Genomic DNA, 48,184 nt, shown 5'->3' on the forward strand with positions numbered 1-48,184 from the left:
TGCCCCACCGCGTCGGTGACGTAGCGGGCGAAGGAGCGCGGTTCGCGCAGCTCGACGCCGAGCTCCTCGCGGACCTCGCGGCGGAGCGCTTCGACCTCGGTCTCGCCCGGGTCGATCTTGCCCCCAGGCAGGTAGTAGGCGCGCTGGTTCTCCGCGCGCACCAGCAGCAGGCCCCGCTCGTCGCGGTGCACCAGCCCCACCGCGCGGATGGTCGCTGGACGCGCGGCATCGGCGCGGGGCCCCGCCGCGGGGCCGTGGGTAACCGGTTCGCTCACCCGCTCATGCTTGCGCACGCTGCCCCGGCGGGGACGGGACGCCCCCGTCGGCCAGGCGCTCGCAGGTGCGCACGAGCGATTCGAGGTCGCCGTCGGCGACGGACAGGAAGTAGCGGGCGATCCCGTTGCGGTGGGTCGCGGCGGCCATCCGCACGCGGTCCTCCCCGCGCTCGGTGATCACGGCCTGCACGCCGCGCCCGTCCGAGTCGACCCGCACCCGGCGCACCAGGCCCAGCTTCTCGAGGCGGTCGACCAGCCGCGTGACACCGGACCGGGAGAGCAGCACCACGTCGGCGAGCTCGGTCATCCGGAGCCGGTGCTCCGGCGTTTCGGCCAGCGCTTCGAGCACGTCGTACGCGGCGAGCGTGAGCCGCTGCTCGGCGATCAGGTCGCCTTCCAGACATCGCGTGACCCTGGCGTGCGCGCGGAGAAAGCTGCGGTACGCCGACAGTTCGCTTTGCGTGGGTAATCGATCGAGAGCCATCTCGGCCACGGCCGAGATATTACGGAACGCGGTCACCCGACTGCGCAGTGCCCCCGATCTCGGCGACGTCACAGGTCATGACCTATCACTCCGGGCCTACCGGTCCGTAACATGGGAGTGCCGGATCGGGGTGTGAGAGTCTGCTAGTTCGCGGGGCCTCAGGCTCCGTTCCCACCACGTTTCCCAATGCATGTCGAGGTAACCGTGACCAGTACGCAGTCCACGCCGACCGAGGAGGCCGTCCGGCAGGCCCTCAGCAAGGTCGAGGACCCGGAGATCCACAAGCCGATCACCGACCTGGGCATGGTCAAAAGCGTGTCCGTCGGCGACGGTGGCGCGGTGCAGGTCGAGGTCTACCTGACGGTTTCCGGCTGCCCGATGCGCGAGACGATCACCCAGCGCGTCGAGAACGCCGTCTCCGAGGTCGAGGGCGTCTCCTCGGTGCAGGTCGAGCTCGACGTGATGAGCGACGAGCAGCGGACCGAGCTGCGCAAGTCCCTGCGCGGCGACGCCGAGGAACCGCGCATCCCGTTCGCCGAGCCCGGCTCGATGACCCGCGTCTACTGCGTCGCCTCCGGCAAGGGCGGTGTCGGCAAGTCCAGCGTGACGGTCAACCTGGCCGCCTCGATGGCCGCCCGCGGCCTGTCGGTGGGCGTCGTCGACGCCGACATCTACGGCCACTCGGTGCCGCGCATGCTCGGCGCCGGGGGCAAGCCCACCCAGGTGGAGAAGATGATCATGCCGCCGGAGGCGCACGGCGTGAAGGTCATCTCGATCGGCATGTTCACCCCGGGCAACACCCCGGTCGTCTGGCGCGGGCCGATGCTGCACCGCGCGCTGCAGCAGTTCCTCTCCGACGTGTTCTGGGGAGACCTGGACGTGCTGCTCCTGGACCTGCCCCCGGGCACCGGCGACGTCGCCCTCTCGACCGCCCAGCTGATCCCGAACGCCGAGATCCTGGTGGTCACCACCCCGCAGCAGGCGGCGGCCGAGGTCGCCGAGCGCGCCGGCGCGATCGCGATGCAGACCCGCCAGCGGCTGGCCGGCGTCGTGGAGAACATGTCCTGGATGGAGATGCCCGACGGCCAGAAGGTGGACGTCTTCGGCAGCGGCGGCGGGCAGATCGTGGCCGACTCGCTGAGCCGGTCGGTCGGCACCGAGGTCCCGCTGCTGGGTCAGATCCCGCTGGACCCGCGGCTGCGCGAGGCGGGCGACTCGGGCAAGCCGCTGGTCCTGGAGGACCCGGAGTCCCCGGCCGCGGCGACGCTGCAGGACATCGCCAAGCGCCTGTCCAACCGGGCCCGGGGCCTCAGCGGGAAGCTGCTCTCGGTCTCCCCGGCCTGATCCTCTCGATGGAAGAGGTCCCCGCGGTGCCGCGGGGACCTCTTTCATCGAAAGGGGTCGGGGTCAGCGCTTCGCGGCGACCAGGAGGCCCGGCCCGGTGGGGAGCGACACCGCGACGAGCTCCTCGTCGTCGCGCATCAGCCGGACCAGCTCGCGCAGCGAAGCGGCCAGCGCCCCCGGCGACTCGGGCGGGTTCGGCGGCACGCCGTCGAAGACGATCACTCCGCCGGGCCGCAGCAGCCGCTTGCCCAGCTCCAGGTACATCGGCGCGTCCACGCCCGCCGGACCCATCGAGACCAGGTCGTAGCCGCCGTCGGTCAGCCGCGGCAGCACCTCGGGCGCGCGTCCGGTGATCAGCCGAGCAGCGCCCGGCTGGTGGCCGGCCTCGCGCAGCGTCCGCCGCGCCACCCGCTGCTTCGCCGGGTCGGCGTCGATGGAGGTCAGCACGCCGCCGTCGACCATTCCCCCGAGGATCGACAGCGCGCCGTCCCCGGTGCCGGTGCCTACCTCCACTGCGGCCTTGGCGCGCAGCGAAGCGGCCAGGAAGCGCAGCACGTGCAGCGTCGACTCGCCGACCGGGGAACCGGCCGGGCGAGCACGCTCCTGCTCGCCGCTCCGCGGCTCGTCGCTCACCGACATCTCGGGTATCACGGGGAGGAAGGCTATCGAGGTGCGCGGCGGAACTGATCACTTCGGCCCACATCGTTAGACGGCCGTTTCCGAGCGCAAGGTTTCGTCACCCGCTGTGATCGCCCGACTCCGGCGACCGGGTGAGAGGAGGCTCACCGAGACTCTCAGATCCTTCTAAGGAAGCTCTCATCGCCACTTCACCAGGGGAGACGACGGTGAACGTCATAACCGGCACCCATCGGCGTCTCCAGGACGAGCGGGTTCGGGAACAACCGAAACAGCTCGCTCGTTCTACCCGATGCACCCCACAGGAGGTGGCTTTTCTGCCAATGGCAACTCAGCCGATGCGCGTGGCCCCGGAGCTCACCGAGCCGCAGGCCCAGCAAGCAAGCGTCCCCAGCCCCGTCTCCCCCGCCGACGAAGAGGTCAACTGGACCCCGCCGAGCTGGGACGAGGTCGTGCGGCAGCACGCCGATCGGGTCTACCGGCTGGCCTTCCGGCTGTCCGGCAACAAGCACGACGCCGAGGACCTCACCCAGGAGACCTTCATCCGGGTGTTCCGCAGCCTGGCCAACTACAAGCCCGGAACCTTCGAGGGCTGGCTGCACCGGATCACCACGAACCTGTTCCTGGACATGGCCCGCCGCAGGTCGCGCCTGCGCATGGAGGGCCTGCCGGAGGACACCGAGCGGCTGCCCGGCGGCGGGCCGAGCCCGGAGCAGGTGTTCTCCGAAACCCACCTCGACCCCGACCTGCAGGCGGCGCTCGACGAGCTGCCGCCGGAGTTCCGGGCCGCGGTCGTGCTCTGCGACGTCGAAGGCCTCTCCTACGAGGAGATCGGCGCCACCCTCGGGGTGAAGCTGGGTACTGTGCGCAGCAGGATCCACCGCGGGCGCCAGATGCTCAAGAGCACGATGGAGGCCCGCCGAGAACAAGCGCGGAGGTTGGACGGATGACGGCTCTGCGGGGGTGGGGGCTGCCCGAGCAGCACCTCGCGCTGGACGCGATCGTCGCCTTCGTCGACGGCGAGCTCAGCGCGAGCGCCCATGACCGCGCGGTCGCTCACCTGGCTCATTGCCCCGCGTGCAGCGCGGAGGCCACCACGCAGCGGCAGGCCCGCGCGGCGGTGAAGGAAGCCGAGGTCCCGTCGGTCTCTCCCGCTCTCCTGCAGGCGCTGCAGGCCATTCCCGGAACCGCCGAGCTGCCCGGGGCCCCCGAGGGCCTGGCGCTCAGCGAGGACGGCCAGCTGGTCACGACCACCCGATCCGAACGCGCGGAGAAGCTGGGCGGTGGTTCGCGGTTGGGATCATCGACGCCCCTGGGAGGGGCGCGACCGCTCGGCGTCGGACCCTTCGAGACCGCCGATGAGGCGAGCAGGCGGGCCGGGCGCCGCACCAAGCAGGGCGCGGGCGTGGTGTTCTCCGGGCTGGTGCTCGGCGCGCTGGCGTTCATGAACCTGCCCGACGACGAGGGCAGGCCGGTGACGCCGGTGCCGCTGCCCGGCGACGACTTCTCCAACGCCGTGCTCCCGGCCGCCGGGCACACGGTGCTGCCCGAGGAGTCCAGCTCGGCCGCCCGGCCGGCGGGCTCCCCCGCGCCCGAGACCGCACCGGCGCCGTCCTCGGCCGCGACGTCGACCGCCGTCGGCGAGCCCACCGCGCCCGAGCCGTCGGTGACCGAGTCCGCCGAGGCGACTGCCTCGGCCACCCCCGCCAACTGACACCGACTTCACCCGCGTCCCGGCAGAATGGGGTCCTCGGACGCACGCCTATCGTGTGTGTGATCCACTCGAATCGACGAGACGACCGCACAGCCCCGGGGAGCGATGAGCGACCAGCCTGGAACGCCCGCGCCGGGCCCGGACGCCGAGGAACCGCGCCGGGACTCGCCCGAAGCGGGTCAGCAACCCGTGCACCCCTGGCAGGGTGGCGCGCCCGCGGGCCGCAGCGTGCCGGCCGAGCAGTTCGGCCCGGCTCCCGCGCAGGGCAGCAACGGTCACGACCGGCTGGCGCCGCGGCCGCTGCGCCGCCCCTCGGCCGACCCGGCGCAGCAGGCCGCCTTCGGCCGCCCGGAGGGCGTCACCGGCAGCTTCGACCCGGACCAGGACCGGCTGAGCACCCGCGGCCTGACCCAGGCGCCGCCGCCGGCCGAAGCCCTCACCCAGGCCTTCAGCCGCCCGCCGAACAGCCCCGAGCGCCTGCAGCGCGCCCCCGGCGAGCGCCCCGGTGAGCCCGAGCCCTCGGACGAGCGCGCGCTGTGGGGCGCCGACGAGCGCGATCCCTGGCGCAACCCCGCCGCCGGAGCGGTCCTCGGGCCGCCCGCGGTCGACGAGGCCGCGTCCGACGCGCACGGGCCCAGCGAGCCCGGCCCGCTGCTGAGCACCCGCGAGGTGCTGTTCGGCCGCCGCGTGCACCCGAAGGCCCTGGCGGTGCTCGGCGTGGTGGCGCTGCTGGTCGGGCTGGCCGGCGGCTTCCTCGGCCGGATCACCGCCGAGGAGGGCAATCCGCTGGTCAACCCGGACGTCACGCTCGCCGAGGTCAAGCCCGGCGCGGACCGCCCGAACGGCGAGGTCGGGCAGGTCGCGCGGCGCGTGGTTCCCGCCGTGGTCTCGGTCGAGGTCAGGGTGGGCGGCCAGGGCGGTTCCGGTTCCGGCGTGGTGATCGACGGCAACGGCTACGTGCTGACCAACAACCACGTCGTCTCGATGGCCGCCGACACGCCGAGCGCGAAGGTCTCGGCGGTGTTCCACGACGGCACCCGCGCACCGGCCCGGGTGGTCGGCCGGGACGTCAAGACCGACCTGGCGGTGCTCAAGGTCGAGGTCAGCAACCCGACGGTCGCCCAGCTCGGCGACTCCGACGGCCTCAAGGTCGGCGACGACGTGATCGCCATCGGCTCGCCGCTGGGGCTCGCGGGCACCGTGACCACCGGCATCGTGAGCTCGGTGCACCGGCCGGTGCGGCTGGCCGGGCAGGGCACCGACACCAACGCGGTCATCGACGCCATCCAGACCGACGCGGCGATCAACCCGGGCAACTCCGGCGGGGCGCTGGTCGACGGCAACGGCGCGGTGGTCGGCATCAACAGCGCCATCCGCACCCTCGGCCAGGGCGGCGAGGGCGGTTCGATCGGCCTCGGCTTCGCGATCCCGATCGACGACGCGCGGCGCATCGCCCAGGAGCTGATCCGCACCGGCGCCGTCCGGCACGCCGACCTCGGGGTGAACGCGAAATCGGTCAGCGACGGGCTGGCCGACGGCGCCCAGGTGCAGAACGTGCGGGACGGCGGCGCCGGCGCGGAAGCGGGCATCGCCGAGGGCGACGTGATCATCAAGGTCGGCGACCGCAAGGTCCGCAGCGCCGACGAGCTGATCGTGGCCGTGGACCGGCACCAGATCGGGCAGACCGTGCCGGTGACGGTGGTCCGGCAGGGTCGGGAACTGGTCCTGGACGTGACCCTCAAGTGAACCCGGGGCCACCGCCCGCGGGCGAGTCCATGTTGCGCCACTTCCCCTATCTACCCGGTGTCACCCGGTCGGTAGTCTGGTGGTGTATCGGTTCGGCCGTGTCCGGCCCGCTGGCCGCGAGGATCCCGGAGGAGTCACGAGGTGTTCGATAGCGTCGGGTGGCCCGAGATCCTGGTGCTCGCATTGGTCGGGCTGTTCGTGCTGGGACCGGAGCGGCTTCCCGAGGGCGCGGCGTGGCTGGGCAAGGCGGTCCGCCAGGTCCGCGACTACGCCTCGGGCGCGCGCGAGCAGCTCCGCTCGGAGATGGGCGACGAGTTCGACCAGCTGCAGAAGCCGCTCAACGACCTGCGCAGCGTGCGCAACTTCAACCCGAAGACCGCGGTCACCAAGCACCTGTTCGAGGGCGAGAACCCGCTCGACGACCTCAGCGGCAACGGCTCCAGCAGCAACGGCAGCGGCTCGGCGCCCGCGGCCAAGCCGGCCGAGTCCAAGCCCCTCAGCCCCGGCGAGCGGCCGCCGTACGACGAGGACGCGACCTGAGGCGCGGGTCGAGGTCGTCTCGCTCGGCGGTGCGGGCAGCTCGCCCGCTCGCCGGAGGGGAACCCGCCCCCGCGGTTCGGCCGGCAACTCGCGGCGGAGCTCCCGGCCGAACCGCCGCGCTCACCTCTCGGCCAGTCCGGCCACCAGGTTGACCAGGGTGCGCGCCGCGAAGCCGGTGGCGCCGGTGGTGACCTCGGCGTGGTCCTTGTCCGCCCGGGCCGGGCCCGCGATGTCCAGGTGCGCCCACGGCAGGCCCGCGGTGAACTCCCGCAGGAACAGCGCGGCGGTGACCCCGCCCGGGCCGGTCGGGGTCTGCTTGACGTCGGCCAGATCGCCCTCGACCGCCTCCGCGTGGTCCTCCAGCAGCGGCATCCGCCACCAGGTCTCGCCCGCGTCCGCGCCCGCCTCGGCGACCCTGCGCGCCAGGTCGTCGTCGGTGGCGAACAGGCCGCCGGTGCGCAGCCCGAGGGCCACCTTCATCGCACCGGTCAGCGTGGCGACGTCCAGCAGCAGGTCCGGGTTGAGCTGGTCCACCGCGTAGGCCAGGGCGTCGGCCATCACCATGCGGCCCTCGGCATCGGTGTTGCCGACCTCGGTGGTCTTGCCGCCGTAGTGGCGCACCACGTCGCCGGGGCGGTAGGCGCTGCCGGAGACGTGGTTCTCCGCCGAGGGGACCAGGCCGGTCACCTTGACCGGCAGCCCCAGGCGGGCGATGGCCAGCAGCGCGCCGATCACCGCGCCGCCGCCGGACATGTCGGTGCGCATCAGGTGCATGCCGTCGGCGGGCTTGAGCGAGATGCCGCCGGTGTCGAAGGTGACGCCCTTGCCCACCAGCACGAGGTGCGGGCCGGTGGCCCCGGCCGGCCGGTAGTCCAGCTCCAGCAGCCGCGGCGGGCGGGCCGAGCCCCCGCCGACCGCGAGGATGCCGCCGAAACCGTTGTCCGCCAGCCACTTCTCGTCGCGCACGGTGGCGGTGAGGTTCGGCAGCGGCTCGGCCAGCGAGCGGCCGGTGCCGGTCAGCCAAGCGGGGTCCTTGACGTTCGACGGCGCGTTGGCCAGGTCGCGGGCCAGCGCGGTCGCCGCGGCGAGCTCGCGGGCGCGGCGCACGACCTCGCGCTGCGGCTGCACGTCGGCGTCGCCGGAGGCCACCAGCAGCACCTTGCGCAGCCGAGGAGCGGGCGCCGCACCGGTGACCTTGAAGCGGTAGCCGCCCAGCGCGAGGCCCAGGGTCAGTTCGGTCAGCAGCTGCTCGTCGGCCTCGGCGGGCAGCCGGACCTGCAGGTAGTCGGCGTCCGAGGCCTCGCCGAGGTCGCCCGTCTCGTCCTCGGTGTCGGACGCGCCGCCGAGCCGCTCGCGCACGGCCCGGGCCAGCGCCGCACCGGCGGTGCGCCACGCGCTCGCCGCGCCGTCGCCCACGCCGACCGCCCAGCCGATGCCGCCCGCGGGCAGCGGGAAGGGCTTGACGTCCCCGGCCGAGGCGGAGGCGCCCACGGCCCGCAGCGCGGCCGGGTCCACGCCGAACGGCTCGGCCGCGGCGTCCAGGTCCGGTCCGGACTCGCCTTCGCGGACGGCGACCGCACCGGGCAGGCCGTCGCGCCATTCGCGCACCACGTCCACTTCGACCAGTGCGGTCGGGATCACGGGCAGTTCGGGCTCCACCGGCCTGGCGGGCTGGGCGGAGCGGAACACGGAGGCACCGGACACGAGAAGACCTTCCTGGGTGGACCGCGGGGACGCGGTCGAAACTACCGCCGACCCGGCCGCCGCGGGGCGCGGCCGGGTCGACATGTCGTTGCTCGACGAGAGGCCCCGGCACCCGCCTGCGGCGCCGGGGCCCGACAGCGGCAAAAGCGTCTTCGCCACCCGTCGACGTGTTGTCGTCTCGGCGACGACGGCGGCTCCGCGCCCGGGGCTGACGTGCGGCGCCGCTCGATCGTCGCGCAGCGGCCTCAGCCGGTGGCCGACTCCAGGGCGTCACCCAGGTTCTGCGCCTCCTCGAGCGACATCTCGACGACGAGCCGCCCACCACCCTCAAGCGGAACGCGCATCACGATGCCGCGTCCCTCCTTGGTCACCTCGAGGGGACCGTCTCCGGTCCGGGGCTTCATGGCCGCCATAGCGTGCTCCCTCCGTGAACATCCACCCCGCTGATCGCCACAACCAGACGGGTCCTCCTCCATTCTCCCCTATCCCGAGGCGGAGACGAAACCGAACCGATCAACTCGTGTCGCCGTGCGCTGGTCGAATAACGACACGGCCTGGCAGACTCACCCGCTGTGCGGGCTTTTTCGGCCGCGCCGGACGTCACCGGGAGCACCGGTCCGGGCACTCTCCGGATCGGATCGGCTTGGGCGTGTCCCCTCCGGCCGGTGAAGGCTCGAACGACCTGCGGGAACACCGTCCACCCGGGACGCGAGGGGATCACGTGGTCCACATTGGAAATCCCGCGCGCACTGCATGCCGAGGCAAGGAGCTGGAAGTGACCGACGTACTGCTGACCGAGGACGACGCTGGTGTGCGCCTGCTCACGTTGAACCGCCCCGAGTCGTTCAACTCGCTCGACGTCGAGCTCAAGGAGGCCCTGCTGACCGCGCTGCGCGACGCCGCGGCCGACGACTCGGTGCGGGCCGTGGTGATCACCGGGGCGGGCAAGGCGTTCTGCGCCGGGCAGGACCTCAAGGAGCACATCGAGCTGCTGTCCTCGGGCTCGGACATGCCGCTGCGCACCGTCGAGGAGCACTACAACCCGATCACCAAGGCCGTGGCCAACATGCCCAAGCCGGTGATCGCCGCGGTCAACGGCACCGCCGCGGGCGCGGGCGCCTCCATCGCCTACGCCAGCGACCTGCGCATCGCGCAGACCGGGTCGAAGTTCCTGATGGCCTTCGCCAACGTGGGCCTGTCCACCGACTCGGGCGCCTCGTGGACGCTGCCGCGGCTGATCGGCTACGGCCGGGCCATGGAGATGCTGCTGCTGGCCCAGCCGGTGCCCGCCGACGAGGCGCTGCGCATCGGCATGGTCAACCAGGTGGTGGACGACGCGCTGAGCACGGCCAAGGAGCTCGCGGCGCGGATGGCCGCGGGCCCGACCTTCGCCTACGCCCGGATCAAGGAGACGATGCGCGCGGCGGCCTCCGAGGGCCTGGACGAGGCCCTGGCGGTCGAGGCGGGCGCCCAGAACGAGGCCGGCGGCACCGAGGACCACCGCGAGGCGGTCGCGGCCTTCGTCGAGAAGCGCGACCCCAACTTCACCGGCCGGTGACCCGCCAGCAGCCGGCGAGGTGGTCGTCGACCATGCCGGTGGCCTGCATCAGCGCGTAGCAGGTGGTGGGGCCGACGAAGGCGAAGCCGCGGCGCTTGAGCTCGGAGGCCATGGCCTTGGACTCGGGCGTCGTGGCGGGCACCTCGTCGAGCCGCTCGGGCCGCCGCTCGCGCCGCTCCGGGGCGAAGGACCACAGCAGGTCGTCCAGCGGGCGGTCCAGCTCGAGCACCGCGCGGGCGTTGTTGATCGCCGCGTCGACCTTGGCCCGGTTGCGCACGATGCCCGCGTCGGAGAGCAGCCGCTGCCGGTCGGTCTCGGTGAAGGCGGCGACCGCCGCCGGGTCGAAGCCGGCGAAGGCCTTCCGGAAGGCGGGGCGCTTGCGCAGGATGGTCAGCCAGGACAGACCGGACTGGAAGGCCTCCAGCGTGATCCGCTCGAACAGCTCCGGCACGCCGCGCAGCGGCACGCCCCACTCGTGGTCGTGGTAGGCCATGTAGTCGTCCTGCCCAGCGCTCCACGGGCAGCGCGCCCTGCCGTCCTCGCCGACCACGGCTCGCTCGCTCACCGCGCTCCTCCCTCGGTCCCCGCCGGGTTCACTCGTCCTCCGCGCGGGCTTCCTGGAGCCGCTCGCCCGCGGCGTCGAGCTGGCGCTCCAGGGTGGCGATGCGGCCGTGCAGCTCGTCGAGCTCGCCCGCGAGGCGCTCCAGCGCCCAGTCCACCTCCGCGGCCTTGTAGCCGCGCAGGACCTGCTGGAAGCGCAGCTCGCGCACGTCGGACCCCTCGATGCCCGTCGGGGGCAGCCGGGTGGGCGTCGCCCCGGGGGGCAGCGGTGCGAGCTCCTCGCCGCGGCCGAACACCAGCGCCGCCAGCAGGTAGACCACGGCGGCGACCGCCAGCACCACGAACAGATAGATCAGCGCACTAGCCACGCACGCCATCGTGGCACGCGCCACCGGGAGGCCGGGCGATGGCCGGGGACCAGCCCGGGGTGCGGGGCGCTGCGCCGCGCGGCCCGTCGCCGAGCAGCTGCTACGCCTGCGCGGGCGCCTTCAGCACGCCCTCGATGGCGTGCGTGAACTCCTGCCAGGCGCGCCGCTCGGCCTGCAGGGTCTGCTGCCCCGCCGGGGTGAGCCGGTAGGTGCGGCGCTGCCTGCCGCCGACCGTGCTCCAGGTGCTCTGCACGTACCCGGCGCGTTCGAGTCTGCGCAGCGCCGGGTAGACCGTGCCGGTGGGCAGGTCGAGAGCGCCGCCGCTGCGTTCCTGCAGCGCTTCGATGATCGCGTACCCATGCAGCGCCTTGCCGTCCAGCGTTGCCAGCAGCAGGGCGTCCAGATGGCCGCGGAGCGCATCAGCCTTCACGGGTAGCGACTCTACGGATATTTGCCCGCGGTGTCATCGCCCGTGCGCAACAGGACCAAGGTCCTTTTCCGATCTGACCGAAAGTGAAATCGGTCATGACCTGCTCCTGGGCCGTTCGGGTGGCACGGACGCGAACCCGCCGCAGGCGGCACCGAGGGCGAGCAGACTTCGTAGTCGACCCGCACCCGGCCCAGTTGACCAGGAGCTTTCCCGTGGCCGACCACAGCGCGAAGCAATCGACCAACGGCGCCGGCCTGCTGGACGCCGCAGCCGACCACTCCCCGAGCCGCGCGGCGCTGGACCAGCTCCGCGCGTACCTCGTGGAGCTGGCCGGAGTCCTCGATCAGCAGGAACCGGACCTGCACCTGCCCGAGGCGCAGTGGCGCCTGGCCGAGCTCAACGAGGAGCTCGCCCGCGAGCACCCCAGCGCCCCGCGCGCGCAGTCCCGCTGGATGCGGCTGGCCCCGGTGCTGCGCGAAGTCCTGCCGGACGTCCCCACCGACCAGCTGACCGACCTGCTCAAGCAGGCGCTGGACGTGCGCTGAGCGGGTTGCGCCCCTTCGCGCGGAAGGGCGGCGGAGCCGCCGCACCAGGTGCGGGACTCGGCCGCAGGTGGCTCCACCCGGAGCTGCGCCCGCGGTCCGCGCACCGCCGAGCAGCGCGACCCCGGGACGGCCATCACCCCGCGCAGCGGTCCAGCGCCTCGTCGACGTCGTTGACCACCTGCAGCGCCTCCAGCGAGCGCGCCGAGGCGAAACCGCTGTCGACCATGCCGCGCAGCCACTCCAGCAGGCCCGCGTAGTGCCCGTCGGGGTCGAGCAGCACCACCGGCTTGGCGTGCATGCCCAGGTAGCGCGAGGTCCAGATCTCGAAGAGCTCCTCGCAGGTGCCGATCCCGCCGGGCAGCGTGAGGAACGCGCTGGCGTGCGCGTCCATCAGGCCCTTGCGCTCGCGCATGGTGTCGACCACCAGCAGCTCGTCGCTGTCGGTGTCGCCGACCTCCTTGTCCAGCAGCGCGCGCGGGATGACCCCGACGGTGCGGCCGCCGTCGGCGCGGGCGGCGCGGGCCAGCTCGCCCATCATCGACACCCGACCACCGCCGGAGACCAGCGTCCAGCCGCGCTTGGCGATCTTGCGCCCGACCTCGGCGGCGAGGTCCAGGTAGTGCTGCGGAACGGGCCCGGACGCGCAGTAGACGCAGACCGACGCGTCCGCAGCGGGCCCCCCGAGTTCCGTCGCCTCAGCGCTCAATGCGTCTGCTCCCAAGCCTCGTAGGCCTCCTGCACCAGGGAGACCGCTTCGTCGATGTCGTCGGTGAGGTGCAGCAGCGCGAGGTCCTTCTCCCCGATCTTGCCGTACTCCAGCATGCTGCTGCGGATCCAGTCGTAGAGGCCCTGCCAGTAGTCCTTGCCGAACAGCACGACCGGGAACTTGGTGACCTTCTTGGTCTGCACCAGGGTCAGCGCCTCGAACAGCTCGTCCATGGTGCCGAAGCCGCCCGGCAGGCAGATGAACGCCTGGGCGTACTTCATGAACATCGTCTTGCGGACGAAGAAGTACCGGAAGTTGACCCCCAGGTCGACCCACGGGTTCAGGCCCTGCTCGAAGGGCAGTTCGATGCCCAGCCCGATGGACAGCCCCCCGGTCTCGGACGCGCCGCGGTTGACCGCCTCCATCGCGCCCGGCCCGCCGCCGGTGATCACCGCGCAGCCGATGTCGGCCAGCGCCTTGCCCAGCTCCATGCCGGTGGCGTACTCGGGGTGCTCGCGCGGGGTGCGCGCGGAGCCGAACACGGTGACGGCGCGGGGCACCTCGGCCAGCGCGCCGAAGCCCTCCACGAACTCGGCCTGGATGCGCAGCACCCGCCACGGGTCGGTGTGCACCCAGTCCGTGGGGCCTCTGGAGTCGAGCAGCCGCTGGTCGGTGGTGGTGGGCTCGCTCGATCGCGAGCGGCGCAGCACCACGGGGCCGCGTTGCTTCTCCTGCGGACGTTCCGCACCGTTGAACCGGGCTTCGCTCATGGCCCCGAGCGTACGCAGCCGCCGATCGCTCCCGGTGCCCAGGCCGTCACTTCGCGCAGCCGGAAATACCTGTTCATGGAGGTTTCAAGCGGCGTACGATGGGACGAAAAGATCGAGTGGCGCGGCGACGCAGGCCGCGCACACCACGCAGGTCTCCGCGATCTACGCAGGCGCGCTCCACGCGTCGCCGGGCCGACAACGCAGATTCGAGCCCGGGAGACCGCCATGATCATCGAACTGCTGATCGCGATACTCGCTCTCGGAGTCCTCTACGTCGCCGCCAGCTTGAAGGTCGTCCGGCAGTACGAGCGGGGGGTCGTCTTCCGCTTCGGCCGGGTGCAGCAGCTGACCCGCGGACCGGGGCTGACCATGATCGTCCCGGTGGTGGACCACCTTCGGAAGGTCAACCTCCAGATCGTCACGATGCCGGTTCCCGCGCAGGAGGGCATCACCCGCGACAACGTGACCGTGCGGGTCGACGCGGTGGTCTACTTCCAGGTCGCGGACCCGCAGAAGGCGATCATCAACGTCGAGGACTACCTGTTCGCCGTCGGTCAGGTCGCGCAGACCTCGCTGCGCTCGATCATCGGCAAGAGCGACCTCGACGACCTGCTGTCCAACCGCGAGAAGCTCAACCAGGGCCTGGAGCTGATGATCGACAGCCCCGCGCTGGGCTGGGGCGTGCACATCGACCGGGTGGAGATCAAGGACGTCTCCCTGCCGGAATCGATGGAGCGCTCGATCGCGCGGCAGGCCGAGGCGGAGCGGGAGCGCCGGTCGCGGATCATCTCCGCCGACGGCGAGTTCCAGGCCTCCCGCAAGCTGGCCGACGCCGCGCACGTCATGAGCGACACGCCGCAGGCGATGCAGCTGCGGCTGCTGGAGACCGTGGTGGAGGTGGCCGCGGAGCAGAACTCGACGCTCGTGCTGCCGTTCCCGGTCGAGCTGCTGCAGTTCGTCGACACCGTCAAGGGCGGCGGCCGCGCCGAGGCGGCCCGGTCCCAGGAGCAGCGGCCCGCGGCCGCCGAGGAGCCCGCCGAGACCTCGGACGCCGAGGCCCCGGAGGCCGAGGTGCCGGAGCTGCCGGAGCACACAGCCGAGCACGCGCTGCCCCAGCAGCGCAGCGGTGGCAACGGCGAACCCGCCGAGAGCCCGGACAGCGAGGTGGTGGGCACCGCGTGAGCGGCGCCTTCCCGGTCAGCTCAGGAAGCGCCGCAGCGTCTCCGCGCAGTGCCGGATCTCGGCGGTGCGGACGTTCTCCTGCTGGGTGTGCGCCAGCGTCGGGTCACCGGGCCCGAAGTTGACCGCGGGCATCCCCCTGGAGGCGAACCTGGCGACGTCGGTCCAGCCCAGCTTGGCCACCGGCTCCGCCTTCGAGGCGGCGACCAGCTCGGCGGCCGCCGGCGAGGTCAGGCCCGGCAGCGCGCCGCCGGAGCAGTCGGTGACGGTCAGGTCGTAGCCGTCGAAGACCTCGCGCAGGTGCGCGACGGCGTCCTCGGCCGAGCGGTCCGGGGCGAACCGGTGGTTGATCGTCACCACGCACTCGTCGGGCACCACGTTGCCCGCCACGCCGCCCTCGATCTTCACGGCCTGCAGGCCCTCGCGGTACTGCAGGCCGTCGATGACCGGGTTGCGCGGCTCGTACTCGGCCAGCCGCGCCAGGACCGGCCGCGCCGCGTGGATCGCGTTCGAACCCATCCAGGCGCGCGCGGTGTGTGCGCGGGCGCCGGAGGTGCGGATCTGGACGCGGACGGTGCCCTGGCAGCCCGCCTCGACGGCGGCGTTGGACGGCTCGCCCACGACCGCGAGGTCGCCGTCGAGCCACTCCGGCAGCTCGCGCTCGATGCGGCCCAGCCCGTTGCGCTCGGCCTCGATCTCCTCGCAGTCGTAGAACACGAAGGTCAGGTCGTGCCGCGGCTCGGTCAGCGCGGCGGCCACGTTGAGCAGCACCGCGTCGCCGCCCTTCATGTCCACCGTCCCGCAGCCGTGCAGGAACTCCTCGTCGCCGGACCCGCTCCGGCGAACCGGCAGGTTGTCGTTGACCGGCACGGTGTCCAGGTGCCCGGCCAGCACCACCCGCTGGTCCCGCCCCAGGTCGGTGCGCGCCAGCACCGCGTTGCCGTTGCGCACCACTTCCAGGTGCGGCGCCTGGTCGCGCAGCGCCCGCTCCACGGCGTCGGCGATGTCCTGCTCGGATTCCGAGACGCTGGGGATGTCGACCAGCGCGGCGGTCAACTCAACGGGGTCCGACTTGAGATCCAACGAGCCACTCACGCCCGGCAGGCTACTCCCCGCGCGTTAAGTCACAGTTCGACCGCCTCTTGCCGGAACGTTGCGTTCCGACGGCGTCCGATCGGGCAGGATGTCGCCACGTGTTGGATCCGCGAGGCGCGCTGCGGCAGCGTCCGAGCATCGAGGACGTCAGCGCGCGGTATCGGCAGATGCAGCGGCGGCTGCGCGACCTGCTCGACGAGGCCGTCGGGCCGCTGGGCTGGACCGTGATCGAGCCCGAGCTGGCGCAGCCCTGCTCGACCTTCCCCGCGATCGACGAGGCGCAGAGCCGGGTGCTGGAGCGCTGGCGGGCACCGCGCACCATCAGCGACGACGACTGGCCGCGGGCCGCGCGGGTCGTCGAGGCGGTCACCGGGGAGTTCGAATTCACCGCCCCGGAGGTCGTCGTCAACCGCACCGGCGACCACGAGATCACCGGCAACGACACCTACGGCGCGGTCTACTCCTTCGGCACCGCGACCGGCACCGAGCTCGGCATCACCACCGGGTGCCACCTGCCCTCGGTGATGCGGGACTGAATCGGCCGACCCCGTGCGGGCCGGGGCGGGCGTTGCCGATTACCGTTTCGCACATGAGCGCATTCCCCGACCAGCAGAGCACCGGTGCCCACGGGGTGGGCCTGGCCACCGTGACCGACGACGGCACGGTCCTCGACACCTGGTTCCCCACGGTCAAGCTGGGCGAGCCCGGTCAAGCGGGCAGCACGCGGCTGACCGCCGAGCAGGCGGCCGAGTCCCTCGGGGAAGCCGGCGCCGCGCTGCTCGGGCGGGACGACGCCCGCGGCGTGGAGATCGTCGCGGTGCGCACCGAGACCGGCAAGCTCTCCGACGCCCCGGCCGACACCCACGACGTCTACCTGCGGTTGCACCTGCTCTCGCACCGCCTGGTCCGCCCGCACGGGGTGAGCCTGGACGGCCAGTTCGGGCTGCTGTCCAACGTCGTGTGGACCAACCACGGCCCCTGCCCGGTCGAGGGCTTCGAGGCCACCCGGCTGCGGCTCAAGGCGCGCGGCCCGGTCACCGTCTACAGCATCGACAAGTTCCCGCGGATGGTCGACTACGTGATCCCGTCCGGCGTGCGCATCGGCGACGCCGACCGGGTCCGGCTGGGCGCTCACCTGGCCAGCGGCACCACCGTGATGCACGAGGGCTTCGTGAACTTCAACGCCGGGACGCTGGGCGCGTCCATGGTGGAGGGTCGCATCTCGGCCGGCGTCGTGGTCGGCGACGGCTCCGACGTGGGCGGCGGCGCGTCGATCATGGGCACGCTGTCCGGCGGCGGCAAGGAGGTCATCTCCATCGGCGAGCGCTGCCTGCTCGGCGCCAACGCGGGCATCGGGATCTCCCTCGGCGACGACTGCGTCGTCGAGGCCGGGCTCTACGTCACCGCGGGCACCAAGGTCACCCTGCCGGACGGCACGCTGACCAAGGCCGCCGAGGTCTCCGGCGGCAGCGGCCTGCTGTTCCGCCGCAACTCCACCACCGGCGCGGTCGAGGTGGTCAACAAGACCGGCGGCAAGGTCGAGCTCAACGCCGCGCTGCACGCCAACGACTGACGCCGGGGGCGCGAGAACCGGCGCACCGCGCGTGAAGTCCGGTCCCGCGACGGGACTTCGCGCGCGGTGGAGCACGCCTCCACCCGCGTGACGAGACTTCCCCACGACCGATCCGGGCGTTCTACCATCGGTGGATGGGTTCCGGCGGGGTGGTGAAGCAGGTTCGATCCGGGCTGGCGACCCGGTTGGCGGCGCTGCGGGAGCACGCACCGGGCACCCGCGAGGGCTCGGATCCCGAAGAGCTGCACCAGATGCGGGTCTCGGTGCGCCGGATGCGCGCGATGCTGCAGTCCGCCCGCCCGTTCCTGGACCGCGAGCGCTCCGAGCCGCTGCGCGCCGAGCTGGGTTGGCTGGGCCGCGCGCTGGGCCCCGTCCGCGACCTCGACGTCCTGCTGGAGCACCTGCGCGAGGAGGCGGCCGACCTGCCCGAGCAGGAGGCCGCCGCGCGGCTGCTGGCCGGGCTGGACGCCGAGTACGCGCACGCGCGCGGCGATCTGCTCGCCGCGCTGGACAGCGACCGCTACCGCGAGCTCCTCGCCCGGCTGGAGGCCGCGACCGAGGGCCTGCCCGCCGCGAAGTCCGAATCGGACGGTGGCGAGAAGGCGCTGCGCGACCTGGTGCTGCGGCAGTTCCGCAAGCTGCGCGAGGACGTCGACGCGCTGGACGCCGACCCGCCGGACGAGCGGCTGCACGCGCTGCGCATCCGCGGCAAGAAGGTCCGCTACACCGCCGAGCTGGCCGAACCGGCGCTGGGCAAACCGGTGCGGCGGTTGATCAAGGCCGCCAAGAACTTCCAGGACGTGCTCGGCGAGCACCAGGACGCCTGCGTGGCCGAGCAGCGCCTGCGCGAACTGGCCGGGGGCTCCGACGCCGAGGCCGCGTTCGTCGCCGGCCGGCTGGTCGAGCGCGAGGAGCTCCGCAAGGCCGACCGCCGCGCCCGCTGGCCGGAGGCCTGGGCCAAGCTGGCCGAGGAGGCCCAGCAGCTCCGGGGCGGCTCCCGCTGAACAGCAGGAGCCGCCCCGGGAAGCGAGGTGCTCTTCAGGAGCGCGGCGGAGCCGCTGCTTCAGGTCCGGGGCTCACCCGGCGCCGCCGCAGGTCCTAGAGGCGCTTGACCGCGGCGGCGATGCGCTCGTCGGTCGCCGTCAGCGCGATCCGGACGTGGGCGCCGCCCTCCGGGCCGTAGAAGGTGCCCGGGGCGGCCAGGATGCCGCGCTGCGCCAGCCATTCCACCGTCCGCCAGGCGTCCTCGCCGCGGGTGGCCCACAGGTACAGGCCCGCCTGCGAGTGCTCGATGCGGAACCCGGCCGCCTCCAGGGCCGGGCGCAGCGCCGCGCGCCGCTCGGCGTACCGCTCGCGCTGGACGGCGACGTGCTCGTCGTCGCGCAGCGCGGCGGTGACCGCCTCCTGGACCGGCCGGGGCACGATCATGCCCGCGTGCTTGCGCAGCTCCAGCAGCCGCGCGACCAGGTCGGGGTCACCGGTGACGAACCCGGCGCGGTAGCCGGCCAGGTTCGAGGACTTCGACAGGGAGTGCACCGCGAGCAGTCCCGTGCGCGGCACGCCCACCGACGGGTGCAGCACCGACACCGGGTCGGCGTCCCAGCCCAGCGCCAGGTAGCACTCGTCGGAGGCCACCACCGCGCCCGCGTCCTGCGCGGCGCGCACCTGCGCGGCCAGCTGCCCCGCGTCGAGGACCCGGCCGGTCGGGTTCGACGGCGAGTTCAGCCAGAGCAGCGCGGTGCCGTCCGGCGGCGGCTCCCCGGGGGCCAGCCGGACCACCTCCGCACCGGCGATCTTCGCGCCGACCTCGTAGGTCGGGTACGCCAGCTCCGGGATGGCCACGACGTCGCCCGGCCGCACGCCGGCCAGCGTCGGCAACCAGGCCACCAGCTCCTTGGAGCCGATGGTCGGCAGCACCGCGTCCGGCTCGACGTCGTCGACGCCGTAGCGCCGCCGCATCGACTCCGCGGCCGCCTCGCGCAGCGCGGCCGTGCCGTGCGTGGCCGGGTAGCCCGGGACCTCGGAGACCGACCGCAGCGCCTGCCGCAGGTTCTCCGGGACCGGGTCGACCGGGGTGCCGACCGACAGGTCGACGATGCCGTCGGGGTGGGCCGCGGCGGTCGCCTTGTGCGGCGCCAGCGAGTCCCACGGGAACTGCGGCAGCTGCGGACCACGAGGCCCGGACGACGCCGCGCCCGGGCCGTTCGCGGAACTCATTCGCCCTGCGGCGGCAGGCTCGTGACGGGCTCGACGTCCTTGTTGACCTTGCCCACCTTGGCCGCGCCGCCCGGCGAACCGAGCTCGTCGAAGAAGTCCACGTTCGCCTTCGTGTAGGCGGCCCACTCGTCCGGCACGTCGTCCTCGTAGTAGATGGCCTCCACCGGGCAGACCGGCTCGCAGGCACCGCAGTCGACGCACTCATCGGGGTGGATGTAGAGCATCCGCCCGCCCTCGTAGATGCAGTCGACAGGGCACTCCTCGATGCAGGCCTTGTCGAGCACGTCCACGCAGGGCTCGGCGATCACGTAGGTCACGGTTCACTCCTGCTCGAAGCGTTGTCCACGGCGCGCAGGAATCTCCTGGCGCGACTGATGACAGTATCTCTCGGACTTCCCCGCACGGGTAACTGGTCCCACAGCTCGGGAGGTCCTGTTGACCTTACGACGCGCGGGTAAACGGCGTAAACGGTGTCCGGTTCGACCGCCCCCGCACCCGCGATGACCACCGAAGAAGCCCATCAGCGGCGGGGCGGACCCACCGCCCGCACCACCGCGTGCGGACCGGGCAAAAAGGTACGTGCCGTGTGCCACACCAACGTGTGTCACCGGTCGGCCGCCGCGGGCCGCTCCGCGGACTGGCCGGTGCTCTGCTTGCCGAGCACGATCCCGAGCATCATCGCGCTCGGCAGCGCACCGCCGCCGAGCAGCAGCAGGGTCCGCCAGTCGCTGCCGAGCAGCACCACGTCACCGCCGGGGCCGAACACGCCGAAGATCAGCACCACCAGGAACCACACCAGCAGCGGGGCGCCCGCGACGCGGCGCCGCGCGGAGATCTTCCCCGCGGCGGCGACCAGCAGCGGAGTGGTCACCGCCGCGACCGCCGCGGTGATCGGGAACTGCACGGACCCGATGTACAGCGGCAGGTAGAGCAGTTCGAGCACCGCCAGGATCGCCGCGTCGAGCAGCAGGAAGCCGAGCAGCACGGCATCGCGGATGGTCACGCGGTCTCCAGTCCGCCGAACAGGTCGTTCTCGCAGCCCTCCGCCGCGCCGGCGGCCAGGACGTAGTGCTCGGCGCCCAGCAGCGGCTGGGCGATGCCGTTGGACAGCGCGAAGGAGGCCACCCCGGAGCCGTCGCGCCGCTGCTCGACGAAGACCTCGACCTGGGTCGCGTGCGCGCGCAGCGCGGCGACCTTCGCCGGCAGGTGCTCGGTCACGTCGATCTCGGTGGTGATCGACTCCGCGGCCACGCCGGGCAGCTCGTGCGGCTCGGGCAGCCGGAAGGGCAGGTCCTCGGCCTTCGCCAGCTCGGCCAGGCCCGCGTCCAGCGCCTCGCGGGAGGGCACCGCGTGGAAGAGCCTGCGCACGCACGCGCTGCGCCCGACGGCGTCCGCGGTGATCTCGTGCGCGCGGACGTGATCGGGGTGGCCGTAGCCGCCGTCCTCGGCGTAGGTCACCACGACCTGCGGCGCGAGCTCCTCGATGATCTCCAGCAGCTGGTCGGCCTGGGTGCGCGGGTCGCCGATGGCGAAGGCCCTCGGGTGCGCGTCGGGCACCGCGGTCGCCTTGCCCGGCTCGTCCCAGAGCATCCCGGAGTCGCGCCAGCGCCCCGCGCCGCCGAGGAAGCGGTGCTCGGAGACCCGCAGCGCCGACAGCGCGCCGCGCAGCTCGCCGATCCGGTAGCCGCCGAGCTGGTCGGCCTCGTCGGCCACCAGCCCCCGCAGCTCGGCCGGGATGACCTCGCCGGCCTCGCCGAGCGTGCAGGTCACGACCACGACCTCGACGCCTCGCGCGGCGTAGCGGGCGATGGTCCCGCCGGTCCACAACGTCTCGTCATCCGGGTGGGCGTGCACCAGCAACAACCGAGCAGCAGGCATGACCCCACCCTAATCCGCCCGATGATCACGCGAGGCGGGGGCGCGAAGCAGTTCGGCCGCAAACCGCACGCCTCGGGGCGTGCCGTTTCCGGCCGAGCTGCTAGTACCCGTCGCTCTCGGCGGGGGTGCCGAGCCAGCGGTCGGCGGTGGAGAACGGGCCCGCCAGGCCGTTGCCCAGGTCGACGCCCCGAACCTCGTTGCGCACCGCGAGCACGCTGGACTGCTGGTACAGCGGCAGCGCGATGGCCTGCTCCCACAGCTCCGACTCCACACCGGTCGCGGCCTGCTGGAAGGGCATCCGCCCGGTCAGCGCCGCCTCGATGGTCGGCTGCAGGAGCTCGTCGCAGAAGCCCGCCGCGTTGTACGGGAACGGCTGCTCGTCCTGGCCCGAGCCGGGGCAGCCGTAGGCCGAGGCCATGGTGGCCGCCGGGTCACCGCCCGCCGGGCGCGGCGCGATCGCCATGTCGACCGTGCCCGCGGTGCCGGCCTCCGAGGAGTTCGGGTCGGTGGCGAGCATGTCGCCGAAGAGCTGGTCGCTGGTCGGGGTGACCACGGTCGCCTGCACGCCGACGGCGCGCATCTGCTGCGCGGCCTCCTCGGCGATGCGCACGTAGGACTCGTGCTCGAAGGGCGCGGCGATGACCAGGTTCAGCGGCTTGCCGTCGCGCATCCAGGCGCCGCCGCTCTCCCGGTAGCCCGCCTCGGTGAGCAGCCGCCGCACCTCGGCGGGGTCCGGCCGCTCCGGCGTGCCCGGCGGCTCGGTGGGCTCGTAGCCGGGCTCGGTGGGCGCGAGCACCTGCGCGTGCGCGGGCAGCTGCTCGCCCGGCCCGCCGCCGGTGCCCGCCTCCACCAGCGCGGGCCGGTCCAGCGCGGCCAGCACGGCGCGGCGCACCTCGACCTCGGACAGCGCCCGGCTGTCCTGGCGCAGCAGCACCTCCATGGTGGCCGGCCGCGGCACGTTGAGCAGCCGCACCTGGTCGCCGAGCTCCTCGAGCTGCTGGATCGTGCCGGCGTCGGCGCTGAACATGGCCATGTGGCTGTCGCCGCTGCGCAGCGCCTGCACCTGGCGGGTCTTGTCCAGCGCGCGCAGCACGACGCGGTCGGAGCGCGCGGGCGGGCCCCAGTAGCGGTCGTTGCGCTCCAGGATCACCTCGCCGCGGTCCAGGTCGACCTGCCGGATCGCGAACGGCCCGCCGGAGGCCGGGTAGCCCTCGTCCAGCGCGCTGCCCCACCCGCGCGGCGCGTCGCGCAGCAGGTGCGCGGGCAGCAGGTTGTTGAACAGCGTTCGCCAGCCCGGGAAGGGCTTGGAGAAGGCCACGTCGACGGTCTTGCCGCCCTGCCGGGAGGCCACGTCCTCGATCAGCCGGTACCCGGCCGGGTCGGCCGCGCCGGGCTGGGAGCGCAGCTGCTCCCAGAGGTAGACGAAGTCCTCGGCGGCGATCGGCGCGCCGTCGGACCAGCTGGCCTCGCGCTTGATCCGGTAGCGCACGGTGAACTTCTCGGCGTCCGGGACCACCTCGGCCGAGTCCATCAGCGTGGTGTCCAGCCGCGGTGCGCCCGAGGGATCCGGCCGGAACACCGACGGCAGCATCAGGCTGGCCAGCGCCGAGCTGGTCGGCGAGAGGTCGGCGAGGGTGTGCGGGTTGAACCCGCCCTCGAGCTGGTCCACGCCGACGACGACCTCGATCGGCATGGGTCGCGCGGGCTCGCTCGTGGTCGGCGGCGCGGGCGCCTGCTCGGGCGGGACCAGCTGCGGCGGCGGCGCGTTGGTGCACCCCGCCACCAGGCTGACCGCGGTGATCAGCAGGGGAACCGAACCCCGTGGGCGGCGTCGACCCTGGGACACGCCGAACCTCCCGTCACTCGTCCCCCGACAACTCCAACCCCCGGAGCATCCCCGCGAACCGGGACCCGCACCCGCCCGAGGGCGGGTGGGGGTCCATGGTTCCTGTCCCCGGGCGCGTGATCCGCACCGGGGTCGGCGCCCAGTCTGCTCGCCCGGGGAGCGCGCCGCCCGGGGAACGGCGAAACGGGATCAGGCGTTGTTGTCGCGGGCCTTGGCCCGGGAGCGCTCGCGGCCGCGGGTGGTCGAGTCCAGGATCACCTTGCGCACGCGGATCGCCGACGGGCCGATCTCCACGCACTCGTCGGCGGAGCAGAACTCCAGGGCCTCCTCCAGCGACAGGGTCCGCGGCTTGGCCAGCTTCTCCAGCTCGTCGGCGGTCGAGGACCGCATGTTGGTGAGCTTCTTCTCCTTGGTGACGTTGACGTCGAGGTCCTCGGCGCGCGGGTTCTCGCCCACGACCATGCCCTCGTAGACCTCGTTGGTCGGCTCCACGAAGAAGGTGCCCCGGTCGGCCAGCTGCAGCAGCGCGTACATCGTCGCCGCGCCGGCGCGGTCGGCCACCAGCGAGCCGGAGTTGCGGGTGCGCAGCTCGCCCACCCACGGGAAGTAGCCCTCGAAGACGTGGTTGGCGATGCCGTTGCCGCGGGTCTCGGTGAGGAAGTCGGTGCGGAAGCCGATCAGGCCGCGCGCCGGGATCACGTAGATCAGCCGGATCCGGCCGGTGCCGTGCCCGTCGACGGTCTCCATCCGGCCCTTGCGCGCGGCCAGCAGCTGGGTGATCGCGCCCATGTACTCCTCGGGCGCGTCGATGGTCAGCCGCTCGAAGGGCTCGCACAGCTGGCCGTCGATGGTCTTGGTGACCACCTCGGGCTTGCCGACGGTGAGCTCGAAGCCCTCCCGGCGCATGTTCTCCACCAGGATCGCCAGCGCCAGCTCGCCGCGGCCCTGCACCTCCCAGGCGTCCGGCTTCTCGGTCGGCAGCACCTTCATGCTGACGTTGCCGATCAGCTCGCTGTCCAGGCGGTTCTTGACCTGCCGGGCGGTGACCTTGGTGCCGCCGTTGCGGCCGGTCAGCGGCGAGGTGTTCACGCCGATGGTCATCGAGATCGCCGGGTCGTCGACGGTGATCCGCGGCAGCGCCTTCGGGTCGTCCGGGTCGGTGAGGGTGTCGCCGATGGTGATGTCCGGGATGCCCGCGACCGCGACCAGGTCACCGGCGTGGGCCTCCTCGGTGGGCACCCGGTCGAGGTTCTGGGTGATCAGCAGCTCGCTCAGGCGCACCTTCTCGACCGTGCCGTCCTCGCGGCACCAGCCGACGGTCTGGCCCTTGCGCAAGGTGCCCGAGTGGATCCGGCACAGCGCGATCCGGCCCAGGAACGACGAGGCGTCGAGGTTGGTCACCAGCGCGCTGGTGGGCGAGTCGAAGTCGGCCTGCGGAGCCGGGACGTGCTTGAGCAGCACGTCGAACAGCGAGGTCAGGTCCTCGTCGACGGGCAGCTCGCCGTCGACCGGCTGAGCCAGCGAGGCGCGACCGGCGCGGGCGGAGGCGTAGATCACCGGCAGGTCGAGGATGGCCTCCATGTCCAGGCCGAGCTCGCCCTCCTCGTCGAGCTCGGTGGCCAGCTCGAGCAGCAGGTCGTGGGTCTCCTCGACGACCTCGGCGCAGCGCGCGTCGGGGCGATCGACCTTGTTCAGCACCAGGACGACCGGCAGCCCGGCGGCCAGGGTCTTGCGCAGCACGAAGCGGGTCTGGGGCAGCGGCCCTTCGCTGGCGTCGACCAGCAGCGTCACGCCGTCGACCATGGACAGCGCCCGCTCGACCTCACCGCCGAAGTCGGCGTGGCCGGGGGTGTCGACGACGTTGATGGTCACCGGCCCGTCGTCGGTCTCCCGGCGGATCGCGGTGTTCTTGGCCAGGATCGTGATGCCCTTCTCCCGCTCCAGGTCGTTGGAGTCCATCACGCGGTCGACCAGCTCGGCGCGTTCGGAGAAGGCCCCTGACTGGCGCAGCATCGCGTCGACCAGGGTCGTCTTGCCGTGGTCGACGTGCGCGACGATGGCTACGTTGCGCAGATCACTGCGCGTGGGGGCGGCGACGCTTGCGGACACGCGGGTACTCCATGGTTCGGCGCGGAAAGGGGCACGGCGGTTTCGTCGACTTGGCGCACCGAACCGTGCTGGTGCGATGCACCTGCGGGTACTCCAGGCACCGGCCGCGGCTCCACTGCGCCGCTGCTGCGGAGCTGATTTTCGGGCGACACCCCGTCGCTGGTTCAGTGGCGCGGGGGCACGTGCGTCGACTCGCGGCCTCTTCCAGCGTAGTGCAAGGGTTCGCGGCGCTGACGCCCGCGTGCTCAGCGCAACACCTCCGCGGCCGGACGATCGCGGCGGCGGAGACGAACGCGACACCGGGGTCGCCTTCGAAATTAGGTTCGCCTAGCCTTCGGGGTAGCCCCCTCACCCGGCTCGGAAAGAAGCACCGTGGGCAAAGGCACCATCAAGGTCAAGAAGAAGTGCTGTCATTCGAAACCGCCGTGCGACAGCTGTCCGATCGTGCTGCTCCGCAAGCTCCTCCGCGAAGCCAAGGAGGAAGAGGTCGAGAAAGCGGAGAAGAAGGCGAAGAAGACGGGCAAGAAGAAGGACGCGAAATGACCCGGACCGCGGCGCGGGCCGCGGTCGGAGCGTCCTGCGCGCGCTACTGCCGAGCGCCCTCGGCCGCGGTCGTCAGCTGGTCCGCGTAGGCGGCCAGCTCCGGGATGGTCCGCAGCGCCTGGAACTCGATGACGTCGTGCCGGACCAGCTTGTGCAGCGCGAACGGGTCGGTCGCGAGGATCGCGTCCAGCTTGCCCCGCGGCATCGCCCTGGCGATGATCACGGCACCGTTGCGCGGCTGCCGGTGACCTGCGGCGATGAAGTCGCCGGCGTCGTAATGCCGCGTGATCCATTCGTAGTGATCTACCAACTGGGCGTCGATCTCCGATACCGGTGCGGTGTATTCCAGCAGCACTACAAACATGGTTTCACGATAGACCTCCATCCCCCGGAATGCCGATCACCTCGTCAGATCATTTTTCGGTGATCGAAATTGGCGCGGAAGGAATTTCGCCCGGAAGCTCCTCCTCCGGGAGGGTGAATTCAGGACAGTCGGCCGCGGATGTCGTGCAGCAGCACCCGGTCGGTGTCCAGCCAGTCGAGCTCCCCGAGCTCCGCGGCCCCGACCCAGCGCAACGCCTGGTGGTCGATCGGTCGGGGATCCGGGTCGGCGTCGACCGGCCGAGCGGTGTGCACGCGCATGAGCATCCCGTTGTCCAGCGGGACGTCGGTGCCCAGCCTGCCGGTGGGCTCCACGTCGATGCCGAGCTCCTCGCGGCACTCGCGCACCACCGCGTCCGCCTCCGACTCGCCGGGCTCGACCCGGCCGCCGGGCAGCTCCCAGCGCCCCGCGTCGGCCGCCGGGTAACCGCGCTGCTGGGCGAGCACCTCCCCGCCGCGGATGATCGCGGTGCCCACCACGATCGACCGGCCCGCCCAGGACTCGGCGAGCTCCCGCACCGCGCGGACGCGCGCGGCCAGCACGTCCAGCACCAGCCTGCGCCCCAGCACGACGTCGGCGAGCTTGCCCAGCGGCCCCAGCGGGGAGGTCCAGGACACCGAGTCGGTGAGCAGCGTGCGCGGCCCCACCTGGGCCAGCGCGGTGTCGTGCCGCAGCCGCGCCAGCGGCCCGTCGACCAGCACCGAGGAGATCCCGTCGGCGGCGGCGCGCTCGACGCGGGTGGTCAGCTCCAGGGGCAGGCCGGCCGCGCGCAGCGAGAAGCTCAGCTCGTCACCGGGCACCAGCAGCGCGGCCGGTGACGTGCGCGCCCGGCCGATCACGCCGATCGGCGCGAGCCCGGCCTCGGCGGTGCGGGTGTGCCGCACCGCGGCACCCACCGTGGCCGCGGGCGCCTCGATCAATCCGGTGCTCCGCAGGACAGACACGGGCGACCATCTTGCCCGACGCCGGCCGCGGCCCGGGGCCCCGGCCCGCTCAGCCGGGTGCCCGCGGCCAGGTGACCTCCACGCGGGCACCGCCCTCCGGCGAGGCGCCCGCGCGCACCGAGCCGCCGCGGCGCCGCACGGCCTCGGCCACCAGGGCCAGGCCCAGCCCCGCACCGCCGGTGCTGCGAGCGCGGTCCGGTTCGACCCGGTGGAAGCGGTCGAAGATCAGCTCGCGGTGCTCGGGCGGGATGCCCGGACCGTCGTCGTCGACGACCAGCCGGACCCCGGCCGGAACCCCGACGTCCGGTTCTTCGATCCGCACCGACACCCGGATCAGCTCGCGCGCGTAGCGCTGCGCGTTGCCGATCACGTTGCCCAGCACCGTGGAGACCTCGGCAGGCGCGGCGAGGATCAGCACCCGGCCCTCCGGCACGACGAGCTCGACTCCCTCGATCCCGCGCGCCGCCGCGGCCAGGTCCACCGGCCGCGCGGGCTCCACGTCCCGCTCGGCGCGCGCCAGCGCCAGCAGGCTCTCGACCAGATAGGAGAGCCGTAGGGTCTCGCGCGCGATGTCCTGCAGCGTCTCCTGCGCGAGCGCGGGGTCCGGGTGCACCACCGCGACCTCGGCCTGGGCCCGGATGGAGGCCACCGGGTTGCGCAGCTCGTGCGCGGCGTCCCCGGTGAACCGGCGGAGGCGCTCGGTGTCGGCGTCGCGGCGCGCCAGCATCGAGTTGAGCTCCTCGGCGAGCGCGCGGATCTCGTCGGCGGCCTCGGGCACCGGCAGCCGCTCGCCCTCGGGCAGCCCGGCGGCGGCCACCCGGATGCGCTCGACCGGGCGCAGCGAGCGGTGCACGACCAGCCAGGTCGCCAACCCGACCAGCCCGGCGGCCAGGATCGAGGCGAAGGCCAGCAGCTTGCCGGTTCGCCCGGCGGTGTCGGCGAAGCCGACCAGCCGCGCTTCCGCGGCCACCACCAGCTCGCGCCCGCCCGGCGCGGTGGTGACCACGCCGCGCCACCGGTGCAGCCCCGCGGGCGCCTCGAAGTCCAGCACGCCGTAGCCGAAGCGGATCTCGTCGAGCTGCCAGCGCTCCAGGTCGGCCGGGGGCATCCCGTCGACCGGCCGCCCGTCCGGGGTGAGCACCCGCACCTCGGGGCGGGCGACCGCTCCCGGCTGCTCGCCGCCCGCCACCCGGCGCGCCGTCCCGGCGGCGATGCGCTTGAGGTCGGCGTCCACCGAGTCGATCAGCAACCAGCTGACGATCCCGCCTCCCGCGTGCGCGATCACGCCCAGCGCGATGAGCGCGACGGCGGTGGCCACCACGCTGGTGCGGAACTGGATGGTGCGCCGCTGCCACCACGGGCCGAGCCGCCGCATCATCCCGCGCTGACCCGGTAGCCCCGGCCGCGCACGGTCTGCACCAGGTCACCGGCGCCGACGGCGGCGAGCTTGCGCCGCAGGTAGCCGATGTAGACCTCGACGACGTTGCGGGTGACGAACTGCTCCTCGCCCCAGACCATGCGCAGCAGGTCGTCCTTGGGCACCACGGTGTCGGGGTGCCCGGCCAGCGCGACCAGCAGCCCGTACTCGCGCGGCGAGAGCGTCACGGGCTGCCCGTCCCAGCGCACGTCCCTCCCGGCGCGGTCGATCTCCAGCGCACCGACCCGCAGGCAGGCCTGCTGACCGGCGGTGTCCCGCCGCCGCAGCAGCGCGCGCACCTGCGCGACCAGCACCAGGAAGGAGAAGGGCTTGACCAGGTACCCGTCGGCGCCGAGGTCGAGACCGTCGGCCTGGTCGACCTCGCCGCTCTTGGCCGAGATCATCAGCACCGGGGTGGACACGTCCTGCTCGCGCATCCGCTCCAGCACCCGGTAGCCGGAGAGCCCGGGCAGCATCACGTCGAGCAGCACGACGTCGAAGGCGCCGGTGGTGGCCAGCCGCAGCGCCTCGTGCCCGTCAGCGGCGGTGCTGACCTCCATGCCCTCCGCGGTGAGCCCGCGGGACAGCGCGGTGCGCACGCCGGGTTCGTCGTCGACCAGCAGGACCCGAGGCACCATGCCCACCAGGATGCCGACCGGGACCGCTCGGGGAACCGGATCTCAGCGCCTTCTCACGACGAACCCGCGGATTCTCAGGACGCTCTCAGGTGACCGGCGGTCCGGGCCGCCAGGGGCGACCGGAAATCGCTTCTCCCCGGTCATAGGCTCCGATCATGGATTTCGAGATCGACGACGCCCGCGGTCGAGTGGACCGCGACGTGGTGTGGGACTTCCTGTCCACGCAGGCCTACTGGCACCGGTGGCGGCGGCGCGCCGACGTGGAGCGCCAGATCGACCTGGCCTGGCGGGTGGTCGGCGCGTACCGGCGCGACGACGGGGCCATGATCGGCTTCGCCCGCGCCTTCTCCGACGGCGTCGCCAACGCCTACCTCGCCGACGTGTTCGTGCTCGACGGAGCGCGCGGGCACGGGGTCGGCAAGGCCGTGGTGCGGGAGATGATCGAGTCCGGTCCGGGGCGCGACTTCCGCTGGATGTTGCACACCGACGACGCGCACGGTCTCTACCGCTCGTTCGGGTTCGACGCGCCCGACGGCACGTACCTCGAACGCCCGATCCGCCGGTGAGGACGCGATCGCGGTGGAGGTTGTCGGGGTGAGGCTCCACCATGGACGCATGACCGAACTTCTCACGGACGACCAGATCTCCGAGGCGCTCGAACACCTGCCGGAGTGGAGCCGGGACGGCAACAAGATCACCCGCGTGGTCGACTTCCCGAGCTTTCCGCAGGCCATCCAGGCCATCACGCGCATCGCCGAGATCGCCGAGAACGAGGACCACCACCCGGACATGGACATCCGCTTCAAGAAGGTGACCTTCTACCTGACCACACACTTCAAGGGCGGCCTGACGGCCAACGACACCTCGCTGGCCCAGGAGATCAACGGCGTCGTCGACCAGTACTTGAACCGGTGAACGCCGCCGCGGTGGCTCCGCGGGCGCTGGCGCTGTTCGTCGACGCCGTGGAGCGGACTCCGCCGGAGGCCTGGGACCGGACGTCCAACCTCGGCGAGTGGAGCGTGCGCGAGCTGGTGGGGCACGCCACCGGCAGCGCGGACAAGCTGGTGCGGCTCAGCGAGCGCGGCGAGTTCGGGGGCTTCTCCGAGCCCGCCGACTACTTCTGCGACGACCCGGCGGCTCGGCTGCGCGAGATCCAGCAGCGGCTGCGGGAGGTCCTGGGCGCGGCGGACCTGGAGGCGCCGTGCTCCTCGCCGCAGGGCGAGGTGCCGCTGCGCCGGGCGATGAGCTTCCCGGTGGCCGACCTGGCCATCCACAGCTGGGACCTGCACCGGTCGCGGGGCGCCGACGCCGAGCTGCCCGAGGACGTCCTGGTGTTCTGCCGCGAGATGGTCGACGCGATCCCGGACGAGGTGATGCGCCGCCCAGGCAGCTTCGGCCCGGCGCGACCCGCTCCGGAGTCGGCCACGCCGACCGCCCGCCTGATGGCCCACCTGGGCCGCGAGGTCTAGGCGGTTCGGCCTGAAGCCGCGCGCCGCGCGGCGTGCGGCTTCAGGCCGAACCGCCGTCGGCCAGGAGATCGGCGACCTCGTAGGCGCACCCCCAGGACAGCGCCACCCCGTTGCCGCCGTGGCCGTAGTCGTGCACGACGCGCGCGCCGGAGTAGCGCTCCAGCTGCACCCGCACCGCTTGCCTCCCGGGGCGCAGCCCGGCGAGGTCCTCGATCACCTCGACGTCGCCCAGCCTGGGGTCGAACGCCGCGCACCGGCGCAGGATTCCCTCGCGCACCTTGGCGCGCGGTCCCGGGCCCCAGTCGTGCGGGTACTTGACGCCGCCGAGCAGCAACCGGTCGCCGTGCGGCATGACCGAGATGAGCTCGCCGGCGCCGGTGATCTCCATGAAGTACTCCTCGACACCGGGGTTGCGCACCACGGCGAGCTGCCCGTACACCGGGTAGACCCCGGGGTCGCCGACGAGCTCGTGCGCGCCGACGCCGGAGCAGTTCACCACGGTGCTCGACTCGTCGACCGCTTCGGCGAGCGACCGCACGGCGCTGCGCTGGATCTCTCCCCCGGCCTCCCGGAACCGCGCCACGAGGTGGTCGAGGTAGCGCGGCATGTCGATCAGCGGCACGGTACCGCGGATCCCCTCGGCGAAGCCTTCGGGCAGGTCGTCGGGCCCGCAGTGGCGCAGGTCCGGGATCAGCTTGGCCTCCGGGGCCTCGCCGAGGCGGGTGCGCGAGGCGATCCGCCCCTCGCACAGGTGCACCCCGGTGTCCGGGTCGCGCGCGAGCGCGGTGAACTCCGCGTGCGAGAGCGTGGCCCAGTACTGGGTCTTCCCGGGCGGGTCGGCCATCGGCGGCGACCACATCGCCCCGGCCACGGCCGAGGTCGTCCCGCGCGAGCGCTCGGCGGTCCGCACGCGCACCCGCATCCCCGCTTCGGCGAGCACGACGCCGCAGGTCAGCCCCTGCACGCCCGCTCCGATCACCAGCACCGGCGCCTCGGTCATCTTCCCCACGCTAGACCACCCGCTCCCGGCTGAGGAGCCACCGATGCGGGCATCCCGCGCTCGATCGGGCACCATCGCGTCAACCATCGTTGACGCCACTTCTGCGCGTCAACTACGGTTGACGCATGGAGGAGCGCGACCTGACGGAGGCGGCGGTCAGCGACGACCCGACGACCGGCCTGCGGGCGGTGCGCTCGCTGCGCGAGCTGGCCGAGCGGCTGGAGAGCCTGCAGGTGGCCCGCGCTCGCGAGCTCGGCATGTCGTGGCAGGAGATCGCGGACACGCTGGGCGTCACCCGCCAGGCCGTCCACAAGAAGCACGGCAGGAGGAAGTGATGTTCGAACGCTTCAGCCGCGAGGCGCGCGAGGTCGTGATCAACGCTCAGGCGGTCGCCCGCGAGCACCACTCGCCCAAGATCGACACCAGGCACCTGCTCGCCGGTCTGGCCGCGAGCGGACCGGCCGCGGCGAGCCTTCGCGCCACCGGCGTGGACACCACCGACCTGGCGCGCCGGGTGGACGAGGACATCGCGGCCGACGACCTGGACGGCGAAGCCCTGGCCGCCCTGGGCATCGACCTCGAAGCGGTCAGCGCCCGCGCGGACCGGCTGTTCGGCCGCGGAGCCCTGCGGCGGGCGGGCCGCCGACCGCGGGGCCACATCCCGTTCACCGCCGACGCGAAGAAGACCATGGAACTGTCCCTGCGCGAGGCGATCCGCCTGCAGGAGCGCACCATCGACGGCCGCCACCTGCTGCTGGCGGTCGTCCGCGGCGACTCCGCGGCGAAGGCGCTGCTGGCCGCCCGCGCCGATCTGGCCCGGCTGCGCACCAACCTCGAAGCCCCGGAAGCCGAGTCCGCCTGAGCCGCCGGGCGCGGCCGCTCAGACGTTCGCGGCGAGCTTGAGCCCGAGTCCGATCAGGACCGTCGCGGTGATCCGGTCCATCCAGCGGCGCACCCGCTCGCGCTGGAAGAACGCGCGGGCCCGGCCCGCGGCCCACACCAGGCTCGGCAGCCACAGCAATCCGACCGCCAGGTGGATCGCCACGAGCACCGCGCCCCAGCCGAACGCCGCCGGGCCGGTGGGCAGGAACTGCGGCAGCAGGCTCATGTAGAACACGCCGACCTTGGGGTTGAGCAGGTTGGTCAGCATCCCCGCGCGGAACGCCGAACCCGCGCTCAGCATCGCCGCGGCCGGAACCGCCGGGTCGTCGGCGCTGGCGGCCCGATCGCGCCGCAGGGTCCTCCAGAGCGCCGAGGCGCCGAGCCAGATCAGGTAGGCCGCGCCGAGCACCCGGACCGCGTTGTAGGCCAGCTCCGAGGCCGTCAGCAGCGCGGTCAGCCCCGCGACGCTCGCCGTCCCCCAGGTCAGGCAGCCCGCGGTGATGCCCAGCACCGCGGCCAGCCCCACGCGCCGGCCACCGACGATCGCGTGCCGCAGCACCAGCATCGTGTCCAGGCCGGGCGTGAGCACGCCCAGCACCGCCACGAGCACGAAGCCCCACAGCGCCGCCGCGGTCATCCGCGCACCTCCACAGCCGACGAACCGAACGCCACCGATCTCAGCATCCGATCCCGCCCCGGGGCGACCGAAATTCGCCCGCCCCGGAAGCGATGTCCAGCACAACCCGGCCGGACGGGTCAGGACTCCCAGTGGCGGAGCAGCTCGGCCAGTTCGGCCAGCCTCCCGGCCAGCCGGTGCCGCTCCGCGCGGGAGACCTCGTTCCTGGGCAGCCGGAAGGCCACCCGGTCGAGCTCCCACTGGGCCTCGCGCAGCACCACGGCGAGGCTCGCCGAGCGGCGCGCGGACCCGCCGGCCGCCCCGTGCTCGTCGATCATCATCTCTCCCACCTCGCTCGCACTTCGGGCTCGGTGGAGATGGTGCTGGCCGCGGTGATCGCGCCCCAGCGTCGATGACCCCGTCTCCGGCTGAGTAGATGTACGCCGACGGCGCGCCGGAATCCGCGGAGCCCGACAGGAGCAGCGGCGCTCCGGGCGGCTACGCCGGAGGGCGCCAGCCGGTGTCGACGAGCGCCCGCACCGGGGTGAACAGCGGTCCCGGCAGCGCGTCCCAGGCGTGCCAGGACCAGGACTCGACCTTGTCCGGCTCGCGGACCTCGGGAACGCCGTCGGCGGTGATCAGGTGGTGGAGGGTGATGTAGTGCAAGCCGTCGTCGGGGAAGACGTCGCTGGTCCAGCCGATGGTGGCGACGCCGCTGGCGCGCAGACCGGTCTCCTCCAGCAGCTCGCGAACGGCGGCGTCCTCGGGCGCTTCGCCGGGGTCGATCTTGCCACCGGGGAACGACCAGTCGCCCGCGCCGTGCGCGCCCTTCCGCCGCCCCAGCAGCACGTCGCCGTCCCGCACCACGACGGCGCTGGTTCCGACGAACGGTCCGCTCACCCGCGAAGCACCCACGCCGAGATCGTCCCAAACCCGCCCGAACCGCGCCCCTCGTTTTTCCGCTCCGCCCCGGTCGCCGTCCCGGCCGCGCAGGACGCGATGACCAGCACCCTTGCTGAAAGAAGCGCCAGCCGCCCACCCAGCCGGGCACTACTGATGAGAAAGGTGCCAGCTGCCCCGCCTTCGGCGGCCTTCCGGTGTGCGCCGGGGCCGGGCGGGTGGGTCAGATCAGCGCGGTGACGTCGGGTTCTGGGCCCGTCGGGATGGTTCCGAGGTGCGCGAACGTTTCCAGGTCGAGGATCGCCACCTGGTCGATGTCGAGCAGGGTGACGAACGCCTTCGGCTCCGCGGGGTGGAACGAGATCCCGGCCGGCGTCCCGTCGAAGGTGGTGGAGCGCTGCGCGCGGAGCTCGGAGTCGTAGCGGGTGACGGTCCGGTTCTCGATGTCGGTGGTCAGCAGCTCGTCCCGCCCCGGCATGGCGTACACCCGCAGCGGGTCGCCGGGCACGGTCACCCGCTTGCGCTCCTCCAGGGTCCGCGCGTCCAGCTCGACGAGCTCCTTGTCCTCGCGCGCGCCCACGTACAGGCGCGTCTCGTCCTCGCTCAGCGCGCAGCTCTCCGGGAGCCGCCCCGGCGAGGCGACGACGGGCGCCGCGGACGCGTCGTGCGGGTCGACCAGGCTCACGGTGTGCGACAGCAGGCCGGTGACGTAGGCGCGGGTGCCCGCCCGGTCGGTCACCACCATGTGCGTCTTGATGCCACCGGTGCGCACCGCGGCGGAGGGCCCCTCGGCGTCCTGCGGGTCATCGATGCGCAGCAGAACGCCCTTCTCCTCGCTGAGCGCGTAGACCCGGTCCCGGTCGTCGATCGCGATGCCGTGGATGCGGTTGAACGGGCTGAGGTCGATCGTCCGCACGAGCTCGCGCGCGGCGAGGTCGATGACGAACACGCTCGTCCCGCCCGCGCCCGGGTCGTTGGACATGCGCACGCCGTAGTGCCCGACGTAGGCGCGCTCGCGAGCGCTGTCGACCACCATCTCGTGCGGGTAGTCGTCGAGCGGGACCCGGGCGAGCAGCCTCCCGTCGGAGACGTCGTGGAACGCGACGGCGTGACCGCTCTTCTCCACCACGAACAAGGTCCCGTCGACCGCGCCGCTGCGCGCCTGGCGCGCGGCCGCCGCCAGCCCCGGAGCCGCCCCGGCGGCCAGCAGCCCACCGCCCATCGCGCCCAGCACGGCCCGTCGCGTCACCACAGCGATTCGCCCCCTTCGGAGCCAGACGAAGATCTTCCGCTTTCGGACACTAGTGGAAGATGCGGACGCCCTCGGGCACTTCGCGGAAAACGCCCGACAGACCTAGCGCTCGCGACACCGCCGTTCGCCGACGGCGGCCACCGCGCCGCTGCCCCACGCTGCGCCCGCACGGGGTGGCTCGCCGCCGCGTTCGCCGCGGTCCTGCTGCTCGGCGGCGGTCAGGAAAGCCTGCGCAGCACGGTCGCGATCGCCGCCGTGCCGTCCACGCTGATCCTGCTGGCCCCCTGCGCCGCGCTCCCGCTGGCCCCCTGGCGGGACCGCTGCGCCCGGCCGCTGATCGGTGATTCCGCGGAGGTCCGTCGAGGCCTCAGGCCACCCGCGCGGCCCCGGAGGCGAATCCGAGCCACGTGTGGCGGTTGTTCCACCAGCACCAGCCCGCCTTGGGCGCGCCACGACGTTCGCGCCCGTCCCGACCGGACCCGTTCGAGATCCACAGCGCGGGGGTGCGCGAATCGAACCCCTTCGCCTTCCGCAAGCGCGACCCGATCATCATGTAGCAGGCGTTGCGCGCGAGGACTTCCGGAGCCTGGAGCGCCCAGTGCACTCCCTCCGCGACCGTGAACGGCGTGCGCCCGCGCTCCAGGATCGACGCCTCCGCCTCGGCAGGCGACCAGTTGCGCATGGCGTCGCCGCGATCGGGATCGGTGGCGGCGTAGACCACCGCGTCCGGCACCACCGTCGTCGGGGTGGGCGCGAAGTCGTCGATGTCGGGCATGTCGGCCACCACGAACCCGGGCTTCTCCGCGGGAGCACGACCACCGACACGTCGGCGGAGCCCGGGCACCAGCGCGCTGGGCGGCAGCACCGCGTCGGCGACCACCAGGAGCGACCCCGCGCTGGCCGCTCCCCCCAGGCGGTCGGCAGCGCCCAGCAGCTCGTCCGCGCTCGGAGCGCCAGGAGCCGCACCCACCAGGCCGAGAGCGACGAGCCGCTCGGCCTGGTCGACCAACGAGGGCAGCACGGGCACCGCCGGTGCTTCTTCAGCGCTCGGCGGCACGGCCGGCACGGTCGCGTCTGACATCGGTGGCGCCCTCCTCGGGGAATCGGACGCTCGACCAACACCCGAAGCACCGCAGCTATTCCCGCCGAACCGGGATGCCGGGGCATCACGTCAGGCGAGCTTCACCCAGCGGTCCCATCGCCCTGCGGGTGATGGCCCAGCGCCGCCCGCGCACCCGACCCGAGGGCGTTGCCGGACGCGCCGCTCGGCGAGCTGATCACCGCTCGAACCCGCGGAACGACGGCGGACCGCTACGCCTGCCACGCGCCGAGCAGATCGGCCGGACCGTAGGCGGCGTCGAGCCCCGAGCAGTCCACGCCGCTGCGCGAGACGGCCAGAACCGGAACCGGTTCGTCGGTGAGCGCTGCGCGGTGACGGTGCAGGGCGACCAGGTCGTGCTGGTCGAAGGGGGATCTCTCCAGCCACTTCACGGAACCGACGAAGCGCAGTTCCTTGGCGACGGGCGCCCGGTCCGCGCCGACGATGTCGATCTCGACGCTGTTGTTCCGGGTCCAGTACCCGCCCACCGCGGGCGCTTCCGGCAGCGCGTCGTCGGGCAGCAGCCGGGCGAGCGCCTCGCGGATGAGCGGTTCGACGGCCCGGCCGCGCCAGCTGGTCCAGTTCGCCCGGATCCGCGCCAGGGTCAGGTCTCCACGTCCCCGCTCGATCTCTCCGATGTAGGGGCCGACGAGGTGCAGCCAGAACCGCAGGTACGAGTCCACCACCCGGTACCGGCGTTCCTTCGACGGGCGCGTCGACAGGGGGAGGTCGACGGCGACGATCCGCTTGTCGACGAGCACCTCGAGGGACCGCTGCAACGAGGTGGCCGCGATCCCGCCGGCCGCCCGGGCGATGTTGGTGAAGCTCCGCTCGCCGCTCCCGATCGCCGAGAGCACGTTCCGGGGCTGGGCCTTCGGCGGGAATTCCGCGGCCAGCGACCGCTCCGCCGAGACCAGCAGCGGCGAGACCGGATCGTTCAGCGCCTCTTCGAGGAAGTCCCACAGACCGGCGCCGCGCGGCCAGTCCACGCAGATCAGCGGTAGTCCCCCGGTGACCAGCGCGGCGTCGAACGCCTCCGCCGGTTCCAGATCCAGCATGCGGCCGACCTCGGCGGGGTTCAGCGGACCCAGCACCATCTCCCGGCCGCGCTGGTGGAACGGACGTCCGTAGCTGTTCAGCGCTTCCATCATCGACAGGTCCGAGCCGATCAGGATCAGCAGCACCGGCTTCGTTTCGAGGGCTCGGTCCCAGGCCCGCTGCAGCATCCCCTCGAAGGCGCCGTCGTCGTCCATGAGATAAGGCACCTCGTCGACGACCAGGACGCTCGGCTGGTCGTCCGGCAACGCGGCGGCGAGCACGTCGAAGGCCGCGTCCCAGTTCTGCGGCTGCGCGGAGGTCAGCAGGTGGGCCAGCGGGAGGTTCGACGCCTGGGCGTCGCGGGCGAGCCGGGTCAGATCGTCTTCCGCGGACGCACCGACGGCCGCGTAGAACAGGAACGGCACCCCGGAGTTCTCCGCGAAGCGCTCGACCAGGCGCGATTTGCCCACCCGGCGCCGCCCGCGCAACATCACGCACCTGCCGGACCGCTCCCCGCCGACGCCTGAGGCGACCTTCCGCAGCTCCCGCTCGAGCGTAGCCAGTTCGTCCCGCCGACCGACGAAGTCCACCACGCGCGCCACCCCTCAGACAGTTCCACGCAGGTTACTATCATCCATGATACTACCGCTGATGTTAGTAACCTGAACGGTCGCGCCAGCAGACCCGCCTTTTTCGCACCCCGGGGGACGGTCGGTGGCCGTCGATCAGACGTTGAAGCGGAACTCCACGACGTCGCCGTCCTGCATGACGTAGTCCTTGCCCTCCATGCGGACCTTGCCCGCGGACTTGGCCTCGGACATGGAGCCCGCGGTGACGAGGTCGTCGTAGGAGACGATCTCGGCCTTGATGAAGCCGCGCTCGAAGTCGGTGTGGATGACGCCCGCGGCCTGCGGGGCGGTCCAGCCCTTGCGGATCGTCCAGGCGCGGGCTTCCTTCGGTCCTGCCGTCAGGTAGGTCTGCAGGCCGAGGGTGTGGAAGCCGGCGTGGGCCATGGCGTCGAGGCCCGGCTCGGTCTGGCCGATGGACTCCAGCAGCTCGCGCTGCTCGTCCTCGTCGAGGCCCTTGAGCTCCTCCTCGACCTTGGCGTCCAGGAACACCGCGTCGGCCGGGGCCACCAGCTCGCGCAGCTCCTTCTGCTTGGCCTCGTCAGCGAGGATGCCCTCGTCGGCGTTGAAGACGTAGAGGAACGGCTTGGTGGTGAGCAGGTTCAGCTCGCGCAGCTCCTCGGCATCGCTCATGCCCGCGGCGAACAGGGTCCTGCCCTCTTCCAGGACCGCGTTGGCCTGCTTCGCGACCTCCAGCGCCGGGCGCTTGTCCTTGTTGGTGCGAGCTTCCTTCTCCATCCGCGGCAGCGCCTTCTCCAAGGTCTGCATGTCCGCGAGGATGAGCTCGGTGTTGATCGTGTCGATGTCGCTGGTCGGGTCCACCTGCCCGTCGACGTGCACCACGTCCGGGTCGTCGAAGACGCGGATGACCTGGCAGATCGCGTCGGCCTCGCGGATGTTGGCGAGGAACTTGTTGCCCAGGCCCTGCCCCTCGGAGGCGCCCTTGACCAGGCCCGCGATGTCGACGAACGACACCGTGGCCGGGATGGTCTTGGCCGAGTCGAACAGCTCGGCGAGCTTGTCCAGCCGCTGGTCCGGCAGCGGGACCACGCCGACGTTGGGCTCGATGGTCGCGAACGGGTAGTTCGCGGCGAGCGCGTCGTTGCTGGTCAGCGCGTTGAACAGGGTGGACTTGCCCACGTTGGGCAGGCCGACGATTCCGAGGGTGAGACTCACGCCCCGAAGTCTAGGGGTTCCGATTCGACCGCCTCGGCCCCCGGTGCGTCAGCCGTCGTCCTGCTCACCACCGCCGTCCTCCTGCTGCTGGTAACCGCCGCCGTCCTGCTCCTGCTCACCGCCGTCCTGCTGCTCGCCGCCGCCGTCCTGCTGCTCCTGCTCCTGCTGCTCGCCGTCCTGCTGCATGGTGTCGTTGCACCCGCCCGCCACGGCGAGGGCGAACACCGCGCCCAGCGACGCTCCGGCCACCTTGCCCAACCTTGATCGCATCATGCCGCCGACAATAGGGACGAAGTTCGCCCGGCGCATCCGCCCCGGCGAGGCCGTGTCCGATTCCCGCTAGGAATCGGCTCCGGACGCTGGAAGCATCGAGGTCATGCTGGTCGGACACGAGGAAGCGCTCAGGGCCGTGGCCGCGCGGGACGCGCGGTTCGACGGCTGCTTCATCCACGCGGTGCGCTCCACCGGCATCTACTGCAGGCCGTCGTGCCCGGCGCCGACGCCCAAGCAGGCCAACAGCGCGTTCTACCCGACCGCCGCGGCCGCGCAGGCCGCCGGCTACCGGGCCTGCCGCCGGTGCCTGCCGGACGCGGTGCCCGGCTCGCCCGAGTGGGACCTGCGCGCCGACCTGGCCGGGCGGGCCATGCGGCTGATCGGCGACGGGGTGGTGGACCGCGAGGGCGTGCGCGGGCTGGCCGACCGGTTGGGCTACTCCGAGCGGCAGCTGACCAGGGTGCTCACCGCCGAGCTGGGCGCCGGCCCGCTCGGCTTGGCGCGGGCGCACCGGGCGCACTCGGCGCGGATCCTGATCGAGACCACGAGCGTCCCGCTCACCGACGTCGCCTTCGCCGCCGGGTTCTCCAGCCTGCGGCAGTTCAACGACACGATGCGCGAGGTCTTCGCCGAAACGCCGAGCCGCATGCGGGCCGGGGCCCACCGCAAGGCGCCCAACGGGGGCGGTGCGGTGCGGCTGCGGCTGCCGTTCCGACGGCCCTGCGACGTCGCGGGCGTGCTGAGCTTCCTGGGCAGGCGGGCGATCGCCGGGCTGGAGGACGTCTCGACTGGCTACGCGCGGGCGCTGCGGCTGCCGCACGGCACCGGGGTCGCCTCGCTGAGCCCCGCGAAGGACCACGTGGCCTGCACGCTGCGGCTCGCCGACCTGCGCGATCTGGGCAGCGCGGTGTCCCGGCTGCGACGGCTGCTGGACCTCGACGCCGACCCGGAGGCGGTGCGCGAGGTGCTCGGCGAAGACCCCGCGCTGCGGCGCGCGGTGGACGGTTCGCCCGGGATCCGGGTGCCGGGAGCGGTGGACGGGTTGGAGATCGCGGTGCGCGCGGTGCTGGGCCAGCAGGTCTCGGTGGCCGCGGCCCGCCGGACCACCGAGAACCTGGTCGCCGAGCTCGGCGAGCCGCTGCCGCACCCGGACGGGGCGGTGACGACGCTGTTCCCGACCGCCGAGGCGCTGGCCCGTGCCGAGATCCCGGGACCGCGGCGGCGCGCGCGAACCGTGCGCGAGCTGGCCGCCGCCGTCGCCGAGGGGCGGCTGGCGCTGCACCCCGGGCGCGAGGAGGCCCGGCTGCGCACCGAGCTGGAGCGGATCCCCGGCATCGGCCCGTGGACCTCGGGCTACGTGGCGATGCGGGTGCTCGGCGCGCCGGACGTGCTGCTCACCGGTGATCTGGTGCTGCGCAGGGGCGCCGCGCGGCTGGGCATCGGCGCCGACGAACTGGCCGAGCGCGGCGAGCGGTGGAGCCCGTGGCGCTCGTACGCGGGCGTGCTGCTGTGGAAGGCCGCGAATTCCTGAACCGGAGGAGGACGAAGTGCTCAAGTGGACCGTGGTGGAGACCCCGGCGGGGCCGTTCTGCGCCGTCGCCGACGAGCGGGGCGTGGTGCGGGCCTCCGGCTGGGAGTCCGATGTGGACGAGCTGCTGCGCGAGGTCGCGCCGGAGCTGCTGGCCGAGCAGCGGGTCGCCGACGATCTGGGACCGGTGCGCAGCGCGGTCGTGGACTACTACGAGAAGGGCGACTGCGCCGCGCTGGACTCGGTCGAGGTCCGGCCCGCCGACACGGCCTTCCTGCGCGAGGCGTGGGCCGCGCTGCGCGGGATCCGCCCCGGCGAGCGGGTCAGCTACCGGGAGTTCGCCGGCCGGATGGGTCGACCGACGGCCACGCGCGCCGCGGCCAGCGCGTGCGCGCGCAACCGCACCGGGCTGTTCGTGCCCTGCCACCGGGTGGTGCGCAGCGACGGATCCGTCGGGCAGTTCCGCTGGGGCCCGGAGACCAAGCGCTGGCACCTGGAGCACGAGGCGGCCTAGCAGTTCGGCCGGAAACTGCACGCGAGGGGGCGTGCAGTTTCCGGCCGAACTGCTCAGGACTCGATCGCGAGGGTCGAGCCCTCCCGGGACTTCCTGACCCGCAGGCGGGTGCCGATCCGCTGGCGCATCTCGTCGACGTGGGAGACCAGACCGACGACGCGGCCACCGGAGCGCAGCTCGTCGAGGGTGTCCATGACCAGGTCCAGGGTGTCGGCGTCCAGCGAGCCGAAGCCCTCGTCGATGAACAGCGTGTCCAGCAGCGCACCACCGCTCTCGGCGGCGACCACGTCGGCCAGCCCCAGCGCGAGCGACAGCGAGGCGAGGAAGGACTCGCCGCCGGAGAGCGTCTTGGCCGGGCGGACCTTGCCGGAGTAGTCGTCGAGCACGTCGATCCCGAGTCCGCCCCGCGTGCCGCGGGCGCCGGCGGCGTCGGAGTGCACGAACGAGTAGCGGCCGTCGCTCATCCGCTGCAGCCTGCGGGTCGCGGCGATCGCGACCTCCTCCAGCCGCGCGGCCAGCACGTAGGCGCGCAGCGACATCTTGCGGGCGTTCTGCCCCCGCCCGTTGACCACGTCGGCCAGCGCTTCCAGCTCGGCCTGCTCGGCCAGCGCGGGACCCAGCTCGCTCCACGCCTCGCGCAACCGCCCGGCCAGGTCGTCGAGCTCGCGCTGCCGCTGCTCGGCGCGGTGCGCCACGGCGGCCGCCCGCTCGGCGGCCTCCCGCGCCAGCGCGGCGGCCTCGGTGGCCTCCTGCAACCCGACCTCGGTGTCCGGTTCGACGCCGAAGAGCTCGGCGCTGGCCAGCGCTTCCTTGGCGCCCGCGGCGCGCTGCTCGATCTCGCCGATCGCGGTGTCGAGCTCGGCGAGCCGCTCCTCGCCGCGCTCGGCTGCCCCGGCCTGGTCCGGATCGGCGAAACCGGCCTCGGCGGCGGCCTCGGCCAGCGCGGTCCGCTGAGCCGCCAGCCGCTGCTCGGCGTCGTCCCGAGCGGTGCGCGCGGCCAGCAGCTCCTCCAGCGCGGCCGCCGACTCCAGCAGGTGGGCGCGGCGGGCCTCGATGCTGTCGAACTCGCCGCGCCCCTCGGCCAACCGGGCGCGGCGCTCCTCCACGGCCTCGGTCAACCCGGTGTGCTCGCTGCGCGCCGCGGCCAACCGGGTGCGCAGCTCGGTGAGCTGCTCGCCGAGCTCGCCGGTGGCTGCTTCCAGCGCGGTGAGCTCGGTGGTGCGCCGGTCGAGCTCGCCCGCCACCTCGCGCAGGCGCTGCTGCTCGGCGCGCAGCTGCTCGATCTCCGCGGACAGCTCGGATTCGGTGCGCTCGCCGAGGCGCTCGCGCAGCGCCGCGACGCGCTGCCGGACCTGCTGCGCGGCTGCGGTGGTCCGCTCCCGCTCGGCGGCGGTGCGCCGCTCGGCTTCTTCGGCGGCTTCCTCGTCCTCGGCGCGGACCTGGTCGTCGATCGGCTCGCCGGGAGCGGGGTGCTCGGCCGAACCGCACACCGGGCAGGGGCGCCCGCTCTCCAGCCGGGAGGCCAGCTCGGCCGCCATGCCGGCCAGCCTGCGGGCGCGCAGGTCCTGCAGCGCGTCCCGGGCCTGCTGGTGGGCGTCGACCGCGCGCTGCGCGGTCTCCTCGGCGCGCGCGAGCTCGGTGTCCGCACCGGGGATCTCGCGCGCCACGCCGAGCAGGGACTCCAGCTCGTCGTGGCGGGTGCGGACGGTCTCCAACCGCAGCTCGGCCTGCTTGGCCTCCTCGACGCGCTCGCGCGCGAGGCGCACCCGCTCCGGGATGCCCTCCTGCTCGGCGACCAGCTCGGTCTCCCGCCGCGCGTCGACGCCGATGCGCTCGGCGAGCTCGGCGAGCCTGCGCTGGTCGGTCTCCTGCTGCTGCGCCTGCGGGATGAGCGCGGCCAACGCGCCCGCCCGCTCGCGCTCGGCGGCGGCGCGCTCGCGCAGCTCCGCCAGGTCGGTCTCCGGGTCGAGGCGGCAGCGCGCGGCGACGGTGGCGACCTGCGCCCGCGCGCGGTCGCGCTCCTGCTCGGCGCGTTCGGCGGTGCGGCGGGCGGCCTGCACCGGAACGGCGCGGTGGGCCGCGTCGCGCTCCGCGCGCCAGGCGTCGTGCTCGGCCTTGCGCTCGTCGAGCTCGGCGAGGGCGTCCCGCGCCTGCTTGACCCGGCGGACCTTCTCCGCGAGCTCGCGCCGCTCGGCGAGCCCGGCCTCGGCGGTGTCGCGCTCGCGGCGAGACCGGGTGCGCTCGGCCTGGGCCTGCTCCAGCTCGCGCTGCGAGCGCTTCTCCACGTCGGCCAACCAGTCCTGGTCGTCCACTTCGGACGAAGCCGGGGTGCCGGAGACCTGCGAGACGCGGGCCAGCAGCTCGCGCACCTGCTGGCCGCGCTCGTCGACCACCCGGCCGCGCTCCCGGCGGCGCTCCACGAACCAGCGCTCGACGTCGGCGAACCGCTGCGTGCCGAAGAGCTTTTCGAGCAGCTGCTCGCGCTCGCTGGTGTCCGATCGCAGGAACCGCGCGAACTCGCCCTGCGGGAGCATGACCACCTGGAAGAACTGCTCCACGGTCATGCCCAGCAGCCGGTGCACGGTGCGGGCGACCTCGTCGATGCGGGTGACCGCTTCCGGCGACTCCTCGGTCGGGGCGCCGTCGAGCCAGGTCAGCGAGGCCTTGGCCTGCTGGGTGGTGTAGCCCTCGCCGCGCTTCTTCGGGCGCTGGTACTCCGGGGTGCGCTCCAGGCGCAACCGCTGCCCCTGCACGGTCAGCTCCAGCACGACCCGGGTCGTCGTGTCGTCGCTCGCGGTGTCGCAGCGCAGCCGCTTGACCTCGCCCCGCGCACCGGGGACCTGCCCGTAGAGCGCGAAGGCGACGGCGTCGAGCAGGGTGGTCTTGCCCGCGCCGGTGTCGCCGTGCAGCAGGAACAACCCGTCGACGGCCAGCTCGTCGAAGTCGACGACCTGCTCGCCCCGGTACGGCCCGAAGGCGGTGATCTCCAGGCGGTGCAGCCTCATTCGGTCCCCTCGGCGACGACCTCGCGCAGCGCCTCGTCCAGCAGGCCCCGCTCGGTCTCGTTGGGCCGGGCGCCGCGGCAGTCCTCGACGAACCTCGCGGCCAGCGCGCTGTCGTCGCGTCCGCGCACGATCGCCGAGTAGCGCAGCGGAGCGGTCGCCTTGCCCTCGGCCGGTTTCCACTCCAGGTGCACCGCGTGCGGGAAGCGCTCCTGCAGGCGGCGCATAGCCTCCAGCGGGCGGACCTCGTCGGTGAGCGCGGCCGAGACGTAGCAGTCCTCGGCCGCGGCGTGCGCGGGGTCCTCCAGCAGCTCCTGCAGGGGCCCCTCGATGGTGGCCAGCGCGCGCGGCACCGGGAGCTCGTGCCCGCGGACCTCGGCCAGGCCGTCGGCGTCCAGGTCGACCAGCCACACCGACTTGCGGTGCGCGGCCTCGGAGAACGAGTAGGCCACCGGGCTGCCCGAGTAGCGCAGGTGCTCGTCGATGCGCTGCGGACCGTGCAGGTGGCCCAGCGCGACGTAGTCGACCCCGTCGAAGACGGAGCCGGGCACCTGCTCGACGCCGCCGACGGCGATGGTGCGCTCGGAATCGCTGCCCGCACCGCCGGTGACGAACGCGTGCGCCAGCACCACCGAGCGCGCGCCCGCCGGGCGAGCGGCCAGGTCGGCGCGGACGCGGTTCATCGCCTCGCCGAGCACCGGGGTGTGCCCGCGCTCGACGATCTCGCCGGCGCCGGGGACCCCCTCGGTGGCGTTGAGCGCGTGGCGGGCGGGGTCGGGTTCCAGGTAGGGCAGGCCGTAGAAGAGGACCGGGCCGTGCTCGTCGCGCAGCTCGGACGGCTCGTGCAGCCGGTCGACGCGGGTGTGCAGGTGCAGCCCGCCCGCCGCGGCGAATTCGGCGAACGCGCCGACCCGCGCGGCCGAGTCGTGGTTGCCGGAGGTCACCACGAGCCGGGCGCCCGCCTCGCGGATGCGGGCCATGACGCGCACGCAGGTCTGCACCGCCTCGCCGGAGGGCACCGCGCGGTCGTAGAGGTCGCCCGCGACCACCACGACGTCGACGCCCTCGTCGGCGACCACGTCGGCCAGCGAGCCGAGCACCGCTTCCTGGTCGCCGAGCAGGTCGCGACCGTGGAACGTCCGGCCGACGTGCCAGTCGGAGGTGTGCAGTACCCGCATGCCAATCAAGCTATCGACGCCGCGGTCCGACCTCGCCGCCACCCCAGCTCAGTTCGGCGTGTCGCACACCCGGCACCGCGAGCGCCCCTTTCCCATCGGAAGTCCGCGGTTCCGCGCGTCGACTTCTGCTGAGAAGCGTGCGCGGGGGACCGGGTGCGCTGCGTGATCGGCCGGGTGCGGGGAGGTTCCGGCGCGGGTTCGTGATCTTGTCGGGCCCGTCGGCGATGATGCGGTGAGTAGTCTCGGTTGGAGGTCGTGTGGGAACCGGTTTGCTCGTCGGGTTGGTCGTCGTGCTGATCCTGCTGTTCGCGGGCGCGCTGGTGCTGATCTGGCGGCTCTACGCCGACAGCGCCAAGCGAGCCGAGGACGCGCTGCGGATGGTGGAGGCCGAGCGCGCCAGGACGACCGCGCAGCAGGCCGCGCTGCGCCGCTACGAGGTGGCCTTCGCCTCGATCACCGGGCGGGGCGAGCTCGGCGAGCAGGTGCTGGTGGAGACCGCCCGGTCGCTGGGGCTGCGCGAGGGCGTGCACTTCACGCTGCAGACCGACCTCGCCGGCGGCGGGGCCGCGCGCCCGGACCTGGTGCTCGGCGTCGGCGGCGGCAGGCAGGTCCCGGTGGACGCCAAGGCCAGCCTGGCGGTGTGGGCCGAGGCGATGGACACCGACGACCCGGAGGAGCGCCGCGACGCGCTGCGGGTGCACGTGCGGAACATCCGCTCGCGGGCCGCCGAACTGGCCGGCAAGGGCTATCAGAAGTGGGCCGACGCGATCTACGGGACGATCATGTTCGTGCCCTCCGACGCGGCCGTGATCGCCGCGCTGGACACCGACCCGCAGCTGCTGTCCTGGCTGCTGGGCAAGCGGGTGTTCCTCTGCGGGCCGACCGGTTTCGCGGTGCTGGCCTCGGCGGCGATGTTCGCCGCCACCGAGCGCACCATCGCCGAGGACATCGAGCAGATCCGCGGGCAGGCGGTGCGCGCGCAGCGCGCTGCCGCGGGCGCGGTGGAGGCGGTCAACCTCTCCAGCACCCACCTGCAGCGCTTCGTCTCCGCGCGGCGCCGGGAGCTCGACGCGCTGGAGACCTTCCAGGCCACCGTCGAACCGCTGGCCGAGGCCGCGGGCTCCGGCGGGACCGGCGAGGTCCGCCGCGAGGAGGACGCCGCGCTGGGCACGGAGTCCAGCAGCTTCGCGTGACCGCTACACGCGGGCGCGGACGTAGTCGACGAGGGTGCGGGTGATCGACGACGTGTCGTCGGTGCCGGCGAAGCCGTGGTCCAGGCCCTCGTAGGGGTGGAGCTCCACCGGCACGCCGAGGGCGCGCGAGCGGGCGGCGAAGTCCAGCGGGCCGTCCAGCGGGACCAGCGAGTCGGCCGTGCCCTGCTGGATCAGGAACGGCGGTTCGTCGCCGGAGAGGTGCCGCACCGGGCTGGCCGACGCGGCCCGCTCCGGGCAGACCACCGGCTGGCAGCCGAGCAGCTCGGTGACCGCGGCGCGGGCGTACGGGCGCATCTCCGGGTGCGCTTGCTGCGCCTCCGCGGAGACGTCGGTGGGGCCGAACCAGTTGAGCACCGCGCGGACCCCGGTCAGGCCGCCGCCCGGCTGCTCGGGATCGCCGGCCACCGCGCCGAGCTGGGAGACCAGGTGGCCGCCGGCCGAGGCGCCCCACAGCGCGAGGCGGCCGGAATCGAGACCGAAGTTCGCGGCGTTGGCCTGCAGCCAGCGCACCGCCTCGGCCACGTCGAGCAGCTGCGCCGGGTGGCGGGCCACGCCGCTGAGGCGGTAGTCCACGGTGGCCACCGCGTAGCCCTCGGCCAGCAGCCGCCGCGCGGTCGCGCCCTCCGGCGTGCCGGGCCGCAGGGTGCGCTCGCCGGCGTTCCAGCCGCCGCCGTGGACGTAGACCACCAGCGGTGCCGGCCGGTCGCCCTCCGGCAGGAACAGGTCCAGCCGCAGCGCGCCGCTGTCCCGCCGGGCGAAGACCTGCTGGCGCATGACCTGGTGCGCGCCGAGCTCCGGATCGGCGGGTGCCGGGGCCTCCGCCTCGGAGCGCGGGGAGCAGCCGGTCGCCACGAGCGCCACCAGCACCAATCCGGCGGCCACCACGCGCCGCACCATCCGCCCTCCCGGTTCAAGCTCACTCGAAGGAGTGAGGTTAGCAAGGGGTGGGGACGGTTGTTGGCAGTTCGCCGGGAACTGCTAGGGGGTGTCCTCAAAGCCAGATGAGGAGTGTGGCTAGGTCGATCATGGCTTGGTAGGACTGGGCGGTTTTGTCGTAGCGGGTGGCGATGGCTCGGTGTTGTTTGAGCTGGTTGAAGCAGCGTTCGACGATGTTGCGGCGTGTGTAAATGCTGGCGTCGAAGGCCGGCGGGCGCCCACCGGCCTGGCCGCGTCGTTGCCGGTTGGCCCGTTGATCTCTGCGTTCGGGAATCGTGG

54 protein-coding genes (1 of these 54 cut by a window edge) are annotated in these 48,184 nt (G+C 73.2%); 20 read left to right on the top strand and 34 right to left on the bottom strand.

The features are described 5' to 3' along the window. Positions 1-275: the 5' portion of an NUDIX hydrolase gene (locus ACFQRI_RS17395; RefSeq protein WP_380669807.1), read on the bottom strand. The gene continues 172 nt to the left of window position 1, outside the view; only the first 275 of its 447 coding nucleotides appear in the window; its start codon is at positions 273-275; its stop codon lies beyond the left edge, outside the window. Between the two features lie 4 nt (positions 276-279). Beyond that, positions 280-759: a MarR family winged helix-turn-helix transcriptional regulator gene (locus tag ACFQRI_RS17400; RefSeq protein ID WP_380669927.1), complete on the bottom strand. Its 480-nt coding sequence runs from the start codon at positions 757-759 to the stop codon at positions 280-282. A gap of 204 nt (positions 760-963) precedes the next feature. Here ACFQRI_RS17400 and ACFQRI_RS17405 point away from each other — a divergent pair, with 204 nt between their 5' ends. Then, positions 964-2,103: an Mrp/NBP35 family ATP-binding protein gene (locus tag ACFQRI_RS17405; protein ID WP_380669809.1), complete on the top strand. Its 1,140-nt coding sequence runs from the start codon at positions 964-966 to the stop codon at positions 2,101-2,103. A gap of 63 nt (positions 2,104-2,166) precedes the next feature. Here ACFQRI_RS17405 and ACFQRI_RS17410 read toward each other — a convergent pair whose 3' ends face one another. After that, on the bottom strand, positions 2,167-2,742 hold the full coding sequence (locus tag ACFQRI_RS17410; RefSeq protein WP_380669811.1) for an O-methyltransferase: 576 nt from the start codon (positions 2,740-2,742) through the stop codon (positions 2,167-2,169). Between the two features lie 320 nt (positions 2,743-3,062). Between ACFQRI_RS17410 and sigE the strand changes: the two genes are divergently transcribed. The 4 genes from sigE to tatB all read left to right on the top strand — a co-directional run bounded on the left by sigE (position 3,063) and on the right by tatB (position 6,739). Continuing rightward, positions 3,063-3,689 carry an RNA polymerase sigma factor SigE gene (sigE, locus tag ACFQRI_RS17415; RefSeq protein ID WP_380669813.1) on the top strand — a complete coding sequence of 209 codons (627 nt, stop codon included), beginning with the start codon at positions 3,063-3,065 and terminating at the stop codon, positions 3,687-3,689. After that, positions 3,686-4,453 (top strand): zf-HC2 domain-containing protein, encoded by a 768-nt coding sequence (locus tag ACFQRI_RS17420; RefSeq protein ID WP_380669815.1) that lies wholly within the window; start codon positions 3,686-3,688, stop codon positions 4,451-4,453. Before sigE ends, ACFQRI_RS17420 begins: the two co-directional genes overlap by 4 nt. A 105-nt stretch (positions 4,454-4,558) precedes the next feature. Next, positions 4,559-6,199, top strand: coding sequence for a trypsin-like peptidase domain-containing protein (locus tag ACFQRI_RS17425; protein ID WP_380669817.1), 1,641 nt, complete (start codon positions 4,559-4,561; stop codon positions 6,197-6,199). A gap of 141 nt (positions 6,200-6,340) precedes the next feature. After that, the gene (gene tatB / locus ACFQRI_RS17430; RefSeq protein WP_380669819.1) at positions 6,341-6,739 is read left to right on the top strand and encodes a Sec-independent protein translocase protein TatB; all 399 of its coding nucleotides are present in this window, start codon (positions 6,341-6,343) and stop codon (positions 6,737-6,739) included. Positions 6,740-6,859: 120 nt separating this feature from the next. On the opposite strand, the gene ACFQRI_RS17435 is transcribed toward tatB, so the two are convergent. Both ACFQRI_RS17435 and ACFQRI_RS17440 read right to left on the bottom strand, forming a co-directional pair. Beyond that, positions 6,860-8,398, bottom strand: a complete 1,539-nt coding sequence (locus ACFQRI_RS17435; RefSeq protein WP_380669929.1) for a leucyl aminopeptidase family protein — start codon at positions 8,396-8,398, stop codon at positions 6,860-6,862. Between the two features lie 290 nt (positions 8,399-8,688). Beyond that, on the bottom strand, positions 8,689-8,856 hold the full coding sequence (locus ACFQRI_RS17440; RefSeq protein ID WP_344125915.1) for a DUF3117 domain-containing protein: 168 nt from the start codon (positions 8,854-8,856) through the stop codon (positions 8,689-8,691). Positions 8,857-9,218: 362 nt separating this feature from the next. Here ACFQRI_RS17440 and ACFQRI_RS17445 point away from each other — a divergent pair, with 362 nt between their 5' ends. Further along, positions 9,219-10,001 carry an enoyl-CoA hydratase-related protein gene (locus ACFQRI_RS17445; protein WP_380669821.1) on the top strand — a complete coding sequence of 261 codons (783 nt, stop codon included), beginning with the start codon at positions 9,219-9,221 and terminating at the stop codon, positions 9,999-10,001. Here ACFQRI_RS17445 and ACFQRI_RS17450 read toward each other — a convergent pair. From ACFQRI_RS17450 to ACFQRI_RS17460, 3 genes are all read right to left on the bottom strand, one after another. Then, positions 9,988-10,566 (bottom strand): DNA-3-methyladenine glycosylase I, encoded by a 579-nt coding sequence (locus ACFQRI_RS17450; protein WP_380669823.1) that lies wholly within the window; start codon positions 10,564-10,566, stop codon positions 9,988-9,990. The two genes, ACFQRI_RS17445 and ACFQRI_RS17450, sit on opposite strands and share 14 nt — an antisense overlap. Positions 10,567-10,594: 28 nt before the next feature. Continuing rightward, on the bottom strand, positions 10,595-10,930 hold the full coding sequence (locus ACFQRI_RS17455) for a DivIVA domain-containing protein (RefSeq protein ID WP_380669825.1): 336 nt from the start codon (positions 10,928-10,930) through the stop codon (positions 10,595-10,597). Positions 10,931-11,030: 100 nt separating this feature from the next. Continuing rightward, the gene (locus ACFQRI_RS17460; RefSeq protein ID WP_380669827.1) at positions 11,031-11,360 is read right to left on the bottom strand and encodes a PadR family transcriptional regulator; all 330 of its coding nucleotides are present in this window, start codon (positions 11,358-11,360) and stop codon (positions 11,031-11,033) included. Positions 11,361-11,572: 212 nt separating this feature from the next. Here ACFQRI_RS17460 and ACFQRI_RS17465 point away from each other — a divergent pair, with 212 nt between their 5' ends. After that, on the top strand, positions 11,573-11,905 hold the full coding sequence (locus ACFQRI_RS17465; RefSeq protein ID WP_380669829.1) for a hypothetical protein: 333 nt from the start codon (positions 11,573-11,575) through the stop codon (positions 11,903-11,905). A gap of 133 nt (positions 11,906-12,038) precedes the next feature. Here the strand turns inward: ACFQRI_RS17465 and ACFQRI_RS17470 are convergent, their stop codons facing one another. After that, the gene (locus tag ACFQRI_RS17470) at positions 12,039-12,611 is read right to left on the bottom strand and encodes an LOG family protein (protein ID WP_380669831.1); all 573 of its coding nucleotides are present in this window, start codon (positions 12,609-12,611) and stop codon (positions 12,039-12,041) included. Then, positions 12,608-13,381 carry an LOG family protein gene (locus tag ACFQRI_RS17475; protein ID WP_380669833.1) on the bottom strand — a complete coding sequence of 258 codons (774 nt, stop codon included), beginning with the start codon at positions 13,379-13,381 and terminating at the stop codon, positions 12,608-12,610. The genes ACFQRI_RS17470 and ACFQRI_RS17475 overlap by 4 nt, the downstream gene beginning before the upstream one ends. 225 nt (positions 13,382-13,606) lie before the next feature. Between ACFQRI_RS17475 and ACFQRI_RS17480 the strand changes: the two genes are divergently transcribed. Then, complete coding sequence (locus ACFQRI_RS17480) at positions 13,607-14,563, top strand: slipin family protein (RefSeq protein ID WP_380669835.1); 957 nt, start codon at positions 13,607-13,609, stop codon at positions 14,561-14,563. A gap of 15 nt (positions 14,564-14,578) precedes the next feature. On the opposite strand, the gene dapE is transcribed toward ACFQRI_RS17480, so the two are convergent. Continuing rightward, positions 14,579-15,655: a succinyl-diaminopimelate desuccinylase gene (gene dapE / locus ACFQRI_RS17485; RefSeq protein ID WP_380669837.1), complete on the bottom strand. Its 1,077-nt coding sequence runs from the start codon at positions 15,653-15,655 to the stop codon at positions 14,579-14,581. 98 nt (positions 15,656-15,753) lie between these two features. Here dapE and ACFQRI_RS17490 point away from each other — a divergent pair, with 98 nt between their 5' ends. The 3 genes from ACFQRI_RS17490 (at position 15,754) to ACFQRI_RS17500 (ending at position 18,232) form a co-directional block, all read left to right on the top strand. Beyond that, complete coding sequence (locus tag ACFQRI_RS17490) at positions 15,754-16,191, top strand: LppA family lipoprotein (protein ID WP_380669839.1); 438 nt, start codon at positions 15,754-15,756, stop codon at positions 16,189-16,191. A gap of 53 nt (positions 16,192-16,244) precedes the next feature. Then, complete coding sequence (dapD, locus tag ACFQRI_RS17495; RefSeq protein ID WP_380669841.1) at positions 16,245-17,228, top strand: 2,3,4,5-tetrahydropyridine-2,6-dicarboxylate N-succinyltransferase; 984 nt, start codon at positions 16,245-16,247, stop codon at positions 17,226-17,228. Positions 17,229-17,362: 134 nt separating this feature from the next. After that, on the top strand, positions 17,363-18,232 hold the full coding sequence (locus ACFQRI_RS17500) for a CHAD domain-containing protein (protein ID WP_380669843.1): 870 nt from the start codon (positions 17,363-17,365) through the stop codon (positions 18,230-18,232). A gap of 94 nt (positions 18,233-18,326) precedes the next feature. Here ACFQRI_RS17500 and dapC read toward each other — a convergent pair whose 3' ends face one another. The 6 genes from dapC to typA form a co-directional block, all read right to left on the bottom strand. Continuing rightward, the gene (dapC, locus tag ACFQRI_RS17505) at positions 18,327-19,445 is read right to left on the bottom strand and encodes a succinyldiaminopimelate transaminase (RefSeq protein WP_380669845.1); all 1,119 of its coding nucleotides are present in this window, start codon (positions 19,443-19,445) and stop codon (positions 18,327-18,329) included. Next, positions 19,442-19,762, bottom strand: a complete 321-nt coding sequence (gene fdxA / locus ACFQRI_RS17510; RefSeq protein WP_132619637.1) for a ferredoxin — start codon at positions 19,760-19,762, stop codon at positions 19,442-19,444. Before fdxA ends, dapC begins: the two co-directional genes overlap by 4 nt. Positions 19,763-20,049: 287 nt before the next feature. Then, complete coding sequence (locus ACFQRI_RS17515; RefSeq protein WP_380669847.1) at positions 20,050-20,448, bottom strand: hypothetical protein; 399 nt, start codon at positions 20,446-20,448, stop codon at positions 20,050-20,052. Next, positions 20,445-21,323 (bottom strand): N-acetyl-1-D-myo-inositol-2-amino-2-deoxy-alpha-D-glucopyranoside deacetylase, encoded by an 879-nt coding sequence (mshB, locus tag ACFQRI_RS17520; protein ID WP_380669849.1) that lies wholly within the window; start codon positions 21,321-21,323, stop codon positions 20,445-20,447. The genes ACFQRI_RS17515 and mshB overlap by 4 nt, the downstream gene beginning before the upstream one ends. Before the next feature lie 100 nt (positions 21,324-21,423). Beyond that, positions 21,424-23,169, bottom strand: a complete 1,746-nt coding sequence (locus ACFQRI_RS17525) for an ABC transporter family substrate-binding protein (protein ID WP_380669851.1) — start codon at positions 23,167-23,169, stop codon at positions 21,424-21,426. A 189-nt stretch (positions 23,170-23,358) separates the two neighbouring features. Continuing rightward, on the bottom strand, positions 23,359-25,278 hold the full coding sequence (typA, locus tag ACFQRI_RS17530; RefSeq protein WP_380669853.1) for a translational GTPase TypA: 1,920 nt from the start codon (positions 25,276-25,278) through the stop codon (positions 23,359-23,361). A gap of 372 nt (positions 25,279-25,650) precedes the next feature. Between typA and ACFQRI_RS17535 the strand changes: the two genes are divergently transcribed. Next, positions 25,651-25,821: a hypothetical protein gene (locus tag ACFQRI_RS17535; protein ID WP_380669855.1), complete on the top strand. Its 171-nt coding sequence runs from the start codon at positions 25,651-25,653 to the stop codon at positions 25,819-25,821. Positions 25,822-25,864: 43 nt separating this feature from the next. Here ACFQRI_RS17535 and ACFQRI_RS17540 read toward each other — a convergent pair whose 3' ends face one another. The 4 genes from ACFQRI_RS17540 to ACFQRI_RS17555 all read right to left on the bottom strand — a co-directional run bounded on the left by ACFQRI_RS17540 (position 25,865) and on the right by ACFQRI_RS17555 (position 29,202). Continuing rightward, positions 25,865-26,185 carry a YciI family protein gene (locus ACFQRI_RS17540; protein WP_380669857.1) on the bottom strand — a complete coding sequence of 107 codons (321 nt, stop codon included), beginning with the start codon at positions 26,183-26,185 and terminating at the stop codon, positions 25,865-25,867. A gap of 119 nt (positions 26,186-26,304) precedes the next feature. Further along, complete coding sequence (locus ACFQRI_RS17545; RefSeq protein WP_380669859.1) at positions 26,305-27,147, bottom strand: NUDIX domain-containing protein; 843 nt, start codon at positions 27,145-27,147, stop codon at positions 26,305-26,307. Positions 27,148-27,196: 49 nt separating this feature from the next. Continuing rightward, positions 27,197-28,525, bottom strand: a complete 1,329-nt coding sequence (locus ACFQRI_RS17550; RefSeq protein ID WP_380669861.1) for a sensor histidine kinase — start codon at positions 28,523-28,525, stop codon at positions 27,197-27,199. Next, positions 28,522-29,202 carry a response regulator transcription factor gene (locus ACFQRI_RS17555; protein ID WP_380669863.1) on the bottom strand — a complete coding sequence of 227 codons (681 nt, stop codon included), beginning with the start codon at positions 29,200-29,202 and terminating at the stop codon, positions 28,522-28,524. The genes ACFQRI_RS17550 and ACFQRI_RS17555 overlap by 4 nt, the downstream gene beginning before the upstream one ends. Before the next feature lie 155 nt (positions 29,203-29,357). Between ACFQRI_RS17555 and ACFQRI_RS17560 the strand changes: the two genes are divergently transcribed. From ACFQRI_RS17560 to ACFQRI_RS17570, 3 genes are read left to right on the top strand one after another with little or no spacing between them, the layout of a single operon-like run. Beyond that, the gene (locus ACFQRI_RS17560; RefSeq protein ID WP_380669865.1) at positions 29,358-29,768 is read left to right on the top strand and encodes a GNAT family N-acetyltransferase; all 411 of its coding nucleotides are present in this window, start codon (positions 29,358-29,360) and stop codon (positions 29,766-29,768) included. A 49-nt stretch (positions 29,769-29,817) separates the two neighbouring features. Further along, positions 29,818-30,117 (top strand): 4a-hydroxytetrahydrobiopterin dehydratase, encoded by a 300-nt coding sequence (locus ACFQRI_RS17565; protein WP_380669867.1) that lies wholly within the window; start codon positions 29,818-29,820, stop codon positions 30,115-30,117. Then, the gene (locus ACFQRI_RS17570; RefSeq protein WP_380669869.1) at positions 30,114-30,671 is read left to right on the top strand and encodes a TIGR03086 family metal-binding protein; all 558 of its coding nucleotides are present in this window, start codon (positions 30,114-30,116) and stop codon (positions 30,669-30,671) included. The genes ACFQRI_RS17565 and ACFQRI_RS17570 overlap by 4 nt, the downstream gene beginning before the upstream one ends. 40 nt (positions 30,672-30,711) lie before the next feature. Here the strand turns inward: ACFQRI_RS17570 and ACFQRI_RS17575 are convergent, their stop codons facing one another. Continuing rightward, complete coding sequence (locus ACFQRI_RS17575) at positions 30,712-31,671, bottom strand: FAD-dependent oxidoreductase (protein ID WP_380669871.1); 960 nt, start codon at positions 31,669-31,671, stop codon at positions 30,712-30,714. A gap of 125 nt (positions 31,672-31,796) precedes the next feature. Between ACFQRI_RS17575 and ACFQRI_RS17580 the strand changes: the two genes are divergently transcribed. Further along, positions 31,797-32,006, top strand: a complete 210-nt coding sequence (locus tag ACFQRI_RS17580) for a helix-turn-helix domain-containing protein (RefSeq protein WP_380669873.1) — start codon at positions 31,797-31,799, stop codon at positions 32,004-32,006. Continuing rightward, positions 32,006-32,533, top strand: a complete 528-nt coding sequence (locus ACFQRI_RS17585) for a Clp protease N-terminal domain-containing protein (protein WP_380669875.1) — start codon at positions 32,006-32,008, stop codon at positions 32,531-32,533. The genes ACFQRI_RS17580 and ACFQRI_RS17585 overlap by 1 nt, the downstream gene beginning before the upstream one ends. A gap of 18 nt (positions 32,534-32,551) precedes the next feature. Here ACFQRI_RS17585 and ACFQRI_RS17590 read toward each other — a convergent pair whose 3' ends face one another. From ACFQRI_RS17590 to ACFQRI_RS17625, 8 genes are all read right to left on the bottom strand, one after another. Next, entirely contained in the window at positions 32,552-33,190 is a 639-nt protein-coding gene (locus tag ACFQRI_RS17590) for a LysE family translocator (protein WP_380669877.1), read from the bottom strand. Between the two features lie 119 nt (positions 33,191-33,309). After that, a complete protein-coding gene (locus ACFQRI_RS17595; protein ID WP_380669879.1) occupies positions 33,310-33,510 on the bottom strand; it encodes a hypothetical protein in 201 nt (66 codons plus the stop codon). A gap of 157 nt (positions 33,511-33,667) precedes the next feature. After that, positions 33,668-34,069 carry a nucleotide triphosphate diphosphatase NUDT15 gene (locus ACFQRI_RS17600; RefSeq protein WP_380669881.1) on the bottom strand — a complete coding sequence of 134 codons (402 nt, stop codon included), beginning with the start codon at positions 34,067-34,069 and terminating at the stop codon, positions 33,668-33,670. A gap of 223 nt (positions 34,070-34,292) precedes the next feature. Next, complete coding sequence (locus tag ACFQRI_RS17605; RefSeq protein WP_380669883.1) at positions 34,293-35,318, bottom strand: YncE family protein; 1,026 nt, start codon at positions 35,316-35,318, stop codon at positions 34,293-34,295. Between the two features lie 370 nt (positions 35,319-35,688). Then, positions 35,689-36,402, bottom strand: a complete 714-nt coding sequence (locus ACFQRI_RS17610) for a DUF5701 family protein (RefSeq protein WP_380669885.1) — start codon at positions 36,400-36,402, stop codon at positions 35,689-35,691. 230 nt (positions 36,403-36,632) lie between these two features. Continuing rightward, positions 36,633-38,051 carry an ATP-binding protein gene (locus tag ACFQRI_RS17615; RefSeq protein ID WP_380669887.1) on the bottom strand — a complete coding sequence of 473 codons (1,419 nt, stop codon included), beginning with the start codon at positions 38,049-38,051 and terminating at the stop codon, positions 36,633-36,635. Positions 38,052-38,183: 132 nt separating this feature from the next. After that, positions 38,184-39,260: a redox-regulated ATPase YchF gene (ychF, locus tag ACFQRI_RS17620; protein WP_380669889.1), complete on the bottom strand. Its 1,077-nt coding sequence runs from the start codon at positions 39,258-39,260 to the stop codon at positions 38,184-38,186. Positions 39,261-39,308: 48 nt separating this feature from the next. Beyond that, on the bottom strand, positions 39,309-39,533 hold the full coding sequence (locus tag ACFQRI_RS17625; protein ID WP_380669891.1) for a hypothetical protein: 225 nt from the start codon (positions 39,531-39,533) through the stop codon (positions 39,309-39,311). A 103-nt stretch (positions 39,534-39,636) separates the two neighbouring features. Between ACFQRI_RS17625 and ACFQRI_RS17630 the strand changes: the two genes are divergently transcribed. Both ACFQRI_RS17630 and ACFQRI_RS17635 read left to right on the top strand, forming a co-directional pair. After that, complete coding sequence (locus ACFQRI_RS17630) at positions 39,637-41,064, top strand: AlkA N-terminal domain-containing protein (protein WP_380669893.1); 1,428 nt, start codon at positions 39,637-39,639, stop codon at positions 41,062-41,064. Positions 41,065-41,080: 16 nt separating this feature from the next. Continuing rightward, positions 41,081-41,575, top strand: a complete 495-nt coding sequence (locus ACFQRI_RS17635) for a methylated-DNA--[protein]-cysteine S-methyltransferase (protein WP_380669895.1) — start codon at positions 41,081-41,083, stop codon at positions 41,573-41,575. A 53-nt stretch (positions 41,576-41,628) separates the two neighbouring features. Here ACFQRI_RS17635 and ACFQRI_RS17640 read toward each other — a convergent pair whose 3' ends face one another. Beyond that, positions 41,629-44,580 (bottom strand): AAA family ATPase, encoded by a 2,952-nt coding sequence (locus ACFQRI_RS17640; RefSeq protein ID WP_380669897.1) that lies wholly within the window; start codon positions 44,578-44,580, stop codon positions 41,629-41,631. After that, a complete protein-coding gene (locus tag ACFQRI_RS17645) occupies positions 44,577-45,755 on the bottom strand; it encodes an exonuclease SbcCD subunit D (protein WP_380669899.1) in 1,179 nt (392 codons plus the stop codon). The genes ACFQRI_RS17640 and ACFQRI_RS17645 overlap by 4 nt, the downstream gene beginning before the upstream one ends. Positions 45,756-46,012: 257 nt before the next feature. On the opposite strand from ACFQRI_RS17645, the gene ACFQRI_RS17650 reads away from it, so the two are divergent. Beyond that, the gene (locus ACFQRI_RS17650) at positions 46,013-46,948 is read left to right on the top strand and encodes a DNA recombination protein RmuC (protein WP_380669901.1); all 936 of its coding nucleotides are present in this window, start codon (positions 46,013-46,015) and stop codon (positions 46,946-46,948) included. A 3-nt stretch (positions 46,949-46,951) separates the two neighbouring features. On the opposite strand, the gene ACFQRI_RS17655 is transcribed toward ACFQRI_RS17650, so the two are convergent. Both ACFQRI_RS17655 and ACFQRI_RS17660 read right to left on the bottom strand, forming a co-directional pair. Beyond that, on the bottom strand, positions 46,952-47,866 hold the full coding sequence (locus ACFQRI_RS17655) for an alpha/beta hydrolase fold domain-containing protein (protein WP_380669903.1): 915 nt from the start codon (positions 47,864-47,866) through the stop codon (positions 46,952-46,954). Between the two features lie 94 nt (positions 47,867-47,960). Then, positions 47,961-48,184 (bottom strand): transposase (locus ACFQRI_RS17660; RefSeq protein ID WP_380669905.1); only part of this gene is annotated, 224 nt, incomplete at its 5' end.

The sequence above is a fragment of the Saccharopolyspora griseoalba genome (assembly GCF_042665275.1).
GTDB lineage: Bacteria > Actinomycetota > Actinomycetes > Mycobacteriales > Pseudonocardiaceae > Saccharopolyspora > Saccharopolyspora griseoalba.

Excerpts from the sequence above, each read along its gene's own strand:
- ACFQRI_RS17540 (WP_380669857.1), bottom strand. The coding sequence starts at position 26,185 with ATGTTTGTAGTGCTGCTGGAATACACCGCACCGGTATCGGAGATCGAC.
- dapD (WP_380669841.1), top strand. The coding sequence starts at position 16,245 with ATGAGCGCATTCCCCGACCAGCAGAGCACCGGTGCCCACGGGGTGGGC.
- ACFQRI_RS17625 (WP_380669891.1), bottom strand. The coding sequence starts at position 39,533 with ATGATGCGATCAAGGTTGGGCAAGGTGGCCGGAGCGTCGCTGGGCGCG.
- dapC (WP_380669845.1), bottom strand. The coding sequence starts at position 19,445 with ATGAGTTCCGCGAACGGCCCGGGCGCGGCGTCGTCCGGGCCTCGTGGT.
- ACFQRI_RS17425 (WP_380669817.1), top strand. The coding sequence starts at position 4,559 with ATGAGCGACCAGCCTGGAACGCCCGCGCCGGGCCCGGACGCCGAGGAA.
- ACFQRI_RS17645 (WP_380669899.1), bottom strand. The coding sequence starts at position 45,755 with ATGCGGGTACTGCACACCTCCGACTGGCACGTCGGCCGGACGTTCCAC.
- ACFQRI_RS17630 (WP_380669893.1), top strand. The coding sequence starts at position 39,637 with ATGCTGGTCGGACACGAGGAAGCGCTCAGGGCCGTGGCCGCGCGGGAC.
- ACFQRI_RS17575 (WP_380669871.1), bottom strand. The coding sequence starts at position 31,671 with ATGACCGAGGCGCCGGTGCTGGTGATCGGAGCGGGCGTGCAGGGGCTG.
- ACFQRI_RS17420 (WP_380669815.1), top strand. The coding sequence starts at position 3,686 with ATGACGGCTCTGCGGGGGTGGGGGCTGCCCGAGCAGCACCTCGCGCTG.
- ACFQRI_RS17655 (WP_380669903.1), bottom strand. The coding sequence starts at position 47,866 with ATGGTGCGGCGCGTGGTGGCCGCCGGATTGGTGCTGGTGGCGCTCGTG.
- ACFQRI_RS17480 (WP_380669835.1), top strand. The coding sequence starts at position 13,607 with ATGATCATCGAACTGCTGATCGCGATACTCGCTCTCGGAGTCCTCTAC.
- ACFQRI_RS17565 (WP_380669867.1), top strand. The coding sequence starts at position 29,818 with ATGACCGAACTTCTCACGGACGACCAGATCTCCGAGGCGCTCGAACAC.
- ACFQRI_RS17400 (WP_380669927.1), bottom strand. The coding sequence starts at position 759 with ATGGCTCTCGATCGATTACCCACGCAAAGCGAACTGTCGGCGTACCGC.
- ACFQRI_RS17595 (WP_380669879.1), bottom strand. The coding sequence starts at position 33,510 with ATGATGATCGACGAGCACGGGGCGGCCGGCGGGTCCGCGCGCCGCTCG.
- ACFQRI_RS17500 (WP_380669843.1), top strand. The coding sequence starts at position 17,363 with ATGGGTTCCGGCGGGGTGGTGAAGCAGGTTCGATCCGGGCTGGCGACC.
- ACFQRI_RS17550 (WP_380669861.1), bottom strand. The coding sequence starts at position 28,525 with ATGATGCGGCGGCTCGGCCCGTGGTGGCAGCGGCGCACCATCCAGTTC.
- ACFQRI_RS17440 (WP_344125915.1), bottom strand. The coding sequence starts at position 8,856 with ATGGCGGCCATGAAGCCCCGGACCGGAGACGGTCCCCTCGAGGTGACC.
- ACFQRI_RS17640 (WP_380669897.1), bottom strand. The coding sequence starts at position 44,580 with ATGAGGCTGCACCGCCTGGAGATCACCGCCTTCGGGCCGTACCGGGGC.
- ACFQRI_RS17585 (WP_380669875.1), top strand. The coding sequence starts at position 32,006 with ATGTTCGAACGCTTCAGCCGCGAGGCGCGCGAGGTCGTGATCAACGCT.
- ACFQRI_RS17560 (WP_380669865.1), top strand. The coding sequence starts at position 29,358 with ATGGATTTCGAGATCGACGACGCCCGCGGTCGAGTGGACCGCGACGTG.
- ACFQRI_RS17580 (WP_380669873.1), top strand. The coding sequence starts at position 31,797 with ATGGAGGAGCGCGACCTGACGGAGGCGGCGGTCAGCGACGACCCGACG.
- mshB (WP_380669849.1), bottom strand. The coding sequence starts at position 21,323 with ATGCCTGCTGCTCGGTTGTTGCTGGTGCACGCCCACCCGGATGACGAG.
- ACFQRI_RS17410 (WP_380669811.1), bottom strand. The coding sequence starts at position 2,742 with ATGTCGGTGAGCGACGAGCCGCGGAGCGGCGAGCAGGAGCGTGCTCGC.
- ACFQRI_RS17590 (WP_380669877.1), bottom strand. The coding sequence starts at position 33,190 with ATGACCGCGGCGGCGCTGTGGGGCTTCGTGCTCGTGGCGGTGCTGGGC.
- sigE (WP_380669813.1), top strand. The coding sequence starts at position 3,063 with ATGGCAACTCAGCCGATGCGCGTGGCCCCGGAGCTCACCGAGCCGCAG.
- ACFQRI_RS17555 (WP_380669863.1), bottom strand. The coding sequence starts at position 29,202 with ATGGTGCCTCGGGTCCTGCTGGTCGACGACGAACCCGGCGTGCGCACC.
- ACFQRI_RS17475 (WP_380669833.1), bottom strand. The coding sequence starts at position 13,381 with ATGAGCGAAGCCCGGTTCAACGGTGCGGAACGTCCGCAGGAGAAGCAA.
- ACFQRI_RS17610 (WP_380669885.1), bottom strand. The coding sequence starts at position 36,402 with ATGTCAGACGCGACCGTGCCGGCCGTGCCGCCGAGCGCTGAAGAAGCA.